General features: G+C 61.0%; 54 protein-coding genes and 4 tRNA genes (2 of these 58 cut by a window edge). 37 read left to right on the top strand and 21 right to left on the bottom strand.

All coding sequences use genetic code 11. From position 1 onward, the window contains the following. A protein-coding gene (locus AC3WTO_RS05210; RefSeq protein ID WP_492459607.1) for a MetQ/NlpA family lipoprotein crosses the window boundary here: on the bottom strand, positions 1-418 show its 5' portion. Its footprint begins 416 nt before the window's first position; 418 of the gene's 834 nt are visible here — the first part of the coding sequence; the start codon lies at positions 416-418; its stop codon lies beyond the left edge, outside the window. A 318-nt stretch (positions 419-736) separates the two neighbouring features. Here AC3WTO_RS05210 and gatB point away from each other — a divergent pair, with 318 nt between their 5' ends. After that, a complete protein-coding gene (gene gatB, locus AC3WTO_RS05215) occupies positions 737-2,239 on the top strand; it encodes an Asp-tRNA(Asn)/Glu-tRNA(Gln) amidotransferase subunit GatB (protein WP_492459608.1) in 1,503 nt (500 codons plus the stop codon). Between the two features lie 5 nt (positions 2,240-2,244). After that, positions 2,245-2,736, top strand: coding sequence for a GNAT family N-acetyltransferase (locus tag AC3WTO_RS05220; RefSeq protein WP_492459609.1), 492 nt, complete (start codon positions 2,245-2,247; stop codon positions 2,734-2,736). 23 nt (positions 2,737-2,759) lie between these two features. Here AC3WTO_RS05220 and AC3WTO_RS05225 read toward each other — a convergent pair whose 3' ends face one another. Beyond that, the gene (locus AC3WTO_RS05225; protein WP_492459610.1) at positions 2,760-3,395 is read right to left on the bottom strand and encodes a TetR/AcrR family transcriptional regulator C-terminal domain-containing protein; all 636 of its coding nucleotides are present in this window, start codon (positions 3,393-3,395) and stop codon (positions 2,760-2,762) included. A 101-nt stretch (positions 3,396-3,496) separates the two neighbouring features. Here AC3WTO_RS05225 and AC3WTO_RS05230 point away from each other — a divergent pair, with 101 nt between their 5' ends. Next, positions 3,497-4,018 (top strand): DUF8737 domain-containing protein, encoded by a 522-nt coding sequence (locus AC3WTO_RS05230; RefSeq protein WP_492459611.1) that lies wholly within the window; start codon positions 3,497-3,499, stop codon positions 4,016-4,018. A 1-nt stretch (position 4,019) separates the two neighbouring features. On the opposite strand, the gene panC is transcribed toward AC3WTO_RS05230, so the two are convergent. Both panC and panB read right to left on the bottom strand, forming a co-directional pair. Beyond that, positions 4,020-4,871, bottom strand: a complete 852-nt coding sequence (gene panC / locus AC3WTO_RS05235; RefSeq protein ID WP_492459612.1) for a pantoate--beta-alanine ligase — start codon at positions 4,869-4,871, stop codon at positions 4,020-4,022. Further along, entirely contained in the window at positions 4,868-5,707 is an 840-nt protein-coding gene (panB, locus tag AC3WTO_RS05240; protein ID WP_492459613.1) for a 3-methyl-2-oxobutanoate hydroxymethyltransferase, read from the bottom strand. Before panB ends, panC begins: the two co-directional genes overlap by 4 nt. Positions 5,708-5,957: 250 nt before the next feature. Here panB and AC3WTO_RS05245 point away from each other — a divergent pair, with 250 nt between their 5' ends. Together AC3WTO_RS05245 and AC3WTO_RS05250 are read left to right on the top strand one after the other, a co-directional pair. Beyond that, positions 5,958-6,356 (top strand): NADH:ubiquinone oxidoreductase subunit NDUFA12, encoded by a 399-nt coding sequence (locus AC3WTO_RS05245; RefSeq protein ID WP_492459614.1) that lies wholly within the window; start codon positions 5,958-5,960, stop codon positions 6,354-6,356. Between the two features lie 109 nt (positions 6,357-6,465). Beyond that, the gene (locus AC3WTO_RS05250) at positions 6,466-7,128 is read left to right on the top strand and encodes a DUF2155 domain-containing protein (protein WP_492459615.1); all 663 of its coding nucleotides are present in this window, start codon (positions 6,466-6,468) and stop codon (positions 7,126-7,128) included. A gap of 98 nt (positions 7,129-7,226) precedes the next feature. Here the strand turns inward: AC3WTO_RS05250 and aat are convergent, their stop codons facing one another. The 6 genes from aat to AC3WTO_RS05280 form a co-directional block, all read right to left on the bottom strand. Further along, positions 7,227-7,868: a leucyl/phenylalanyl-tRNA--protein transferase gene (gene aat / locus AC3WTO_RS05255; protein ID WP_492459616.1), complete on the bottom strand. Its 642-nt coding sequence runs from the start codon at positions 7,866-7,868 to the stop codon at positions 7,227-7,229. 246 nt (positions 7,869-8,114) lie between these two features. Then, complete coding sequence (gene accC, locus AC3WTO_RS05260; protein ID WP_492459617.1) at positions 8,115-9,458, bottom strand: acetyl-CoA carboxylase biotin carboxylase subunit; 1,344 nt, start codon at positions 9,456-9,458, stop codon at positions 8,115-8,117. An 18-nt stretch (positions 9,459-9,476) separates the two neighbouring features. Beyond that, complete coding sequence (gene accB / locus AC3WTO_RS05265) at positions 9,477-9,941, bottom strand: acetyl-CoA carboxylase biotin carboxyl carrier protein (protein WP_492459618.1); 465 nt, start codon at positions 9,939-9,941, stop codon at positions 9,477-9,479. Between the two features lie 28 nt (positions 9,942-9,969). Beyond that, positions 9,970-10,404 (bottom strand): type II 3-dehydroquinate dehydratase, encoded by a 435-nt coding sequence (aroQ, locus tag AC3WTO_RS05270; protein ID WP_492459619.1) that lies wholly within the window; start codon positions 10,402-10,404, stop codon positions 9,970-9,972. 163 nt (positions 10,405-10,567) lie between these two features. Continuing rightward, the gene (locus AC3WTO_RS05275) at positions 10,568-11,338 is read right to left on the bottom strand and encodes a DsbA family protein (protein ID WP_492459620.1); all 771 of its coding nucleotides are present in this window, start codon (positions 11,336-11,338) and stop codon (positions 10,568-10,570) included. 60 nt (positions 11,339-11,398) lie between these two features. Then, positions 11,399-12,802, bottom strand: coding sequence for a M48 family metalloprotease (locus AC3WTO_RS05280; protein ID WP_492459621.1), 1,404 nt, complete (start codon positions 12,800-12,802; stop codon positions 11,399-11,401). Between the two features lie 155 nt (positions 12,803-12,957). Here AC3WTO_RS05280 and AC3WTO_RS05285 point away from each other — a divergent pair, with 155 nt between their 5' ends. Continuing rightward, on the top strand, positions 12,958-14,106 hold the full coding sequence (locus AC3WTO_RS05285) for a pyridoxal phosphate-dependent aminotransferase (RefSeq protein WP_492459622.1): 1,149 nt from the start codon (positions 12,958-12,960) through the stop codon (positions 14,104-14,106). 99 nt (positions 14,107-14,205) lie between these two features. Then, positions 14,206-14,442: a DUF378 domain-containing protein gene (locus AC3WTO_RS05290; RefSeq protein WP_492459623.1), complete on the top strand. Its 237-nt coding sequence runs from the start codon at positions 14,206-14,208 to the stop codon at positions 14,440-14,442. A 165-nt stretch (positions 14,443-14,607) separates the two neighbouring features. On the opposite strand, the gene AC3WTO_RS05295 is transcribed toward AC3WTO_RS05290, so the two are convergent. Further along, the gene (locus tag AC3WTO_RS05295; RefSeq protein WP_492459624.1) at positions 14,608-17,430 is read right to left on the bottom strand and encodes an Rne/Rng family ribonuclease; all 2,823 of its coding nucleotides are present in this window, start codon (positions 17,428-17,430) and stop codon (positions 14,608-14,610) included. Between the two features lie 101 nt (positions 17,431-17,531). Between AC3WTO_RS05295 and AC3WTO_RS05300 the strand changes: the two genes are divergently transcribed. From AC3WTO_RS05300 to AC3WTO_RS05325, 6 genes are all read left to right on the top strand, one after another. Further along, entirely contained in the window at positions 17,532-18,008 is a 477-nt protein-coding gene (locus AC3WTO_RS05300) for a hypothetical protein (RefSeq protein WP_492459625.1), read from the top strand. A gap of 59 nt (positions 18,009-18,067) precedes the next feature. Next, on the top strand, positions 18,068-19,318 hold the full coding sequence (locus AC3WTO_RS05305; RefSeq protein WP_492459626.1) for an N-acetylmuramoyl-L-alanine amidase: 1,251 nt from the start codon (positions 18,068-18,070) through the stop codon (positions 19,316-19,318). 320 nt (positions 19,319-19,638) lie between these two features. After that, the gene (locus AC3WTO_RS05310) at positions 19,639-22,092 is read left to right on the top strand and encodes a penicillin-binding protein 1A (protein ID WP_492459627.1); all 2,454 of its coding nucleotides are present in this window, start codon (positions 19,639-19,641) and stop codon (positions 22,090-22,092) included. A gap of 141 nt (positions 22,093-22,233) precedes the next feature. Then, positions 22,234-23,365 (top strand): peptide chain release factor 2 gene (prfB, locus tag AC3WTO_RS05315; RefSeq protein ID WP_492459628.1). Its coding sequence is split into 2 segments (ribosomal slippage): positions 22,234-22,299 and positions 22,301-23,365, totalling 1,131 coding nucleotides; the frame shifts between segments, so codons are not numbered across the junction. Between the two features lie 98 nt (positions 23,366-23,463). Then, entirely contained in the window at positions 23,464-23,832 is a 369-nt protein-coding gene (locus AC3WTO_RS05320; protein ID WP_492459629.1) for a GFA family protein, read from the top strand. A 169-nt stretch (positions 23,833-24,001) separates the two neighbouring features. Then, complete coding sequence (locus AC3WTO_RS05325) at positions 24,002-24,649, top strand: YiaD family glycine zipper/OmpA-like lipoprotein (RefSeq protein WP_492459630.1); 648 nt, start codon at positions 24,002-24,004, stop codon at positions 24,647-24,649. A 99-nt stretch (positions 24,650-24,748) separates the two neighbouring features. Here AC3WTO_RS05325 and AC3WTO_RS05330 read toward each other — a convergent pair whose 3' ends face one another. Both AC3WTO_RS05330 and AC3WTO_RS05335 read right to left on the bottom strand, forming a co-directional pair. Next, positions 24,749-26,263 carry a DEAD/DEAH box helicase gene (locus tag AC3WTO_RS05330; protein ID WP_492459631.1) on the bottom strand — a complete coding sequence of 505 codons (1,515 nt, stop codon included), beginning with the start codon at positions 26,261-26,263 and terminating at the stop codon, positions 24,749-24,751. 192 nt (positions 26,264-26,455) lie between these two features. Next, the gene (locus AC3WTO_RS05335) at positions 26,456-27,229 is read right to left on the bottom strand and encodes an NAD kinase (protein ID WP_492459632.1); all 774 of its coding nucleotides are present in this window, start codon (positions 27,227-27,229) and stop codon (positions 26,456-26,458) included. Positions 27,230-27,378: 149 nt separating this feature from the next. Between AC3WTO_RS05335 and AC3WTO_RS05340 the strand changes: the two genes are divergently transcribed. Then, positions 27,379-27,624, top strand: a complete 246-nt coding sequence (locus AC3WTO_RS05340) for a hypothetical protein (protein WP_492459633.1) — start codon at positions 27,379-27,381, stop codon at positions 27,622-27,624. Positions 27,625-27,690: 66 nt separating this feature from the next. On the opposite strand, the gene AC3WTO_RS05345 is transcribed toward AC3WTO_RS05340, so the two are convergent. After that, positions 27,691-27,765 (bottom strand) — tRNA-Thr (locus AC3WTO_RS05345). A gap of 233 nt (positions 27,766-27,998) precedes the next feature. Here AC3WTO_RS05345 and AC3WTO_RS05350 point away from each other — a divergent pair. Continuing rightward, positions 27,999-28,166, top strand: a complete 168-nt coding sequence (locus AC3WTO_RS05350) for a hypothetical protein (protein ID WP_492459634.1) — start codon at positions 27,999-28,001, stop codon at positions 28,164-28,166. Positions 28,167-28,175: 9 nt separating this feature from the next. Here the strand turns inward: AC3WTO_RS05350 and bhcR are convergent, their stop codons facing one another. Beyond that, positions 28,176-28,997, bottom strand: a complete 822-nt coding sequence (gene bhcR / locus AC3WTO_RS05355; RefSeq protein WP_492459635.1) for an HTH-type transcriptional regulator BhcR — start codon at positions 28,995-28,997, stop codon at positions 28,176-28,178. 210 nt (positions 28,998-29,207) lie between these two features. Here bhcR and gcl point away from each other — a divergent pair, with 210 nt between their 5' ends. The 3 genes from gcl (at position 29,208) to AC3WTO_RS05370 (ending at position 32,802) form a co-directional block, all read left to right on the top strand. Beyond that, on the top strand, positions 29,208-30,989 hold the full coding sequence (gene gcl, locus AC3WTO_RS05360; protein ID WP_492459636.1) for a glyoxylate carboligase: 1,782 nt from the start codon (positions 29,208-29,210) through the stop codon (positions 30,987-30,989). A gap of 45 nt (positions 30,990-31,034) precedes the next feature. Then, positions 31,035-31,832, top strand: coding sequence for a hydroxypyruvate isomerase (hyi, locus tag AC3WTO_RS05365; protein WP_492459637.1), 798 nt, complete (start codon positions 31,035-31,037; stop codon positions 31,830-31,832). Positions 31,833-31,917: 85 nt separating this feature from the next. Beyond that, on the top strand, positions 31,918-32,802 hold the full coding sequence (locus AC3WTO_RS05370; RefSeq protein ID WP_492459638.1) for a 2-hydroxy-3-oxopropionate reductase: 885 nt from the start codon (positions 31,918-31,920) through the stop codon (positions 32,800-32,802). A 362-nt stretch (positions 32,803-33,164) separates the two neighbouring features. Here the strand turns inward: AC3WTO_RS05370 and AC3WTO_RS05375 are convergent, their stop codons facing one another. Next, the gene (locus tag AC3WTO_RS05375) at positions 33,165-34,013 is read right to left on the bottom strand and encodes a TrmH family RNA methyltransferase (protein WP_492459639.1); all 849 of its coding nucleotides are present in this window, start codon (positions 34,011-34,013) and stop codon (positions 33,165-33,167) included. On the opposite strand from AC3WTO_RS05375, the gene AC3WTO_RS05380 reads away from it, so the two are divergent. The 3 genes from AC3WTO_RS05380 (at position 34,000) to AC3WTO_RS05390 (ending at position 34,651) form a co-directional block, all read left to right on the top strand. Further along, positions 34,000-34,296 carry a hypothetical protein gene (locus AC3WTO_RS05380; protein WP_492459640.1) on the top strand — a complete coding sequence of 99 codons (297 nt, stop codon included), beginning with the start codon at positions 34,000-34,002 and terminating at the stop codon, positions 34,294-34,296. The genes AC3WTO_RS05375 and AC3WTO_RS05380 overlap by 14 nt on opposite strands. Positions 34,297-34,371: 75 nt before the next feature. Next, a tRNA-Tyr gene (locus AC3WTO_RS05385) sits at positions 34,372-34,456 on the top strand. A gap of 121 nt (positions 34,457-34,577) precedes the next feature. Further along, positions 34,578-34,651 (top strand) — tRNA-Gly (locus tag AC3WTO_RS05390). A 100-nt stretch (positions 34,652-34,751) separates the two neighbouring features. Here the strand turns inward: AC3WTO_RS05390 and AC3WTO_RS05395 are convergent. The 4 genes from AC3WTO_RS05395 to AC3WTO_RS05410 form a co-directional block, all read right to left on the bottom strand. Then, positions 34,752-34,919, bottom strand: a complete 168-nt coding sequence (locus tag AC3WTO_RS05395; RefSeq protein WP_492459641.1) for a Thivi_2564 family membrane protein — start codon at positions 34,917-34,919, stop codon at positions 34,752-34,754. Between the two features lie 48 nt (positions 34,920-34,967). Further along, complete coding sequence (locus AC3WTO_RS05400) at positions 34,968-35,321, bottom strand: hypothetical protein (protein ID WP_492459642.1); 354 nt, start codon at positions 35,319-35,321, stop codon at positions 34,968-34,970. Between the two features lie 204 nt (positions 35,322-35,525). Further along, on the bottom strand, positions 35,526-35,822 hold the full coding sequence (locus tag AC3WTO_RS05405; RefSeq protein ID WP_492459644.1) for a DUF982 domain-containing protein: 297 nt from the start codon (positions 35,820-35,822) through the stop codon (positions 35,526-35,528). A gap of 238 nt (positions 35,823-36,060) precedes the next feature. Further along, the gene (locus AC3WTO_RS05410; protein ID WP_492459645.1) at positions 36,061-36,507 is read right to left on the bottom strand and encodes a YidB family protein; all 447 of its coding nucleotides are present in this window, start codon (positions 36,505-36,507) and stop codon (positions 36,061-36,063) included. 147 nt (positions 36,508-36,654) lie between these two features. On the opposite strand from AC3WTO_RS05410, the gene AC3WTO_RS05415 reads away from it, so the two are divergent. Then, positions 36,655-36,909 (top strand): GlsB/YeaQ/YmgE family stress response membrane protein, encoded by a 255-nt coding sequence (locus AC3WTO_RS05415; protein WP_129415677.1) that lies wholly within the window; start codon positions 36,655-36,657, stop codon positions 36,907-36,909. An 86-nt stretch (positions 36,910-36,995) separates the two neighbouring features. On the opposite strand, the gene AC3WTO_RS05420 is transcribed toward AC3WTO_RS05415, so the two are convergent. Beyond that, on the bottom strand, positions 36,996-37,229 hold the full coding sequence (locus AC3WTO_RS05420; protein WP_492459646.1) for a DUF680 domain-containing protein: 234 nt from the start codon (positions 37,227-37,229) through the stop codon (positions 36,996-36,998). 337 nt (positions 37,230-37,566) lie between these two features. Between AC3WTO_RS05420 and tuf the strand changes: the two genes are divergently transcribed. The 15 genes from tuf to AC3WTO_RS05495 form a co-directional block, all read left to right on the top strand. Continuing rightward, positions 37,567-38,742: an elongation factor Tu gene (tuf, locus tag AC3WTO_RS05425; RefSeq protein WP_379072248.1), complete on the top strand. Its 1,176-nt coding sequence runs from the start codon at positions 37,567-37,569 to the stop codon at positions 38,740-38,742. Positions 38,743-38,862: 120 nt separating this feature from the next. After that, complete coding sequence (locus AC3WTO_RS05430; protein WP_492459647.1) at positions 38,863-40,386, top strand: COG3904 family protein; 1,524 nt, start codon at positions 38,863-38,865, stop codon at positions 40,384-40,386. A gap of 220 nt (positions 40,387-40,606) precedes the next feature. Further along, positions 40,607-41,086: a group II truncated hemoglobin gene (locus AC3WTO_RS05435; protein WP_492460043.1), complete on the top strand. Its 480-nt coding sequence runs from the start codon at positions 40,607-40,609 to the stop codon at positions 41,084-41,086. Between the two features lie 41 nt (positions 41,087-41,127). Then, positions 41,128-41,679, top strand: a complete 552-nt coding sequence (locus tag AC3WTO_RS05440) for a putative glycolipid-binding domain-containing protein (protein ID WP_492459648.1) — start codon at positions 41,128-41,130, stop codon at positions 41,677-41,679. Positions 41,680-41,787: 108 nt separating this feature from the next. Then, positions 41,788-41,863: transfer RNA gene (locus AC3WTO_RS05445), tRNA-Trp, on the top strand. Between the two features lie 343 nt (positions 41,864-42,206). Beyond that, positions 42,207-42,410 carry a preprotein translocase subunit SecE gene (gene secE, locus AC3WTO_RS05450; RefSeq protein ID WP_492459649.1) on the top strand — a complete coding sequence of 68 codons (204 nt, stop codon included), beginning with the start codon at positions 42,207-42,209 and terminating at the stop codon, positions 42,408-42,410. Between the two features lie 27 nt (positions 42,411-42,437). Then, entirely contained in the window at positions 42,438-42,977 is a 540-nt protein-coding gene (gene nusG / locus AC3WTO_RS05455) for a transcription termination/antitermination protein NusG (RefSeq protein ID WP_492459650.1), read from the top strand. 175 nt (positions 42,978-43,152) lie between these two features. Then, positions 43,153-43,581 carry a 50S ribosomal protein L11 gene (gene rplK, locus AC3WTO_RS05460; protein WP_101934581.1) on the top strand — a complete coding sequence of 143 codons (429 nt, stop codon included), beginning with the start codon at positions 43,153-43,155 and terminating at the stop codon, positions 43,579-43,581. Between the two features lie 4 nt (positions 43,582-43,585). After that, the gene (gene rplA / locus AC3WTO_RS05465; RefSeq protein WP_492459651.1) at positions 43,586-44,284 is read left to right on the top strand and encodes a 50S ribosomal protein L1; all 699 of its coding nucleotides are present in this window, start codon (positions 43,586-43,588) and stop codon (positions 44,282-44,284) included. Between the two features lie 391 nt (positions 44,285-44,675). Beyond that, positions 44,676-45,194, top strand: a complete 519-nt coding sequence (gene rplJ / locus AC3WTO_RS05470) for a 50S ribosomal protein L10 (protein ID WP_492459652.1) — start codon at positions 44,676-44,678, stop codon at positions 45,192-45,194. 51 nt (positions 45,195-45,245) lie between these two features. After that, a complete protein-coding gene (gene rplL, locus AC3WTO_RS05475) occupies positions 45,246-45,623 on the top strand; it encodes a 50S ribosomal protein L7/L12 (protein ID WP_101934578.1) in 378 nt (125 codons plus the stop codon). 228 nt (positions 45,624-45,851) lie between these two features. Then, on the top strand, positions 45,852-49,988 hold the full coding sequence (rpoB, locus tag AC3WTO_RS05480) for a DNA-directed RNA polymerase subunit beta (RefSeq protein WP_492459653.1): 4,137 nt from the start codon (positions 45,852-45,854) through the stop codon (positions 49,986-49,988). A 145-nt stretch (positions 49,989-50,133) separates the two neighbouring features. Then, complete coding sequence (rpoC, locus tag AC3WTO_RS05485) at positions 50,134-54,330, top strand: DNA-directed RNA polymerase subunit beta' (protein ID WP_492459654.1); 4,197 nt, start codon at positions 50,134-50,136, stop codon at positions 54,328-54,330. A gap of 127 nt (positions 54,331-54,457) precedes the next feature. After that, the gene (locus tag AC3WTO_RS05490) at positions 54,458-54,934 is read left to right on the top strand and encodes a hypothetical protein (protein WP_492558402.1); all 477 of its coding nucleotides are present in this window, start codon (positions 54,458-54,460) and stop codon (positions 54,932-54,934) included. 110 nt (positions 54,935-55,044) lie between these two features. Then, positions 55,045-55,577 carry the 5' portion of a 2OG-Fe(II) oxygenase gene (locus AC3WTO_RS05495; RefSeq protein ID WP_492459656.1) on the top strand. 199 nt of this gene lie beyond the right edge of the window, so 533 of the gene's 732 nt are visible here — the first part of the coding sequence; it begins with the start codon at positions 55,045-55,047; the stop codon falls past the right edge of the window.

The raw sequence follows: 55,577 nt of genomic DNA on the forward strand, positions 1-55,577 counted from the left end.
CCGCGCCCTTCTGAAGGTCGGCCACCTTGGTGTGCTTCTTCGAATAGAGGCCGATCGGCCAGACGCCGGTGTAGCCGACCGGAACGATGTGGTAGCCCTGAGTCTTGACCTGGTTGTCGAGATAAGGCTGGTGCTGGAAGGCATTGGCGTCGATCTCGCCGCGCTCCAGCGCCTCGTTGGGCTGCGTGTAGTCATTGAAGACCACGGTCTCGATGGTCAGGCCCGACTTGGCCGCCTCGGCGGTAACGACGCGCCAGACATCCTCGTCCTCGCCGGAAATGATGCCGACCTTCAATGTCTTCTTGTCTTCTGCATAGGTGGAAGACGGCGCGGCAAGGCTGACGAGCGCGACGGCGGAAGCCAGCAATGCAGCCAATCCGGCACGGCGGGTAATCGGGCTCTTAAGGGCGGTGGTCATAATAGTCCTCGGTCAAAAATAGCCTTGGGAGGCGAAAGGGTTGGCAGCGCGGAATGCGAAACCTGCCCTTATCGTCCACAAAGCCGGCTTTATGTTCAAAGGACCGCTTTCCCTGAGCCGTCGCGACAACAGGAATTTTGTCTTAAAGATTCCGCATTGCCGAGCAGAACAAACCTCGCCTTCGCAGTTGCGAGATGGCGACGCGCAAAGTTTTTCCTGCATGTGGTGGTGCGCGGTGGTGTTTTCCGTGGCTTGCCTCGCGCTGCCGGTTGCGCTAGCCCAAATCAACGATTTCACGCTTCCTGAATGCAGGCCTCCATGACCCTCGTCGACACCCGCACACCCGATCCCAAGCGATTGATTCCCGGCGCTACCGGCGACTGGGAAGTCATCATCGGCATGGAAGTCCATGCGCAGGTAACCTCGGAGGCCAAGCTGTTCTCCGGTGCGTCGACTGCCTTCGGCGCAGCGCCCAATGCCAATGTCTCGTTTGTCGATGCGGCGATGCCCGGCATGCTGCCGGTGATCAACGAGGAATGTGTGCGCCAGGCCATCCGCACCGGGCTCGGCCTGAAGGCGCAGATCAACCACAAGTCGGTTTTCGACCGGAAGAACTATTTTTATCCGGATCTGCCGCAAGGCTACCAGATTTCGCAGTTCAAGCAGCCGATCGTCGGCGAGGGCACGGTCATCGTCTCCGTCGGTCCCGACAAGAAGGGCGAATTCGAGGACATCGAGGTCGGCATCGAGCGCCTGCACCTGGAGCAGGACGCCGGCAAGTCGATGCACGACCAGCATCCGACGATGTCTTATGTCGATCTCAACCGCTCTGGCGTGGCGCTGATGGAGATCGTGTCGAAGCCTGACATTCGCTCATCCGACGAAGCCAAGGCCTACATCACCAAGCTGCGCACCATCGTCCGCTATCTCGGCACCTGCGACGGCAACATGGACGAAGGCTCGCTGCGTGCCGACGTCAACGTTTCGGTGCGGCGGCCGGGTGAAGGCTTCGGCACGCGCTGCGAGATCAAGAACATGAACTCGATCCGCTTCATCGGCCAAGCCATCGAATATGAAGCGCGCCGGCAGATCGCCATCCTCGAAGATGGCGGCTCGATCGATCAGGAGACCCGCCTGTACGATCCTGTGAAGGGCGAAACGCGCTCCATGCGTTCCAAGGAAGAAGCGCATGATTATCGCTACTTCCCCGATCCGGATCTTTTGCCGCTGGAGTTCGACCAGGCCTATGTCGACGAACTGGCCAGGCATCTGCCGGAACTGCCGGACGACAAGAAGACGCGACTGGTCGAAAAGCTCGGCCTGTCCGCCTACGACGCCTCGATCCTGGTTTCGGAAAAGGCCATCGCCGATTATTTCGAGCAGGTGACGACGGGCCGCGACGGCAAGACCGTGGCGAACTGGGTCATCAACGACCTGCTCGGCGCCTTGAACAAGTCCGGCAAAGCCATTGAGGAGACTCCGGTTTCGCCGGCCCAGCTTGGCGCCATCGTCGACCTGATCAAGGAAGGCACTATCTCCGGCAAGATCGCGAAGGACCTCTTCGAGATCGTCTGGAACGAGGGCGGCGATCCCAAGCAACTCGTCGAGTCACGCGGGATGAAGCAGGTCACCGACACCGGCGCCATCGAAAAGGCGGTGGACGAGGTGATCGCAGCCAACCCGGACAAGGTCGAGCAGGCCAAGGCCAAGCCGTCGATGGCCGGCTGGTTTGTCGGACAGGTCATGAAGTCGACCGGAGGCAAGGCCAATCCGCAGGCGGTGAACGACCTCGTCAAGGCCAAGCTGGGCATCACGGAATAACGGCCATGTTCGTACGCACGGCGAGCGAGCGCGACCTCGATGCGATCAAGGCGCTGCTCGCCGAGACATGGCATGCCACCTATGACGCGATCTACGGTGTGGAGCGGGTGAACGAGATCACCGGGACGTGGCACGCGCCAGCCGCGCTCAAAGCGCGGCTGACCCAGCCGAGCTCCGAGTTTCTGGTTGCCGACGACGGCGAGACCATTGCCGGCGTGGCCTTCGCTGCGGCGACCGATGATCCGAAGGTGGTCATGCTGCGCCAGCTTTATGTGCTGCCGGCGTTCCAGCACAAAGGCATCGGCAGCATGCTGCTGGAAGAGATCGAAGACAGCTTTCCGGATGCCAGCACGTTGCGGCTGGAAGTGGAGGGGGCGAACGTGCCGGCAATCCGCTTCTACAAGGCCAATGGTTTCACCGAGATCGGCCAGAACAGCGATTGCGGCGTTTCAGGTTCCGGTATTCCGGCGCTGGTGTTTGAGAAACGGTTGGGCTGACGGCACCGTCCTGAGCGCGCCGGCTATCGAACCGCCTGCTGCAACCGCAGGAAGTCCAAGATTGCAGCATTGGCGCGGTGCCTGGCTTCTTCGCGGCTAGGTGGTTCCGTGAGGCGAAGCAGCAGTTTCATCATCAGGTCACCCCACAACAACGCCAGGAAACGCTCCGTCATTTGAGCGGTATCTCCACCTAATAGGCCGCGCGACTGCGCGCGTTCCAGGATCGTTGCCAACTCCTTCCGTGCCGCCGCCCGGCCGATCGAATCCAGCGCCCGCGCAATCTCCGGTGCCCGTTCGGCTTCCGCGATGGCAAGGCGAAAAACGCCGAGAACAACCGGATCGCTGACTTCGCACAGCAGCCTTTCACCGAATGCTGACAGCACATCGGCAAGACCGTCGCGGTCAGATGGCTCCGGCACTTCGGCCGTTGGCCGCATGCGACCCGTGCGCTCGCTGATGCAGGCAACCAGCATTTCATGCTTGTTGCCGATCAGGGCATAGAGCTCCCGCTTGGAGACTTTGGCGCGGGTTGCTATCTCGAGCATGCTGGTCTGGGCGTAGCCATATGCGCCGAAGGCAGCGAAAGCCGCATCGAGGATGCGAGCCCGGGCTGGCTTCTGGTCCGGGTCTTCCGGAGAAACATCGGGCGCTGTCGTCATATGTCTTCCTTGACATTGGTACCGATGGGTACCATCATAGCTGGAAATGGTTGTCGCATTCCATCAATCACGCTGATCGGGCAGCCCGACGGGAGATGTTTATGTCGCCGGCGATTATTTTCACAGTCCAGCTCGTTCTCGGCTATGTGCCGTGGCTCTTGGTGTTCGGCACCTATGTACTGCCCAGAGTGAAGTCCACGGATCATTTCGAGGTGCAGCGCGCCATCGCCATGCTGCACAGCTTTCGCTTCTTCGGGCTGGTCTTCATTGTACCCGGTGTTGTCGGTCCGGGATTGCCTGCCGGTTTCGCCCCATTCGCGGCCTATGTTGATTTCATCACGGGCCTGCTCGCCATGATGGCCCTGCTGACGGTTCGGGTGCGACCGCTGTTCTGGTTGTTCGTCATCGCCTTCAACATCGTCGGAGCGGCCGACCTGTTCGTCGACTACTACCATGGCGTCCGCTATGGGCTTCCCGAACGCGCGGGCGAGTTGGCCGCGGCCTACTGGATCCCGATCCTCTACGTGCCAATTCTGATGATTACGCACATCCTGGCATTCTACCTGCTGGCGCGACCTCGATCTCGAGCGCTGTCGGCCGTTGCCGGTGGAGTAACCTCCTGAATCAGTTGCGTGCGACCTCGACATTGTCGATCAGCCTCGTCGCGCCGAGGCGAGCAGCAACCAGGATGCGGCCATCGCGGTCGCGTCGCCATGCGGCGAGCGTATCGCTCTCACGCGCTTCGACATAATCGACGCTGCCAAAACCGACGGCGAGGATTTGCCGGCGGGCGTCATCCAGCGTTGCCTGCACATCGCTGCCGGACTGCAGCTCCTGCGCGGCGCGGCGCAGGATCTTGTTGAGTTGTCGTGCCTGCGCGAGTTCGGCCGGCGACAGATATGCATTGCGCGAGGACATGGCGAGGCCCTCGGCGTCGCGTATCGTGGGGGCGCCGATGATCTCGACGGGGATGTCCAGATCGCGGCACAGCTTTTTCACCACGCAGAGCTGCTGATAATCCTTCTCGCCGAAAACCGCACAGTCGGGCAAAGCCTGCAGGAGGAGCTTGGCAACCACTGTCGCGACGCCCTGGAAGAATGTTGGCCGGAAATCGGTCTCCAGCCCGGCCGAGGGACCACCGATGACCACCTTGGCGTCGAAGCCATGCGGGTACATGTCAGCCGCCGTCGGCGTAAACGCAAGCTGCACACCTGACTCGGCCAGCCGGTCGAGGTCGGCGGCGAGTTGGCGCGGATATTTGTCGAGGTCTTCGGTCGGTGCGAATTGCGTCGGATTGACGAAGATCGACACCACGCAACGATCGGCGCGTTCGAGCGCGATGCGGGTCAGCGAGACGTGGCCGTCATGCAGGGCGCCCATGGTTGGCACCATGGCAACGCTCAGGCCCTGCCGGCGCCACTCGCGCACGGCCGCGCGCAGATCGGAAACAGTTTCAATGACTTGCGGGCGTTTCATGATTCTCTCGTGCCCTTCGGCTGGAAGACATGTTCGCGACCTGGGAACGTGCGCGCCCGCACGTCGCCGGCATAGCGGGTGGCTGCTTCCGCCACCGTGTCGCGCAGGCTGGCATATTCCTTGACGAATTTCGGCACGCGGTCGACGGTCAGGCCGATTGCGTCGTCGATCACCAGGATCTGGCCGTCGCAGGCCACGCTCGCGCCGATACCGATTGTGGGGATCGTCGCCCGGCGGGTTATCTCGGCCGCGACCGGTTCCATAGTTCCCTCGATGACCATCGAAAAGGCGCCGGCGCGCTCGACGGCTTCGGCGTCGGCGAGAAGGGCAGTGACCGCGGCATCGGTACCGCCCTTGATCTTGTAGCCGCCGTCCTTTTCGACCGATTGCGGCTGCAATCCGATGTGGCCCATGACGGGAATGCCGGCATCGACGATAGCCGCGATCTGTGCTGCTACATCGACACCGCCCTCCAGCTTCACGGCGTCGCAGCCGGTTTCGTCGATCAGGCGACGTGCGGAGGCGAGGGCGATGGCAGGGGAGCCCTCGTAGCTGCCGGCAGGCATGTCGAGCACCACGCAGGCGCGGTGTGCACCGCGCATCACTGCCTGCCCGTGCAGGATCATCATATCCATCGTCGCACCGAGCGTGGTCTTGTGGCCATGCAGGACCATGGCAACGCTGTCGCCGACCAGCAGGAGATCGACATGCGGGTCAAGCAGGCGGGCAATGGGATAGGTATAAGCCGTCAGGCAGACGATCGGCTTGCCGCCCTTGCGGGCCGACAGCTCAGCGGGCGTGATGCGGCGGGCAGCCGCAGGCGCATCAGAAGCCATCTTTTCCTCCCTCGACGGACAGGCCGAACCTGTCCGGGCGCCCGGTTGACCGAACGCCTAAGGGATACGGAGCGGCTAATTATTTTGCAAGTGCGAGATGATTTTGAGCACTTGCGAAAGGTGCGCTCTCTTTTCCCCATTTCCGGACGAAGAGAGCGGGAACTGAACGTCATCGCGACGATCTAAACCCTTGCCTTCCGACGGACAGAGCGCCATAAGCAGGCAACGGCAAACGCCCGCGAGGACCAGCATGGCAGGCTTTCTGACGCAGTTTTTCACCTGGTGGAACGGCCAGACGCTGGGCACGCGTTTCCATACCTGGCGCCATGGCAAGAAGGTCGGCCAGGACGAATTCGGCAACGTCTATTACGAAGGCGGCATCAATTCCGATGGGCAAACCCGTCGTTGGGTGATCTATGCCGGCAAGTCTGAGGCTTCAGCCATTCCTCCGGGCTGGCATGGCTGGATCCATCACCGCGTCGATGTCGCGCCGGTCAACGAGACCTACAAGCCGCGCGAGTGGCAGAAGCCGCATGAGCCTAACCTGACCGGCAGCGCCGCGGCGTACCGCCCCAAGGGGTCGATCCTGGGCAGCCAGCACCGTCCGCAGGTCACCGGCGATTATGACGCCTGGACGCCGGGCTCCTGAGACGACACGGTTCGGGTTCTCGCCACATTTGCCGTTTAGCTGGTTCGCTTCGCCGGAACGCTCTACCTTTGGGCGTTGAGAATCACCTGCCCAAAGACGGGTCGTCCGTATGAGATCTTTCAGCCGCCTTTCGACCGGCGCCTTGGCTACGATGCTGGCGGTTGCTTACCCGCTGCATGCGAATTCGCAGCAGATGCCCTGGGATCCGCCGGCCGGCGAAACGCCGGCCCAGATACCGTTCGAGGTTCAGCCGGACGCCAATCAGGGCCAGCCCATCCAGGAGCAACCGACCCAGGAACCCGCCCCGCAGCAGCCCGCCCAAAATGACCAATCCGGCCAGAAGCAGCCTGCTCAGAACAAGCCCGCTCCCGAGGTGAAGGTCGAGCGTGTCGCCAATCCGGTCGCCGAGTTTTCCGGAATCGACAAGATCACCGGCCGTATCATCAATTTCGATGTCTATATCGACGAGACGGTGCAGTTCGGTGCCCTGCAGGTGACACCGCGCGTGTGCTACTCGCGCCCCGGCGCCGAAGCGCCGAAGACGGACTCCTTCGTCGAGGTCGACGAGATCACGCTCGATCGCAAGATTCGCCGCATCTTCACCGGCTGGATGTTTGCCGAAAGCCCCGGCATCAACGCCGTCGAACACGCCGTCTACGACGTGTGGCTGAAGGGATGCAAACAGAAGTCCGATGTGCCGGCGCCTGTCGCGGCCAAGCCGTCGTCGGGCGGCGCGCCCGCCAAGATCAACAGCAAACAGCCTACCAACTAGAGCATTTCCGGCGAAACAGGATCGCCTTCAATGCTCCATCCCTTTGTTTTTGCGTAATTCCGAACGCAAAACCGCTGCGCGCTTTTGCTGGAATTGCTCTAGCCGTCTGAAATCCCAATCGCTTCTGGGCTGAACAGAGCTTCCCCTTTCAGGGCGGCCGCCAGCATTTTCTCATAACGGCCGCGCGGGACGTCGACCGCGCCGAACCGTTTCAGATGTTCGGTCGTGAACTGGGTATCGAGCAAAGCAAAGCCGCGCTCCCTCAGTCGATCGACGAGATGCGCAAGGCACACCTTGGAGGCATCGGTCTCTCGCGAAAACATGCTTTCGCCAAAGAAGACACGACCGAGCGATACACCGTAGAGGCCGCCCACCAGACGACCTTCCCGCCACGCCTCGACCGAGTGGCAGTGGCTCAGCCTGGCCAATTGCAGATAGGCTTCGCGGATCGGCGCGTTGATCCAGGTCGACTGGCGCTCCTGTCGCTGTTCGGCGCAGCCGTCTATCGTTGCCGCGATGTCATGGTCGAAGCGGATGTCGAAGGAAGCCCTGCGGATCGTCTTGGCGAGACTCTTCGGGATATGGAAGCCGTCGAGAGGGATGATACCGCGCTTCTCCGGCCGCACCCAGAACACTTCCGGATCATCGGCACTCTCGGCCATCGGGAAGACCCCCGAGGCATAAGCCTTGAGCAGAAGGTCGGTCGGAATGCGATAGCCGGGCGCGAAAGGGCGAGTCATCTCAACGCTATGCTAGAGCGTTTCCGTTTTTCACGGAAATGCGGAAAAGCTCTAAGGTTTTGTTTTCGTCGCATTTTTGTAACGCCAAGTGATTCCACTTGGCTACAAAATGCTCTGAGCATGATCCGAAAAAACTGCAGACTTTCACATAGAGATCATACGACAAAACAAGGAGATAGGGCCGGCTCGATTGCATTCGCCCTATGGGTGCGCCCCCTTGGCAAAGCTTCGGGGACGCTCAATCCTTTACTCCGTCTTGGCCAGATATTTTTCCAGCCAGTGGATATCGTAGTCGCCATTGGCGATGTCGGGGTTGCCGACGAGATCGCGGAACAGCGGCAGCGTCGTCTTGATGCCGTCGACGACGAATTCGTCGAGCGCACGGCGCAGGCGCATCATGCATTCCACGCGGTTGCGGCCGTGCACGATGAGCTTGCCGATCAGGCTGTCGTAGTAGGGCGGAATCCGGTAGCCGGAATAGACGCCGGAATCGACGCGGATGCCGAGCCCACCAGGGGTGTGGAAATGCGTGATGGTTCCCGGCGATGGCGTGAAGGTACGCGGGTCCTCGGCATTGATGCGGCATTCAATGGCATGGCCGTTGAATTTGATATCTTCCTGTCGCACCGAAAGTCCGCCGCCCGAGGCGACGCGAATCTGTTCATGCACGAGGTCGATGCCGGTGATGGCTTCGGTCACCGGATGTTCCACCTGCAGACGCGTGTTCATCTCGATGAAGTAGAATTCACCGTTCTCGTAGAGGAACTCGATCGTGCCGGCACCCGAATAGCCGAGGTCAGCGACCGCGTTGGCGCAGATACCGCCGATGCGGGCACGCTCTTCCTCGTTGAGGGCAGGGGAATTCGCTTCTTCCCACACCTTCTGGTGGCGGCGCTGCAGCGAACAGTCACGCTCGCCGAAATGCACGCCTCTGCCGGCACCGTCGCCGAACACCTGCAGTTCGATGTGGCGCGGCTTTTCCAGATATTTCTCGATATAGACGGCGTCGTCGCCAAAGGCTGCGCCAGCTTCCGAACGTGCCGTTGCAAGCGCCACTTCGAGGTCAGCCTCGGTCCGCGCCACTTTCATGCCGCGGCCGCCGCCGCCTGCGGATGCCTTGATGATGACCGGATAGCCGATCTCTGCGGCGACGCGCTTGGCTTCCTTTTCCTCGGTGACCGCACCGTCCGACCCCGGAACGACCGGAATGCCGAGGCGCTTTGCTGTGCGCTTGGCCTCGATCTTGTCGCCCATGATGCGGATATGGTCGCCCGAGGGACCGATGAAGGTGATGTTGTGGGCGGCAAGGATGTCGGCAAACTTGGCGTTCTCCGACAGGAAGCCGTAGCCTGGATGCACGGCATCGGCGCCGGTGATCTCGCAGGCGGCCACGATCTGATGGATGTTGAGATAGCTGTCGCGCGAAGGCGGCGGGCCAATGCAGACGCTTTCGTCCGCGAGGCGAACATGCATGGCGTCGGCGTCGGCGGTGGAGTGCACCACGACAGTCTTGATGCCGAGTTCCTTGCAAGCGCGCAGCACCCGAAGGGCGATTTCGCCACGATTGGCGATGAGGATCTTCTGGAACATTCCGTCCGTCCCCGTGCCTTACTCGATCACGACGAGCGGCATTCCGTATTCGACCGGCTGCGCGTCCTCGACCAGGATCGCCGTCACCGTACCGGCGCGCGGTGAAGGAATCTGGTTCATCGTCTTCATGGCCTCGATAATCAGCAGCGTCTGGCCTTCCTTCACCTTCTGGCCGATTTCAACGAACTGCTTGGCGTCGGGCGAGGGAGAAAGATAGGCGGTGCCGACCATCGGCGAGGGCACGGCATTCTTTGCGGCTTCGGCCGCGCTCGGTGCGGCGGGAGCAGTCGCTGCCAGCGGAGCGGCGGCCTGGGCGAAGACCGGAGCAGGTGCCGCGACTGCGTGCACGGTCGGCGCATGACGCGACACGCGCAGTTTCAGATCGCCAAGCTCAACTTCGATTTCGGTGAGGTTGGTGTCGTTCAGGATGCCCGCTAGATCGCGGATCAGCTGCTGGTCAACACCGGTTTTTTTCGTCGTCATGTCCGACCCTTCTTGTTGTCCGCCCATTTCAGATGCGGGCGGCGAGCGCTTGCAGCGCCAGCGTGTAGCCAAGCGGCCCGAAGCCGCAGATCATGCCCACGGCGTGCGGTGCGATCCGGGATACATGCCGGAATGGCTCGCGTGCGTGGATGTTGGAAAGATGCACTTCCACCACCGGCAGCGGGAAAACCCCCCGGATGGCGTCGTGGATGGCGATCGAGGTATGGGTGTAGGCGCCGGCGTTGATGACAACCCCTGCCGCGGCCTCGCCCGCTTCCTGGATCCAGTCGACCAGATGGCCCTCATGATTGGACTGGCGGAAATCGATGGTCAGCCCCAATTGCTCGCCCGCCTTCACACAATCACCGGCGATGTCGTCCAGCGTCTGGTCGCCATAGATCGACGGCTCGCGTTTGCCGAGCATATTGAGGTTGGGACCGTTAAGGACGAAAACCGTTTTCAAAAATGGCTACCTTTATCCTCGCGCTGAACATTGCCGGCGCGCCGGACCTCTATAATGGGCATAACCGGCCGCGAAAAGAGCGCAAGTGTGATCTTGGCCTGTCCACAACGCCGGTTTGACCGGACTTGACGCGGTCAAGTCCGGTCCTTTGGTTCCGCGAAGCTCAAAGCGTCGGCTTGGCGGCCTTGATCTTTTCAGTCAGAACATCTGCACCGAGCGCACCAAACACCACCTCATTGCCGATGACATAGGAGGGCGTGCCGGTGATGGCGAGCTTGTTGGCAAGGTCGTAGGTCTTGGCGAAACGTTCCATGATCGCCGGATCTTTCATCGCCTCGCGCAACTTTGCCTCGTCGGCGCCGAGCTCCAGCGCGATCTTGATGGCGGTCTCTTCTGTGGCGCGGGTCTGGCCGCCGAGCAGTTCGAGATGGAATTCGCCTGCCTTCTCCGGCATCAGCTTCTGGAACGCCTGCGAGACGACATGCGCCTTCTGCGAGTCCGGTCCGAGGATCGGGAACTCCTTCAGCACGAAGCGCAGGTCGGGGTTGGCCTTGGTGAGATCTGCCATGTCGGCCATGGCGCGTTTGCAGAAGCCGCAATTGTAGTCGTAGAACTCGACGATCGTGATCTTGCCCTTGGGGTTGCCGACGACGGTGTCATAGGAGGCGTTGAAGATCTCGTCCTTGTTTTCCTTGATGACACCGCCCGCCGCGAGCTTCTGCTCCTCCTTCTGCTTGGTCTCCAGCGCATCCTGGACTTCAAGCAGGATCTCCGGGTTCTTCAGAAGGTAGTTGCGCACGATCTCCTCGACCTGGGCGCGATCGAGCTTGGTGTCGGCAGATGCTGGACGGGTGTCGCTGGCCGTGAAACCGAAGGTGAAGGCGGCAAGGGCAATGGCCGCTCCGGCGGTGCTGAGCAGATAGGCCTTGTTCATGGTCGTCTTCCTTTTGCCTTTCGAGGGCTGCGCAGAAGGTGTCCTGCCACGCGTGCCGTCTTAGTTCGATTTTTTGGTAGGCGCCTTGGCGCCGATGATGTCCTGAGCACGCACCCAGGCCGGCTCGCCGGGCTTCAAAAGCTTCTGCGCCCGCATCGCGAAGATTTTGGCGTCCTTGGTAGCGCCTTGATAGAAATACCCCTCGGCGGTCGCGAGCTCAGCCTTGCCGACATCACCGAGTTCGCCATAGGCCTGTGCCAGAAAGCGGTAGCCGCCGGCGTTCTCGCGGTCTCGCTCGAGGCCGCTGGAGAGCTGCGCAACAGCCTGCTTCCGCGATTCCGGCGTGCCCTGGGCAAGCAAAGCCTGGCCATAGGAGACGGACAAGAGACCGGATTTCGCAGGATCGAGGCTGACGGCCTTGGCGTAAGCAGATGCCGCTTCCTTCGGTTTGTTGACCTTCATCAGGATGTCGCCGCGCAATTCCTGCAGGTATGGGTTCTTGGGCTGGGACTTGATCATCGCGTCGGTCCTGGCCAGCGCCGAACTCGGATTGCCGTTGAGGTAGTTCGAGATTGCTTCGCCATATTGCACCGCAACCGGATCGGGATTCTTGCGCAGCAGCCGTGATGTGGCCGCCTGGCCTTGCGTGAAGGCGGCGATCTTGACGCGCATCATATTGTGGCGCTGCTGCAGGGCGGGCGGGTCCTTGGCGTCGAGATAAGGGCTCTTGCTGACCAGGTCCTGCAGGTTGGAAATACGCTCTTGCGGCATCGGGTGGCTGACGCGGTAGGGGTCGACGCGCGCGCCGGAAAGGGACAGCGCGCTCTGGAAGCGCTGGAAGGTCTTCAGCATGCCGGCGCCGGACTGGCCGGTGGCGTTGAGGTAGGTGATGGCTGAGCGGTCGGCCGTCATTTCCTCGCCGCGCTGGTAGGCGAGCAATGAGCGCTGTGCCAGTTCCGTGCCGCCGGTGGCAAGCCCCATGCCTGCACCAGCCAGACCTTTGCTGTCGGTGGCGGCACCCGCCACCAGAGCGCCGGCACCCAGCAGGCCGGCGACGATTGCCATAGTCTTGGCGCGCTCGAGCTGTTCGCGCAGTCTTTGCTGGTGCCCACCGGCAATGTGCCCGGTTTCGTGCGCCAGCACGCCGATCACCTCATTCGGTGTCTCGGCCTGCATCAATGTACCCGTGTTGATGAAGACACGACGACCTGCGACGAAAGCGTTGAAGCTTGGATCATTGACCAGCACGATCTGGATGCCGGCGTTGGAGAGACCTGCCGCCTTGAAGATCGGCCTGGCGTACTCGCGCACCAGTGCTTCGATCTCGGCATCGCGCACGACCGGCACGTTCTGGGCGAAGGCGTTGACGGTGCCGGAGACGGCGATCACCGTGCCTAGAGCGAGTGTCGCCAGGGCGCGCGCGGTCCTTGCGATCGTCTGTCCGGGGCGTGAAAGGCTCAACATGATGCGTACACTGGTAGACGAGGCGGTTGACGATGAAAAGCCGGCGCGCGAAAACTTGCTGAACTTGTGATCCCTATCAATCGGGCATTTGTGCGGCGCGATCCGGCGGCCGGACGCGGATGGCGGGGTATTGCCAACAGGAGTGTTGCCCAAGAATGGTTGTTTCATTGTCACGGCGCGGAGACGTCGAGCCGTTCCATGCCATGGATGTGCTGGCTGGCGCCAACAAACTGAAGGCGCAAGGCGTTCCGGTTATCTCCATGGCTGTCGGCCAGCCCTCCGATCCGGCTCCCGGCATTGTGCGCGAAGCTGCCGCCGCCGCGTTGAAGACCGGGCGCATCGGCTACACCGACGCGCTTGGCCTTGTCGATCTGCGTCGTGCCATAGCCGCTCACTATCGCGATCACTACCGGATCGAGGTCGCGCCGGAGCGCATTGCTGTCACGACAGGGTCTTCTGCGGCCTTCAATCTGGCGTTTCTGGCCATGTTCGACGCGGGCGATCGCGTTGCCATCGCCGCACCTGGTTATCCGGCCTACCGCAACATCATGGCGGCTCTCGGCATCGAGGTGGTCGAGATCGAGCTGGAAGGCAGCGCCTATCTGCACGCCGAGCATCTGGCGAGTGCTCACGCCGAAAAACCGCTGAAAGGGGTCTTGTTTGCCAGCCCAGCCAACCCGACCGGCGCGGTCATCCCTGAGGAGGCATTGAAGGCATTGGTCGAAACGGCCAACCGGCTGGGTATCGCGGTGATCTCCGACGAAATCTACCATCGACTGGCCTATTTGGCGCCCGACACAACGGCGCTGGCCTTTGGCCCGGATGTCACGGTGATCAATTCCTTCTCCAAATATTATTGCATGACTGGCTGGCGCATCGGCTGGATGGTGCTCCCGGAAAAACTGGTGCGGCCGGTCGAGCGTATCGCGCAGAGTCTCTACATCTCTGCGCCTGAACTCTCGCAAGTCGCAGCCATGGAAGCCTTCAAGGCGACCGAGGAACTGGAAGCGGTGAAGGCGCGTTACGCCTGGAACCGTGAATTGCTGATGAAGCGTCTGCCGGAATTGGGCTTTTCGCTCGCAGCTCCCATGGACGGTGCCTTTTATGCCTTTTGCGATGTCTCGCGCCTTACCAACGACAGCATGGCGTTCGCAGGCAAGATGCTGGCCGAAGCGCATGTCGCCGCCACACCCGGTCGCGATTTCGATCCTCGGCAAGGGCACCGCTTCATGCGGTTCTCCTATGCCGGCAGCCATGACGAGATGGTGGAGGCGGTTGCTCGACTGGAGCACTGGCTGAAGTAGGCAAGGGGTGGCCAGGCACGGATCACGATTTCGCGACTGCTGGGAACCGGCAGGCTCAGATTGCGTTTTATCGTCAGGCAACATCTCATGGAGGCACCGATGCGCGCCATGAACCTTGTCACCCTCGTCCTGATCATCATTGGCGGCCTGAACTGGCTGGTGATGGGCGTTGCGGGTTACGATGTCCTCGGAATACTTTTCGGAGGCGCCGGCACCCCGCTTGCCCGGCTGGTTTCTGTCATCATCGGCCTTTCGGCCGTGTGGCAGTTCATGCCGTTCGTGCAGGCGTTCAGCGAAGGTGAGGTTTCGGCGGAACGTCATATCCGCCACCACTAGAACCGGAACTGCATAAAAACAAAGAGTTAGGGCGCTTCCGCGACGGCACGCAAAGCGAAGTGCTCCAGGCTCTCAAGATGAAAGAAGCGGCGGCATCTGATGCCGCCGCTTCTTTCATTCGAAACTGTCGTCAGGCGCTTTGTGCGCTATGACGGCATTGTCGGCTCAGAAGAAGCCCTTGCGCTGCCACCAGCCGGCGCGCTTCGGCTTTTCTTCGGCAACTTCCTCAGCTCCCGCTGTGGCCGTGGAAGAAACGACCGGTGCTGCCGGTGTCTCTGCGCTTGCGACCTTGCGGCGCGACGCGCGTGGCTTCTTCTCGGCAGGTGTTTCCTTCGCCTCGGCCGGAGCGACTTCGATGACGATGTCGGCTGGCGCCTCCGTTGCCACCTCTGCCGCAGCAGCCTCGGCTGCGGCAGCTTCCGCCTTCTTCGACTTTGCGGTGCGGCGGGGCTTCTTCGGCTTCTCTGCGGGAGATTCCTCCACGGTCGCGGGGGCTTCGGGCTCGACCGCAGGCACTTCGGCGACTGCCTCGGCAACGACTGTTTCGCTGTCCGCCGCAGCCAATTCGACTGCTTCGTCGGCAGCATCGCCGTCTTCCTTGCGGCTGCGCTTGCCGCCGCGCTTGCCGCGCCGGCGCTTCTTGGCCGGTTCGTCATCGCTCTCGTCGGCTGCAACGGTTTCGACCTCAGCAGACGCCTCGACTACAACCGCATCGGCATCGCTGTCTTCGCCGCCGTCTTCTTCGTCGGATGCGGAATCTTCGCCGTTGCCTGCTTCAGAGGCCGCCTCGTCACGATCGCGGCCGCCACGACGGCGCCTGCGCCGACGCCGCTTGCGGTCGCGCTGGCTATCGCCCTCGCGTGCCTGCTGCTGCTCCTGGCGAGGCTTTTCTTCTTCGGCCTCGTCCTCATCCTCGACGATGATTTCGTCTTCCGGCTCTTCAGGTTCGACCGGGATCGGCTGCTGCTTCGCCTCGACGAAACCTTCCGGCTTTTCGGCGATTGCACCGCGCACGATCGCGTAGTGCTGCGAGCCGACTGTCTCATCGGCTTCGATGGTGATCGTCAGACCGAACCGGGTTTCCAGTTCGACCAGCGTCGAGCGCTTGTGGTTGAGCACGTAGAGCGCGGTCGCTGCCGGGGTGCGCACGGTGATGTGGCTGCGCGAATCCTTGAGCAGGAACTCTTCGATGGCGCGCACGACAAGCAGCGCGACGGAGGAATCGGAGCGAACGTGGCCGGTGCCGCCGCAATGCGGGCAAGGCTTCATGGTCGATTCCAGCACGCTGGCGCGGATGCGCTGGCGGCTCATCTCCATCAGGCCGAAATGCGAGATGCGGCCGACCTGGATGCGGGCGCGATCGTTCTTAAGGCAATCCTTCAGCTTCTTCTCGACCGCCCGGTTGTTCCGGTTCTCCTCCATGTCGATGAAATCGATGACGATCAGGCCGGCGAGGTCGCGCAGCCGCAGCTGGCGGGCCACTTCTTCAGCCGCTTCCAGATTGGTCTGCAGTGCGGTGTCTTCAATCGAGTGCTCACGCGTCGAGCGGCCCGAGTTGACGTCGATCGAAACCAGCGCCTCGGTCTGGTTGATAATCAGATAGCCGCCGCTCTTCAGCGTCACCTGTGGCTGCAGCATCTTGTCGAGCTGTGCCTCGATGCCGTTGCGCGCGAAGATCGGCGAGGTGTCGCGGTAAGGCTGGACCATCTTGGCATGGCTGGGCATCAGCATGCGCATGAAGTCCTTGGCTTCGCGATAGCCATCCTCGCCGGCGACCAGGATCTCGTCGATCTCCTTGTTGTAGAGATCGCGCACCGAACGCTTGATCAGCGACCCTTCTTCATAAACCAGTGCGGGAGCCGTGGAGTTGAGTGTCAGGTTGCGGACGTTCTCCCACAAACGCATCAGATATTCGTAGTCGCGCTTGATCTCGGCCTTGGTGCGGCTTTCGCCAGCAGTGCGCAGGATCACACCCATGCCCTGCGGCACCTCGAGGTCAGCGACCACTTCCTTGAGACGCTTGCGATCCTGGGCGTTGGTGATCTTGCGCGAGATGCCGCCGCCTCGGGCCGTGTTCGGCATCAGGACGGAGTAACGGCCAGCCAGAGACAGATACGTGGTCAGAGCGGCACCCTTGTTGCCGCGCTCTTCCTTGACGACCTGAACCAGCAGGATCTGCCGACGCTTGATGACTTCCTGGATCTTGTATTGCTTGCGCACCGGCCGGCGACGATCGCGGATTTCCTCCAGCGCATCCTCGGCGCCTACCGACTCGACCTCATGCTCGTCGGAAAGGGAGGAGGGGACTTCTTCCAGCGTGCCACGATCGGCATCCGCTGGAGGTGCAGCCTCGTCGTGATGGCTGGTTTCGGAAGCCTGAGGTTCTTCTTCACGGCTCTCCAGTGTGACTTCGACCTCTTCCGAGATCACATCGACTTCGACATCGGCCGCGATCGAACCGCCCTTGGCGTTTTCGTCGGCCTCGCCATCGTCGTGCGCGTCAGCGGCTTCAACAGCCTCGCCGTTTTCGTCGGCCGCTGCGGCCTCGTCGCTTGCTTCGCCGTTTTCGTCGGCTGCTGCGTCGCGCTTGCGCTCACCGCGGTCGCGGTTGCGTCCACGACGGCGTCCACGCCGCCCGCGGTTGCGTTCCTGGCGTTCTTCGCCGTTCTCGCCGTTTTCGTCCTCGTCCTCGTCCTCATGCTCCTGGGCCTCGGCACGCAGCAGCGCCTGACGGTCGGCGACCGGGATCTGATAGTAGTCGGGATGGATTTCGCTGAAAGCAAGGAAGCCATGGCGGTTACCGCCATATTCTACAAACGCAGCCTGTAGCGACGGCTCAACCCGGGTGACGCGGGCGAGGTAGATGTTTCCCTTGAGCTGTTTCTTGTCTTGCGATTCGAAGTCGAATTCTTCGATGCGGTTACCGCGTACGACGACTACGCGTGTTTCCTCCGGGTGGGAGGCGTCGATTAGCATCTTGTTGGGCATAATTGTGTTTCCTCCCGGCAGCCGCCAGCCTCGGCCGACGGGGCAATGCCCGCAGCCATGATGCTGTTTGTGCGTGAGTGCCGGATATTTGTGCGTCCGCAGTGGGCCGCTTCAGGGTGATGGCGGTGCCGCCCGCAGCCATGTTGGCGCGGTTGAATGCGGACCTTTCCAATATAGTGCCTGAAACCGTCAAAACCGAACGGACCTTTTTGAACCAAAGCCCGGAAACCCGGACCAGCTTGTTTTGCTCCTGTCGAGCCGGCGCGGTGCAACCCTTGCCGTTTTCCTGCCGCAGACACTTCCCCCGCCTCGGGCAAGCGACTGCGAAAATCGTCGCGATCACCTGCATTCCCGCCACTTTGGCGAAGACCTACCTCTCACCTGGACCCAGCAGAAAAGCTGAGGGGAAAGGCGGTCCCTGGATTGCAGTGACCCACCATCGCTTTTATGATTTGACGCGTAGGAAGGCAACCCCGATTTCCATGCCGGCAAAGGGCCGCTCCGTCAGCGAAATCGCCCTTGAAAAGGCTTGGTTAACCTTCTCTGGATACCAATCGTTAATCGAGTTTATCGCTTAAGCGCGTCTTCGATCGAACAACCGGGCCGTTTCGGTGAAACGGCAACGACTGGAACTGAGATGGGGCTGAAAGCAATCACGAACAAGAGGCTCGGCGGCTGGATCGGCGTGTTGTGTTGCGCCCTGTTCGTCGTGGTGGCGAGCCTGATCCTGCCGGCGATCGCACGCGCCGAAGAGGTTCCGCTGGCGGCAACCGGCTACAAGATGGCGGGCGATGCCACCAAGATGCGCATCGTTGTCGATTTCGATCGCGAACCCAATCCTCGCTGGTTCCTGCTGCGTGGTCCGCACCGGCTGGTTATCGACGTGCCGAATTCCAAGCTGGCTTTCAGCGCCAAGGATCTCAAGGCACGAGGGTTGATCAAGAGTGTGCGTTACGGCCAGATCGAGGCAGGTGCATCCCGGCTGATCCTGATCAGCAAGGGGCCGTTCCACGTCGACAAGCTGGATGTGCTCAAGAATGAGGATGGTTCAGGTTATCGCATGGCCGTCGATATCTCGGCGGTGTCGGATCGCGAGTTCGACGCGGCCCTCGCGGACCAGGCCGTTACGACGGCTTCCACCGTTTCTCCGGACAAGCGCGAGCGCCTGGCCAAACCCGTTCCCGCCCTCGCCTCCACCAAATTCATCATTGTCATCGACCCTGGTCATGGTGGCGTCGACGGTGGCGCAGAGGGCTTGAACGGCACGATCGAAAAGAATGTCACCCTGGCCTTTGCCAAGGAACTGCGTGACAAGCTCTCCGCGGAAGGCAAATACGACATCTCGCTCACCCGTGACGACGATACCTTCCTGCGCCTGGATGACCGTGTTCGCATCGCCCGTCAGCGCGGCGCCAATCTGTTCATTTCGATCCACGCGGACACCATCCGACTGAAGGGGATTCGCGGAGCCACGGTCTACACGGTCTCCGACAAGGCCTCCGATCCGGAAGCGCAGGCTCTGGCGGATCGCGAAAACCTGTCCGACCAGTTCGCTGGCATGGAGATCAAGGAAGACAGCCAGGAAGTGACCGACATCCTGATCGATCTGATCCGTCGGGAGACCCATTCCTTTTCGATGAGCTTTGCCCAGACACTGGTAGGGGAGCTCGGCAACAGCGTCGGGCTGATCAACAATCCGCACCGCTTCGCCGGCTTCCGCGTGCTGAAGGCGCCCGACGTGCCCTCGGTTCTGGTTGAACTGGGTTATCTGTCGAATGCCAAGGACGAGGAACAGCTCACCAATCCTGAATGGCGTGGCAAGGCTGCAGACAGCATCAGCAAGGCAGTTTCGGCTTTCGCGGCCTCGCGGGTGAACGCCGGCGGATGAGCCGGCCTGCGTCGTTGGTGGGTTTTTGTTCGCCTTTGGCAGCGTTGCGCCCCGACAACACCGGGTGTTAATATTCAAGCCGATTGGCCAGGAAATTTGCGATTGCCGCAATTTACCCACATCGCCGCGACAATGGGTGGCGAACGGCCGGGTGGTTCCCGAGCCTTGCGTGGCAGGCAGTATCGTTTATGGCGTCTCATGCAGAGGCAGGACGCAAGGATTGCCGTAGCGTATGAAGCGGCGCAGAAGCGCCCGGGAAATCGATTCCGATTCCCGGGACCATGCGCTAGGGAAATCCTGGGCCACGGACTGGAGTGGGCATGATTCGTCTTATCGGCTATTTTTTCGGCATCGGCACGATGCTGGCTCTGTTGGCCGCCGCGGTCGTTGCGATCTACGTCGGCAGTCTGGCCAAAGAGTTGCCGGACTACGAGGTCCTGGCCAAGTACGAGCCGCCGGTCACCACCCGAATTCACGCTTCCGACGGTGCGCTGATGGCCGAATATGCCCGTGAGCGTCGTCTCTATCTGCCGATTCAGGCTGTGCCCGACCGCGTCAAGGCCGCTTTCCTGTCGGCCGAAGACAAGAATTTCTATTCGCATCCCGGCATCGACATCACCGGCCTTGGCCGTGCCATCATCGTCAACGTGCAGAACTGGGGTTCGCGCCGTCCCGTCGGCGCCTCGACCATCACCCAGCAGGTAGCAAAGAACTTCCTGCTCTCCGCCGACCAGACGATGGACCGCAAGATCAAGGAAGCGATCCTGGCCTTCCGTATCGAGCAGGCTTATTCCAAGGACCGCATCCTTGAGCTCTATCTCAACGAGATCTTCTTCGGCTTGAATGCCTATGGCGTCGCCGGCGCGGCGCTTACCTATTTCGACAAGTCGGTCAACGAACTGACGGTGGCCGAGGCTGCCTATCTCGCGGCTCTGCCGCGTGGTCCGTCCAACTACCATCCCTTCCGGCACACCGAGCGCGCCATCGAGCGCCGCAACTGGGTGATCGACCAGATGGTCGAGAACGGCTACGTGAGCAAGGAAGAGGGCGCCAAGGCCAAGGCAGAGCCGCTGGGCGTCAAGCCGCGCCGCAACGGCACCTACCTGTTCGCCGGTGAATATTTCACCGAGGAAGTCCGTCGCCAGATCATCTCCCGCTACGGCGAGAATGCGCTCTATGAAGGTGGTCTTTCCGTCCGCACCACGCTCGACCCCAAGCTGCAGCTGTTCGCCCGCAAGGCGATGCAGAGCGGCTTGATGAAGTTCGACACGCTGCGCGGCTATCGTGGCCCGATCACCCACATCGACGTGTCCGGTGATTGGGGACCGGGACTGGGCGCTGTGAAGGCGCTGAGCGACGTGCCGGAATGGACGCTTGCTGTCGTGCTCGACAGCTCGAGCGAGGGCCTTTCGATCGGCCTGCAGCCAGACCGTGAAGCTTCCGGGGATCTCGTCAAGGAGCGTGTCGAGGGTACGGTGTCGCGCGAGGACATGGCCTGGGCCATGCGCTACAAGCAGGGCGACAAGACGCTGAAAGCGAAATCTCCCGCGGAAGTCCTGAAGGCCGGCGATGTCGTCTTCGTCCAGAAGAAAGGTGACGGCGGTTCCGACTATCTGCTGCGTCAGGTTCCGCAGGTCGAGGGTGGCCTGGTTGCGATGGATCCGCATACCGGCCGTGTGCTCGCCATGGTCGGCGGCTTCTCCTACGCCGCTTCGGAATTCAACCGCGCGACGCAGGCAATGCGTCAGCCTGGTTCGTCATTCAAGCCGATCGTCTATGCGGCGGCGTTGGACAATGGCTATACGCCCGCCTCCGTCATCATGGACGGCCCGATCACCATCCAGTCCGGCAACACCACCTGGACGCCGAAGAACTACGACGGCAACTCGGCAGGCCCGTCGACGCTGCGCAACGGCATCGAGCGTTCGCGCAACTTGATGACCGTTCGCCTCGCCAATGACATGGGCATGAAGCTGGTTGCTGAATATGCCGAACGCTTCGGTGTCTATGACAAGCTGGCGCCGTATCTGCCGATGGCGCTGGGTTCGGGTGAAACCACTGTTATGCGTATGGTTTCGGCCTATGCGATCATGGCCAATGGCGGCAAGTCGATCAAACCGTCGGTTATCGACCGTATCCAGGATCGTTACGGCAAGACGGTGTTCCGTCAGGATGAGCGGACCTGCGAGAACTGCAACGCCACCGAGTGGAAGAACCAGCCCGAGCCGGAACTGACAGACAATTCCGAACAGGTTCTGGATCCGATGACCGCTTACCAGATCACGTCCATGATGGAAGGCGTGATCAAACGCGGTACAGGCGCCACCGTTGCTGAACTCGGCTACCCGATGGCCGGCAAGACTGGCACCACCAATGACGAGAAGGACGCCTGGTTCATCGGCTTCACGCCGAACCTGCTGGTCGGTCTTTATCTCGGTTATGACCAGCCCAAGCCACTCGGCAAGGGCATCACTGGTGGTGGTCTCGCGGCGCCGATCTTCAAGGATATGATGCGCGAGGCGCTCGTCGGTCAGCCGAAGATCGAATTCAAGGTGCCGGAAGGCATGACGCTGATCGCCATCAACCGCAAGACCGGCATGCGTGCCAATGAGGGCGATCCCAACACCATCATGGAAGCGTTCAAGCCAGGTACCGGACCAGCCGACAGCTATTGGGTCATCGGCATGGGTTCGGACGGCTCGAACGGTCCCGGCACCGGTATCTCACCCCAGGCTTCGCAAGCGATCCAGTCGGGTGGCGGCGGCCTCTACTGACAAGACGACAGTCGCTGATGGGCCGGCTCTGCACCGGCCCATTTCACTTTACAGGCGGTGGGGTGATGCCTATGTATCGCGCCGGCTTGTTATGAGCGGTTACGGTCGTCACCTCTAAGAACCGGAAAAGAAAAAGAGATCATGCGCGCGGAAACGCAGAACATTGTCGACGAAATCAGGCAGGCGATAACCCTGCTGAGGAGGCATCTTTGACTGGGATCAAGCGCTAAAAAGGCTTGAATACCTCAACGTCCGTGCCGAGGACGCCAGTCTCTGGAACGATCCGCAGGAAGCGCAGAAGCTGATGCGCGAGCGCCAGGGCCTGGAGGAAGGCATCGGCACCGTCAAGGGCGTCACCCAGGCTCTCGAAGACAATATAGGCCTGATCGAACTTGGTGAAGAAGAGGGCGACGAAAGCGTCGTCCAGGAAGCCGAGACCGCGATCCGCTCGCTGGCGGGCGAAGTCAGGGCGCGCCAGATCGAGACCATGCTTTCAGGCGAAGCCGACTCCAACGACACCTATCTCGAAGTCCATGCCGGAGCCGGCGGCACCGAAAGCCAGGACTGGGCGAACATGCTGCTGCGCATGTACACGCGCTGGGCCGAGCGTCGCAAATTCAAGGTCGAAGTGCTGGAAGTCCACGATGGAGAAGAAGCCGGCATCAAGTCGGCCACGGTACTCATCAAGGGCCACAATGCCTATGGCTGGCTGAAGACGGAATCGGGCGTGCATCGTCTCGTGCGCATCTCGCCATACGATTCCAACGCGCGCCGTCATACCTCGTTCTCGTCCATCTGGGTCTATCCGGTCATCGACGATAACATCCAGATCGACGTCAGCGAATCCGATGTGCGTATCGACACCTATCGTTCGTCGGGTGCCGGCGGCCAGCACGTCAACACCACCGATTCGGCCGTGCGCATCACGCATATCGCGACTGGCATCGCTGTTGCCTGCCAGGCAGGCCGCTCGCAGCACCAGAACCGCGCCAAGGCGTGGGAGATGCTGCGTTCGCGCCTCTACGAGGAAGAGCTGAAGAAGCGCGAGGCGGCCGCCAGCGCAACCGAAGCGGCCAAGACCGACATCGGCTGGGGACATCAGATCCGCTCCTATGTCTTGCAGCCGTATCAGCTCGTGAAGGACCTGCGCACCGGCGTGGAGTCGACAAGCCCGTCGGACGTGCTCGATGGCGACCTCGACGACTTCATGGAAGCCTCGCTGTCGCAACGCATCGAAGGCGGCGTCGGGCAGCCGGTCGCAGATATCGACTAGGGCGAATCCTGTCCAACCAGATGCCTCCTGACGCCAAGTTGTCAGGGGGCGCTCTCTATGGTGTGTTGCGTTTCAGGCGCGCGGCATGGAGAGGAAAAATGATCATCAAGGGAAGCTGTCACTGCAAGGCCACGACATTCGAGGTGTCGGAAGCGCCGCAGACGGTGACGCAATGCACCTGCTCCTTCTGTTCGAAGCGCGGTTCGCTCTGGGCCTACTACACGCCGGACAAATTCAAGCTGACTAGCCCTGCGGAAAATGTGAGTTTCTACCGCTGGGGCTCCAAGACCATCAAGCACGGTTTCTGCGCGACCTGCGGCTGCGGCACCTTCACCGAGACACCGGACTGGTCGACGGGTGAGCCTGACTTCGACAATCCGAAGATCAGCATCAACTCGCGCCTGTTTGACGATTTCGACCTCGACAAGGTCGAGGTGGTGGTCATTGACGGAAAGAACCTGTGGTAGCAGCCGTCTGACGTTTCTTTCACCTTGATGCATTGACCTTGAAAGGGCGCTGGAAAATCCCGCACCCTGCCATTTCATACTCCGGTTTCTGCCGCAATTCGTGCTAGAAAGGTGACTAAGCACTTGCCCGCGCGCCGAGTCGCGGCCGTAGTCTGGAGAGGGATATCCCATGAAGAAAATTGTGCTCAGCGTGGTGGCTACGGCGGTGTTGGCCAGTGCCTGCACGACCGATCCCTACACGGGTGAGCAGAAGGTTTCCAACACCGCGGGCGGTGCCGTTCTCGGTGGCCTGGCAGGTGCAGCACTTGGCACGCTCGCCGGCGGCAACGACCGCCGCAACGCGCTGATCGGCGCCGGTATCGGCGCACTGGCCGGTGGTGCCGTCGGCTCGGTGATGGACCAGAATGAAAATGCGCTGCGCCAGCAGCTGCAGGGCACCGGCGTCAGCGTCACGCGCGTCGGCAACCAGATCGTTCTCAACATGCCGTCCGACATCACCTTCGCTACCGACCAGGATTCGGTGAAGGCGGGTTTCTATCCGGTGTTGAATTCGGTTGCGCTGGTCCTGAAGAAATACAACCAGACCACCGTCGATGTGTTCGGTCACACCGACTCGACCGGTTCGGAACAGCACAATTTCGACCTGTCGCAGCGCCGCGCGCTCTCCGTGGCGAACTATCTGTCGTCACAGGGGGTCGATTCACGTCGCTTCGCGGTTACCGGCTTCGGCAAGACCCGGCCGGTTGCACCCAACAACACAGCCGAAGGCCGCGCGCAGAACCGCCGGGTCGAGATCCAGCTTTCGCCGCTTACCTGAGCACGACTTCAACACAAATGAAAACGGCCCCGTTCGGGGCCGTTTTCATTTCTGCGCTTCTTTTCGGAGTAGAGCGGGCCGAATGCCACGCAACAAGGCTCAGACCTTGGCGATGATCTTCATGAAGGCCGGCACGTCGTCACCGAAGCCGATCGTCTTGTCGTCTTCTTCTTCGCGATGACGGGAAGGGCGCTGGTCGCGATGCGGGCGCTGTTCTTTGCGATCGGCATTCTCGGTGCGGATCGCGTCCTTACGCTGCCTGCGATCGTCGCTTGCGGGCGGTGCCACTTCAGCGGGAGCCGGAACTGCCTCGCCGTTTTCGTTGGCGGCATGCCTGTCGCCGCGCTTGCCCTTGTTGCGGCGATCGTCGCCGTCCTTACGACCGCCACGGCGCTTGTCATTGCGGCCACGGCGCGGTGCCTCGTCGGCGTCCTCACTGACAACCAGCGTGGAAAGATCGCCATCGAACCATTCGATCTGTTTGCCGATCAGTTTTTCGATCGCGTCGACATATTTGGTGTCGCCCTTGGTCGCAATGGTGAAGGACTTGCCGGAACGTCCCGCACGGCCGGTACGGCCGATGCGATGGACATAGTCTTCGGCATGGATCGGCACGTCGTAGTTGAAGACGTGGCTGACATCGGGGATGTCCAGCCCACGCGCAGCGACGTCCGAGGCAACCAGCAGCTTGAGCTTGCCGTCGCGGAAGTTGGACAGCATCGTCATGCGCGCGCGCTGGTCCATGTCGCCATGCAGCGCGCCGGCATTGAAGTCATGCTTCAACAGCGAGCGGAACAGCTCGGAGACCTCGACCTTGCGGTTGCAGAAGATGATGGCGTTCTTCAGCCCTTCTTCTTCCGCCTTGATCAGGTCGCGCAGCACGGCGCGCTTGTCCCAAGGCTTCGAGCCGGCCTTGACCAGGCGCTGCGTCACTGTGGCAGCGGTGGTCGCAGCCTTGGCGACTTCGATGCGCACCGGAGCATGCAGGAATTGCTCGGTCAGCTTGGTGATCTCGGGTGGCATGGTCGCCGAGAAGAACAGCGTCTGCCGGGTGAAGGGGATCAGCTTGCAGATGCGCTCAATGTCGGGAATGAAGCCCATGTCGAGCATGCGGTCGGCCTCGTCGATTACGAGGATTTCAACACCGGTCAGAAGCAGTTTGCCACGCTCGAAATGATCGAGCAGGCGACCAGGGGTCGCGATCAGCACGTCGGCGCCGCGTTCCAGTTTCTTTTCCTGGTCGTCGAAGGAAACACCGCCGATGAGAAGCGCCACGGTGAGGCGATGGTTCTTGCCGTATTTTACGAAATTCTCTTCAACCTGCGCCGCCAGTTCGCGCGTTGGCTCCAGGATCAGCGTGCGCGGCATTCGTGCGCGGGCTCGTCCCTTTTCCAGCCGCGTCAGCATCGGCAGCACGAAAGACGCCGTCTTGCCCGTTCCGGTCTGGGCGATGCCAAGGACATCCTTGCCCTGCAGGGCGTGGGGGATCGCGCCGGCCTGGATCGGCGTCGGCTGCGTGTACCCGGCGTCGGTCACAGCTGAAAGAACCTTGGGCGAGAGGCCGAGGTCGGAGAAAAGCAACGCTTCTTGAGCGGTCTGGGTGTCTGAGGACAAGTTTTACTGTCTTTGGCTTGTATGGGAGCGCGGCGGCTTCCGTCGCGGCAGACGCCTCGCGCCTGCAATATCGTGAACGCCGATAGGCGCAAGTCCACGTTTTGTCAACACAAACGGGCTTGAAAGCCAGCAATCACGCGGTGATTGGGCTAAGGTAGTGTCCGATATGGTTCCGTCAACCCGGATTGGAGCTCAATATCGGAACTGTTCCGCGAGAATGCGTTCGTCCCAGGAATGGTTGGGATCGAACAGCACCGTGGCGGTTGCCGTCAACGATTCCCGCACCGTCACCGACGTCACGGCCTTCACCTCGGTATGGTCAGCCGCGGCGTTCACCGGGCGCTTTTCGGCTTCCAGTATGTCAAAGCGCACGGTCGCCCGGTTGGACAGCAATGCGCCACGCCAGCGGCGTGGCCTGAATGGGCTGACCGGCGTCAGCGCCAGCAGTGGCGCGTCGAGCGGCAGGATCGGGCCATGGGCAGACAGGTTGTAGGCGGTGGAGCCCGCCGGTGTGGCAATCATGACACCGTCGCAGCTCAATTCCTCGAGGCGCACATGATCGTCGACCGCGATGCGGATCTTGGCCGTCTGATAGGACTGGCGCCACAACGCCACCTCGTTGATGGCAAGCGCGTCGATGGTTTCGCCTTCGGCGTTGGTTGCCGACATTTCCAATGGCCGGATGGTTTCCGGCACCGCCTTGGCAATGCGTTCGGTCAGCCCCTTTTCGCGAAATTCATTCATCAGGAAGCCGATCGTGCCGCGGTTCATGCCGTAGACACGTTTGCCGCTGCTCATCGTGTCGCGCAGCGTCTGCAGCAGGAAACCGTCGCCGCCAAGGGCAACGATGGTATCGGCTTCGTCCACCGGCACCTGGCCATAGCGGGCGCTCAGCCGCTCCAGGGCTGCCCGGGCGTCGGCGGTTTCGGAAGAAACGAAGGCGAGGCGGCTGGCGGTATTCGTCATGGCTCCCGGCAGGCGATGGCTGATCTTCGGCATAGACCCGCGCGGCGTAGCATGGTCAACCGGTGCCTGCAAAGGGCGTGATGCAGGCGGCTCAAGACCAGTGTCATCCGAGGTGGCCGAATCGTGGCGCCTATGGCCGGTCAAGCAACATGGTTAAAATCCGTCTTAATTTTTCTGAAATTTGCTTTGGTCATGCTTGGGCCTGCAATCGGTGGGCGGGGGCCAAGTCGAGAGCTTTCCCATTGTCGATGTCACGCCTGATGATCCTTTTCCTGATGCTCGGTTCCTTCGCCGTGATGTTCTCCATCGTCGTGCGGGCCTCCGATCAGATGAATCAGCCGGTCGTGTCGTCGAAATGCACCGGCGTGCTGTTTCCTTGCCTGAGCAAACGCTGACGCGAATTGTGATTGCGAGCGGGCGAGTGTCCCGACATAGGATGTCAGAGCCGTAGGGGATCGAAATGGTGCCGGCGGAGAGGATCGAACTCCCGACCTTCGGTTTACAAAACCGCTGCACTACCGCTGTGCTACGCCGGCCCAGGACACCGCAATCCGGTGGCCAATCGGTAATTGTTGCCTTCCAACCCGACTTTGCTTGCCAAGTCGAAAGAGCACGGCGCACCGGTTAGCACATTTGCCGCGCCAGTAAAGATAATTGTCGGCGATCGCTGTGCTGAACTGGCGACCATCGCGCCAAAGCGTGAAATCAGCCCGTTTCGTACTTATATCCGGTTGGATGCCTGTCGCAGGCATGATTGCTGGGGTTTGCGATGATCCGAATCGTTGCTGTCGGTTTGATCGTGCTCGTCGTCTGGGTACTGGCGGTGAGGCTGTTGCGTGCTCTCAAGGGCGCCAATGTCGACTGGACCGGGGTCAGCTTTGCCGTTGGCTTTGTGGTGCTGGCCTTCTGGCTGCGCCACGCCACCGGCATGGGCTGATCGCGATGTTCAGCGTTTGTTGCTGCCGCCGATCATCTTGGTGATCTCCACCGCGGCATCCCGAACCAACGGTCCGATTTCGGCGAGTCGCTCAGGCGTCACCCGCGCGGTCGGCCCCGACACCGAAACACCGCCGATCGGTTCGCCGAACTCGTTGAAGATAGCGGCAGCGACACAGCGCATTCCGAGATTGCGCTCCTCGTCGTCGACGGACCAGCCGCGTTCGCGGATATCCTTCAGGTCGAGCGCCAAAGCGGGCAGGGTGGCCAGCGTTTTACCGGTAAAGGCTTCGAGGCCGGCCTTGCGGCTGATGGCGGCGACACGATCGCCGTCGAGATAGGCCAGCACCGCCTTGCCAATGCCGGAGGCGTGAAACGGGCTGCGCGTACCCGGCCGGAAGAAGGCGCGGATAGCCTGATGTGTCTCGACCTGACTGACGAAGACGACACAGTCGTCTTCGGCCAGGCCGAGGTTGGCGGTCTCGCCAGTTTTTTCCATCAGTTCCTGCATCACAATGCGGGCGCGGTCGACCAGCTTGCGGCGGCGCAGAAATGCAGCGCCCATGCGGTAGGTTTCGACGCCGATCGACCAGAGCTGATCGCTCTTGTCGAATTCGACCATGCCGTGCGTTTCGAGGGTCGTCAGCATCCGGTAAGCGGTCGAGGCGGCAATCCCCGAGGCGTTGGCTACCTCCGACAGCGACAGGCCGCTGCCCTCCGCGACAATGGCAAGGATGCGCAGCGCACGATCCAGCGATTGCACCTGCGCAGCGTCTGCCGGAGCATTGAAAGCGCGTGGACGCCCGCGCTGGCGCTTTTCCGTCTGTTCCATATCCGCATTGTCGCCAAAATCGGTCAGCCGGCAATAAAAAACTTTTCTGAAATGTCTCGCCTACTTTATTTGGAAAACAGAATTCCTTTTAGATTCAGTGTGAAGTTGATAAAATTTAAAAATGAAAAATTATTCTGGAAAAATTGAAAAATACGCACGGCGCTGGCAGAGTCCGACCATTCGAACATCACCGTTTTGGAGGGCTCAGATATGGCAAGGATGCGCGCAGTCGATGCAGCGGTTCTCGTTCTCGAGAAAGAAGGGATCAAGTGCGGCTTTGGTGTGCCCGGTGCTGCCATCAACCCATTCTATTCGGCGCTGAAGGCGCGCGGTACCATTGGCCACGTCCTTGCCCGCCACGTCGAGGGCGCCTCGCACATGGCTGAGGGTTATACCCGTGCCAAGGCCGGCAATATCGGCCTGTGTATCGGTACTTCCGGTCCGGCCGGCACCGACATGATCACCGGCCTCTATTCGGCCGCGGCTGACTCGATTCCGATCCTGTGCATCACCGGCCAGGCGCCGCGCGCTCGTCTCACCAAGGAAGACTTCCAGGCCGTCGACATCGCTGCCATTGCTGGTCCGGTCGCCAAGTGGGCGGTGACGGTCATGGAACCCTACCTGGTTCCGATGACGTTGCAGAAAGCCTTCTATCTGATGCGTTCGGGCCGTCCGGGTCCGGTCTTAGTCGACCTGCCGATCGACGTGCAACTCGCCGAAATCGAATTCGATATCGACGCCTATGAGCCGCTGCCGCTGGCCAAGCCCGCGTTGACCCGCGCTCAGGCCGAAAAAGCTCTCACCATGCTGAACCAGGCGGAGAAACCCCTGATCGTTGCCGGTGGCGGCATCATCAACGCCGACGCTTCCGATCTGCTCATCGAATTTGCCGAGATCACCGGCGTTCCGGTTGTTCCAACCCTGATGGGCTGGGGCTCCATCCCCGATGACCATCGCCTGATGGCGGGCATGTGCGGCCTGCAGACATCGCATCGCTACGGCAATGCGACCATGCTCGAAGCCGACTTCGTGTTCGGCATCGGCAACCGCTGGGCCAACCGCCACACCGGTTCGGTCGATGTCTACACCAAGGGCAAGAAGTTCATCCACATCGACATCGAACCGACCCAGATCGGCCGTGTCTTCGCACCGGATCTCGGCCTGGTCTCGGATGCCGGTGCCGCGTTGAAGGCGCTGCTCGACGTCGCTACCGAATGGAAGACGGCCGGCAAGCTGCGTGACTGGTCGGGCTGGGCCAAGCAATGCCAGGAACGCAAGAAGAGCCTCAAGCGCAAGACCCATTTCGATCAGGTGCCGCTGAAGCCGCAGCGCGTCTATGAAGAGATGAACAAGGCTTTTCCGCGCGACACCACCTATGTCACCACGATCGGCCTCAGCCAGATCGCCGGCGCGCAGTTCCTGCATGTCTACAAGCCGCGTAACTGGATCAATTGTGGTCAGGCTGGCCCGCTCGGCTGGACGTTGCCGGCGGCACTCGGTGTTCGCGCCGCCAATCCGGATGCCTATATCGTCGCCCTGTCGGGGGACTATGATTTCCAGTTCATGATCGAAGAGCTGGCGGTCGGCGCCCAGCACAAGCTGCCATACATCCACGTCGTCGTGAACAACGCCTATCTCGGCCTCATCCGCCAGGCGCAGCGCGGTTTCCAGATGGATTACGAGGTCAGCCTTGCCTTCGAAAACCAGAACCGGAAGGATGACCCAGAGGCAGGTTATGGTGTCGACCACGTCGCGGTCGCCGAAGGCATGGGCTGCAAGGCGGTTCGCGTCCGCAAGCCGGAAGAATTTGCCGGAGCCTTCAAGGAAGCAGAACGGCTGATGAAGGAGCATCAGGTTCCGGTCGTCCTGGAGTTCATCCTGGAGCGTGTCACCAACATCTCCATGGGCACCGAGATCAACAACATCACCGAGTTCGAGGAACTGGCCGAGAAGAACGAAGACGCTCCCACGGCGATCGTGCTGCTCGATTGAATCTGTTCCTGAAGTCGTTGACTCAATTTCCAAGGAAGTTCCGCTATGCCACGGTTTTCAGCCAATCTTTCGATGCTCTTCAACGAGCATGAATTCCTCGACCGCTTCGACGCAGCCGCCCGCGCAGGTTTCAAGGGCGTCGAATACATCGGTCCCTACGACCATGCCCCTGAGGTGGTCGCGGCTCGTCTGAAGAAGAACGGCCTGACGCAAGTCCTGTTCAACCTTCCGGTCGGCGACTGGGGCAAGGGCGAACGCGGTATCGCTGTGCTGCCGGATCGCATCCATGAGTTCCGCCAGGGCGTTGCCAAGGCAATCACCTACGCCCATGCCCTCGGTTGCGACCAGCTCAACTGCCTGGCCGGTATCACACCGGCCGGCGTGTCGACCCAGGCATTGGAAAATGTCCTCGTCGAGAATCTCGGCTTCGCCGCCGAAAAACTGGAGCAGGCCGGCATCAAGCTCTTGATCGAACCGATCAACACCCGCGACATTCCGGGCTTCTTCCTGACCAACACCAGGCAGGCACTCGATATCATCGAGCGCGTTGGCTCGAAGAACCTCTACCTTCAGTATGACATCTACCACATGCAGGTCATGGAGGGGGATCTCGCCCGCACCATCGAGGCTAACCTCGGCCGCATCGCGCATATCCAGCTTGCGGACAACCCCGGACGCAACGAGCCGGGAACGGGCGAGATCAACTATCCGTTCCTGTACGAGCACATCGATCGTATCGGCTATGCAGGCTGGATCGGCGCCGAATACAAGCCGAAGGCCGGTACTGAAGCAGGCCTTGGCTGGTTCCAGGCGCAGGTAGGCAAGGGTAGCGCCGCAGCCTGACCGTCATCCGACCGACACATCTACCCCGTTCCAGCGGCGCGAGCCGACTGGCGCGATGACGACTGACATCGAAAGGACAATCACAATGGAAAAGATCGGTTTCATCGGCCTGGGCATCATGGGCACGCCGATGGCGGGACATCTGCTGGACGCCGGCTATGAGGTGGTGACCACGGACCATTTCGCGAAGCCGGCGCCGGAGCTTGCCGCCAAGGGCATCAAGGTCGTGACCGGCAACGATGCCGTGGCGCGCGCGGCCAACATCATCATCCTGATGGTTCCGGACACCCCGCAGGTCGAGGAGGTTCTGTTCGGTGCCAAGGGCGTCGCCGAAGGTTTGTCCAAGGGCAAGCTGGTCGTCGACATGAGCTCGATCTCGCCGATCTTCACCAAGGAGTTCGCCGCCAAGGTCAAGGCAACGGGCGCGGATTATCTCGACGCTCCGGTTTCCGGCGGTGAAGTTGGTGCGAAAGCCGCATCGCTCGCCATCATGGTCGGCGGCGAGGAAGCTTCGTTCGATCGCGCCAGGCCGATCTTCGACAAGCTCGGCAAGAACATCACCCTGGTCGGCCCGAATGGTTCCGGCCAGACCGCCAAGGTGGCTAACCAGATCATCGTCGCGCTCACCATCGAAGCCGTCGCCGAGGCGCTGGTGTTTGCCTCCAAGGCAGGGGCCGATCCGGCCAAGGTGCGCCAGGCGCTGATGGGTGGCCTCGCCAATTCGCGCATCCTGGAGGTCCATGGCGAGCGCATGATCAAGCGCACCTTCGCACCGGGGTTCCGCATCGAGCTGCACCAGAAAGACCTGAACCTGGCACTGGAAGGCGCGAAGTCGCTGGGCGTCGCTTTGCCCAACACCTCGACCACACAGCAGCTCTTCAATGCTTGCGCAGCCAATGGCGGCGCCAAGGACGATCATTCCGGCGTGGTCAAGGCGCTGGAACTGATGGCTGGGCATCCAGTCGCCTAGTGCGACTACAAAGACCTGAGGCGAATGATCGGAAACGCCCCAGGTCCCATCTTCAGGCAACCTCTCCCTGGGCACGTTCCTTGAAATGCGCCCTTTTTTGAAGCCTGCCTCGACGCGTCTTCTGGCATGCCATGGAGGAGATGACGCTCGGTCGGTTTTCGACGGGCGAGGGGTTCCCGATCGCGGTTCACCTTGGGAGCGGCGGACCGCCTCCAGATCCACCTCGTCGAGGTGTCACATCACGACGGGGTGGATCGATCCATCACGACCTCGGCCGACGGGACCCGTCTGGATGAGGGTCTCACATTCAGGCGCAAGCCCTTGCCCTCGATCCCAACGCGAGGGCATTCTTTTTGGGTGGGTCAGCCGAGGAAGCGTCGCACCGCGTAGAGTGCCACTGCTGCCGCGTTGGAAACATTGAGCGAGCGAATGGCACCCGGCATGTCGAGTCGTGCCAACGACGTCACCGTTTCACGCGTCTTCTGACGCAGCCCTTTTCCTTCGGCTCCCAGCACCAGGGCGATTCTGTCGCTGGAGAACGTTTTCTCAAGTTCTGCTGGTCCGTCCGAATCGAGCCCGATCGTCTGGAAACCCGCTTCGTGCAGTTGACCGAGCGCCTCGGCGAGATTCTTCACTTCGATATGGTCGATATGCTCCAGCGCGCCCGACGCCGATTTCGCCAGCACGCCACTTTCCTGCGGGCTGTGGCGCGCAGTGGTGATCAGCGCTCCTGCGCCGAAAGCGACAGCCGAACGCAGGATGGCGCCGACATTGTGCGGGTCGGTGACCTGGTCGAGGACCAGCACCAGATTGCTGGCGCCAAGCGCGTCGAGCCGTTTTGGCTTCAAGGGTTCGGCTTCGATCAGCACGCCTTGATGCACGGCGTCGGATCCGGTCAGCTTGTCGATATCGCGCGGTTCGACCAGTTCGGCCTGGAAGGGTAGGGCGCCGATGTCGGAAATGTCGAGGCGCTCAAGCGCATTGCGTGTCACCAGCATGGAGCGGATGCGGCGGGCAGGATTGTCGAGCGCTGCGCTTACCGTATGCAGCCCGTAGAGCCGAACCAGACCGTTTGCCGGCCCTTCGCCGGGCGCAACCTTCGGGCGCGGGCGGAAAGTCGGCGCTCCGCCGGTCTTTTCTTCGCGATGTGCACGCCGCAGCCGCGCGTAGTGGCTGTCCTTCGGCGTTCCCTTTTTGGTGTCGTTGCTCATCGAGGCGGCTCCGGCATTGCGCAAGCGCAGTTTTATCGGAGATGTCGCGGCTGCGTCCAAAAGTAAACCGGTGTGTCGGCTTTTCTTTCAACCGACGGCAAAATCCCTTCGTGCGAACGGCCTTTCAGCGGTGAATTCCGGGCTGGTCTTGCAGGAAGAAGCGCTGTCATGCGCCATATTTTACCGCAGTCATCTTAGCCACGACAGCTTTGCGACCATCGCTGCGGAGCAGTTGTCACCGCATGTGAAGAAAATCATCCTGGTGGCCATCAGCCGTGGTTGACAGGCCGAACCTCAACCGCCATAAGGCACCCGGTTTCCGGCCGGCCGATCCCGTAACAGGGCAGGTCACGGTTAAGGGAGAATGTCCCGAGCGGCAAAGGGGGCGGACTGTAAATCCGCTGGCTACGCCTTCGTAGGTTCGAGTCCTACTTCTCCCACCACTTCCTCCACGTGAGAATATGGTTGAGCATCTGCAAGGCAGCTGCCTTGTTCAGTCAGCCAAATTTCTTGTGGAACGGGCTTCCGGATTGCCGCCTTCTCATCTATGGATGCGGACGCAAAGCGGGTGTAGCTCAATGGTAGAGCAGCAGCCTTCCAAGCTGAATACGAGGGTTCGATTCCCTTCACCCGCTCCAGCGCTTCCCTTGTTCCCAAAAGAAAAGACCGCGCATAGCGCGGCCTAAACAGTGTTTTGGTGGCGTGCCTTCGTCCGAAGGCGACACCAGCGCCGGCTGGTTAGAACACCGCCAGATACTTGAGCAGCGACACGATCCCGATCAGAATCACGATGATCTGCACGATCTGTCGGATTTTGCCGTCGAGCGGCAGCCGTTGCACGAGATAAAGAACAAGCACGATCACCAGGAAGGTGATCAGGATGCTGATCAGCATGGAAGCAGCCATATCAATCTCCTCACACGATTGGTTCGGGGGACAAACCGCTGCAGTGGCCTACCAGTAGCTGTCCCTGCCGTTGTGAGACCTGGCCAGAGCCATGCCGGCGAGCAGCGCCAATGCACCGACCACCGCAACCACGGCCGTTGTGGCGCGAGGGTTTTCCCTTGCCGTTTCCGAAACCGAATGTGCCTGACTGCGCAGGTGACGCATGGCTTTTGCCGCGGTAGCCGACGCGCTGCGGTAGGTATCGTCGGCGTGATCCAGGGCTTCGTCGAAGATTTCGCCGCCGCGAGCGGCCAAGGATTTGTTCAGCCTCGCGACTTCGCGTCGCAATTCCGAAAGTTGTCCTTCAAGTGCCGCCTGGATGTCCGTTCCGTTTGCGTGCGTTTCTTTGGACGTAGCAACCATTCCACACTCCTTTGATCGTTGTACACGACCGCAACGGTGGAAGCGGGCAGTTCGTTCCGAAATTGTTCGATCCGGAAATAACTTTACCTGACAAGACGTTACAGAGCCCGGCCGAGATTTCACTCTCCGCGGGCCGCAAAGAAAAACGCCGCCCTGGCGAGGGGCGGCGTTCTGCATGCTGGTTCGGATGCGGCGAACGGCAGTCTACGCGCTGAGCCGTCCCCATTCCTGCGCCATGGTAAGCGCGGCGCGGTCGAGCGCCTCTTCGCTCAGGATACCTTTGTTCTGGGCAAAGCGCTGGAACGCGTCGCGAGCCTCGGCTGATGAGCGCACGCGGGCGATCGCATCACGGCAGGCGCCGATCGCCGCTGCGTGGTCGCCGTCGCGGGTGCCGTTCCATTCGAGCAGCACATCATAGGCTTCGAGCACGTTCTCGACGTCGCGCGGAAAGCCGAGGCCCATGAAGATCGAAACGGGGTTGTTGAAACGAAGGTCGGTCATGGAAGTCCGTCTCCTTGATAAGGGCGCCTTTTTGACTGGCCAAAGCGGGCAAGGAAATGGTCGCTCTCGTCACAAATGGAGACGGGATGGTGCGGATCTGTGATGGAATCGATTAAGTTGCTGCCTGCCGGGCAGCGGACGCGATCATACGATCGGCATCGAGCCGGGACGGATCGGTTGCCCATACGAAAAACGGGCGCCGAGGGCGCCCGTTTCGATCCGGCAAGATGTTCGAAAATCAGTTGCCGAACAATGATTCGAGCTGGTTGCGCGACGGCACCTGTCCGTTCGGGGTCAGCTTGTCGACGACGCCAGGCAGCGCATTGGACAGTTGCTTCAGCAACTCTTGCTCATCCAGTCCGGTGCGTGCGGCGATCTCGCGGATCACCTGCGGGCCGAGCGCCTTGCCGAGCGTGCCGGCATCGATCGACTGGTTCTGGCCGGTGCCGACCCAGGAGTCAGCAACCTGGCCGTGTCCGGCATCCTTCAGCTTACCGAGCAGGCCGCCAAGGCCGCCGAGCAGGCCGCCATCGGCGCCGGCGTTATCAGGAGCCGCGGGTTCGGGCGCCTGTTGCTGTGCCGAACCGCCGCCACCGAGCATCTTGCCCACCAGCAGGGCGCCCAGTGCGATCATCAGAGGTTTTGTGATGTTGCCGCCTGGAACGGCATTGTCGAACAGTCCCATCGTGGATCTCCGTTGTAAACAGTCCTGGCCCACTCAGTCCGGCCCACCCTGACAATTGACCCTCTCCACGACAATTTCAAGACGAGCTTGAGCTTTGGCCCGCCCTATGGAAATCTGCGCTTGCCTGGGGGCAAACGGAGCAGCGCAATGGGCATTATCAGCTGGATTATCCTCGGCGTCATCGCCGGCTTCATCGGCAGCAAAATCGTCAACAAGAGTGGTCAGGGCTTCCTGATGGATATCGTGCTCGGCATCGTCGGGGCGATCGTCGGCGGTGTGATCTTCAGCGCCTTCGGCGCCACCGGCGTTACCGGGCTCAATATCTACAGCCTGATCGTGGCCGTGATCGGGGCCGTCGTGGTCCTCTGGGGCTATCATGCCATCAGCGGGCGGCGCGCCTAGCGTCATCATCCGGTGAAGCAAAACAAAGGGCCGCGGACGATAAGTCGCGCGGCCCTTTTTGATCGTGTCGCTCGATCGCGGGAGGCTTATTGGCCCCAGATGCCCTGGCCATAGCCGGGGTCTGGCATGGTGAAGGGATCCTGGTCGGTTGGCGAGACACGCGGTGCCGCAACCGGCGATCCGATCGAGGATGTACGGGTTTGATCGACCTGTTCGGCGGCCTGGCGGGTGGCCTGCTTCATATGCGTTGTGTTGGCGGCGAAGGCACTGCCGGAAGCAGCGACCAGCAGGGCGGCTGCGGTAAGAACGATCTTGTTCATGGACGAAAACTCCTTGATTTCAAACCGGCGGCTGGCTTCTGAAGGCGCCGTCCGCAGGCATGACGGATATGTGCCGGAGCTTGGTCGGCTTCCAATCACGACATGATCGCGCGCCGTCACGAGATCGTTGATCGGTTGTGAACGAAGCGCCGTGCGCCGCACCTCTTGCGAACTAGGTTTGAATTCCTACATTTAGGCAAATCCACAGCACTGATCCAGCTCTGTCGATGCCTGCGTTTCCGACGCCAGCTACAAGAGGCTTGTGTTTTGCGGCCTTTGTCGCTAATCGCCGCGCATCCGACTGAACGTAGGTCCAGGCCGTCCAAGGAAAGAGACTATGGCAAAAGGTAAATTCGAGCGTACGAAGCCTCATGTGAACATTGGCACGATTGGTCACGTTGACCATGGCAAGACGTCGCTGACGGCAGCGATCACGAAGTACTTTGGCGAATACAAGCCTTACGATCAGATCGACGCAGCGCCGGAAGAGAAGGCCCGCGGCATCACGATCTCGACGGCGCACGTCGAGTACGAGACGCCGAACCGTCACTATGCGCACGTCGACTGCCCCGGCCACGCCGACTATGTGAAGAACATGATCACGGGTGCTGCCCAGATGGACGGCGCGATCCTGGTTTGCTCGGCCGCTGACGGCCCGATGCCGCAGACCCGCGAGCACATCCTGCTCGCTCGTCAGGTTGGCGTTCCTGCGATCGTTGTGTTCCTGAACAAGGTCGACCAGGTTGACGACGCCGAGCTTCTCGAGCTGGTCGAGTTGGAAGTTCGCGAGCTTCTGTCGAAGTACGAGTTCCCGGGCGACGACATTCCGATCATCAAGGGCTCGGCTCTTGCTGCGCTGGAAGATTCGGACAAGAAGATCGGTGAAGACGCGATCCGCGAGCTGATGGCTGCGGTCGACAGCTACATCCCGACGCCAGAGCGTCCGATCGACAAGCCGTTCCTGATGCCGATCGAAGACGTGTTCTCGATCTCGGGCCGCGGCACGGTCGTGACCGGTCGCGTCGAGCGCGGCATTGTCAAGGTTGGCGAAGAACTCGAGATCGTCGGCATCCGTCCGACCTCGAAGACGACCTGCACGGGCGTCGAAATGTTCCGCAAGCTGCTCGATCAGGGCCAGGCAGGCGACAACATCGGCGCGCTGCTGCGCGGCGTTGACCGTGAAGGCGTCGAGCGCGGCCAGGTTCTGGCCAAGCCGGGCACCGTGAAGCCGCACAAGAAGTTCAAGGCGGAAGCCTACATCCTGACGAAGGAAGAGGGTGGCCGTCATACGCCGTTCTTCACGAACTACCGTCCGCAGTTCTACTTCCGCACGACGGACGTGACGGGCATCGTTTCGCTGCCGGCCGGCACCGAGATGGTCATGCCTGGCGACAACATCACCGTTGACGTCGAGCTGATCGTGCCGATCGCCATGGAAGAGAAGCTGCGCTTCGCTATCCGCGAAGGCGGCCGCACCGTCGGCGCCGGCATTGTAGCTTCCATCGTCGAGTAATCGGCGGTTCGACTGAATAGCGAAAGGGCGGTCTTCGGGCCGCCCTTTCTTTTTGCCTTGATCGTACCCGCCCCTTGCCTGCCGAGTAAGCCGGTGGCAGAAATGGGGTGGGCGGAGGCAATGTCGTTGAAAAAGGACAGGTTTGGAGGCTCCTTCAGCTTCTGGTCGCCTCTTTTTCTTCTCCTTCTTATCACGGCAATTCTGACCGTTTTCGAGCCCGCGCATGCAGTGCAGGCACAAGCGGCCGGGCCTTCTCAACCCATTCGTTTTGCTGTCGTCCGAAGTGCTGCCTACTCGTGCGAACCCAATTGTCCTGAATGGATATGGGCTGAGGGCGATATCGATTCGAGCGCGGCGACGCGTTTCAGGCAATTTCTCAAGAAGGTTGGTGGCCGCAAGCTTCCAATTGTCCTCCAGTCACGCGGAGGCGATCTCAATGCCGCCATCGCCATGGGGAGAATGATCCGGCAAAGGGGCCTTGACGTTGCCGTAGGCTACACGACTTTCGTTACCTGTGCCCCAAGGCAGGTTGGGTGCGATGTCGATAAAAAGGGTGGCTATAAAGGCGTTGCTGCAGCCGGTTTTGCCTACTGTTATTCCGCATGCCCGCTGATCCTGGCGGGCGGGACACGGCGCCTGGTCGGTGCCTGGGCCCAACTGGGGGTTCATCAGGTTACCACCACCTACAGACAGCAATTGATCACCTACAGAACTACGACGCGTATAGTGAAGGGTAGGAAAGTCGTCTCGAAGAAAGTTGTCGGGCGCAAAAATACCGGCACCTTCTCAACAACGGACATGAGCAAAAAACTGCGCCGTGATCTGGTGGCCTATCTGGCGGAAATGGGGATAAGTGCCCAGATAATCGAACCCATCAACAACACGCCGGCGTCGGGAATACTCGTTCTCGCGCAGGACGAGATGTTGAAAATGCGGCTGATCACCAGCCTTGACCAGGTCGATGCGCTGACTTCGCCCACAATATGCAAGTCCGTCTCGTCGCCAGCGAATTGCAGGCAGGTTCCGTCTCCTCTGGTGGTCGCTTCTGCCCCGCTATCCGCCAAGCAGTTGCCTTCAAATGCCGCGTCATCCAGTACGCCAGGCGGCAGGGGGCCCGCGATGAGAATTGTGGTCGTTCGCTCCAGCGAAAGCGGCTGCGAGCCGGTCTGCCCTCAATGGATATCCGCCGAAGGTTCGATCACAGCAGAAACGCCGAAACTGCTGGAAAAGACCTTGAGTGATCTCAACGGCAAGCGGCTGCTGGTTGTGCTCACATCTTCCGGCGGCAATGCAGAAGCCGCAATGGCGATCGGCCGCATCATCAGGAGCCACGGGTTGTCCGTCGCCTTGGGCAAGACAAAATTCACGGGTTGCGAGCCGGGTCGGGCCGATTGTTCCGGTGAAAATGATCGCTTTTCCGGACGTGCAGGATCGTACGAAGGTTATTGCGCGGCTGAAATGCGTATTGATGGTCGTCGGAGGCACGCAACGGTTTGCGGCCAGCGGAGCTATGGTCACGCTTCGTCGCAAGAAAACCGACGCGGACAAGGACCTCGAACAGAGGCTTGCGCAGTATCTGGCCGAGATGGGTATCGAAATCAAGCTTCTTGCCGCAATGCAGGCATCTCCGGGCGCAGGTTTTGATGCTCCCTCATTGGCGGATATGCAGGCGTTGAAGTTCATTACCAACGCGGTAGATGTCGATTCCCTGACCGCGGCCGTCCTTTGCAAAGACCCTCCTGCCTCGGAGGGTTGTATTTTGCGCACCACACAGACCGACAACAACTAATCGCATTGCCAGCTTGCAGCGGTCGTGAATGGCATTGACTATGCGCCAGTTTTGATCTGAACCCAGGAGGGGATCATTTCTGGTGACATACCCACGCTTTACGATTGGGCAGGCGGAGCCGAACGGCTCAATCGGCTGACCTCGGCTTTCTACGACAAGGTGGCGAAAGATCCTGTCGTCGGGCCGGTCTTCCGCAACATGTCGCCCGATCATCCCGCTCATGTCGCTGCCTTCATTGGCGAGGTCTTCGGCGGTCCGCAGACCTATTCCGAGAAGCATGGCGGACATCGCGAGATGGTGATGCATCATCTCGATAGGCAGCTGACCGAAGAACAGCGACGGCGCTGGATCAGCCTTCTGATGGATGCAGCCGATGACGTCGGTTTGCCGGATGATCCCGAATTCCGCTCTGCGTTTGCCGCCTATGTCGAATGGGGTTCGCGGCTGGCGAAGATGAATTCCACGCTGGGCGCGACCTGCGACCCGCAGCAAGAGCCGATGCCGCAATGGGGCTGGGGGGTGCCGGGCGGCCCCTATAAACCTCCGGAGGGCTGAGGCATAGTTGGACTGCATGCAGTCAGGGAGCCGGTCGCCCGATGAACACCGAAGTTGTCGCACGCTGGCAGGAATGGGAGGGGGCTGGCACCCAGCACTTGGTGTTGAGTGCCCTGCGCGACGGACTGTCCGTGGATGCGGTTGCTGTTTCCACCGATCCGCATGCCTTCGCCGCACGCTACAGGATCGCGATCGGTGCCGACTGGTTGACCCGTCGCGTGGAGGTCTCATTGATCGGTCGCAAGGATGAGCTTGTCCTGGAGACCGATGGCAAGGGCCACTGGACGATCAGCGGTCGGCCTGCACCTGCGTTGGATGGCGCGCTGGAGCCCGATCTGTCGATAAGCCCTTTCACCAATACGCTGCCGGTGAAGCGGCTTCGTCTTGCCAAGGGCGAGAGCGCGGAGGTTCGCACGGCCTATGTCTATGTGCCGACGCTTGAGGTCTTTCCCGACCCCCAGCGCTACACATGCCTGGAGGAGGGCAGGCTCTATCTCTACGAATCCCTGGACAGCGATTTCCGCCGCGAGGTCGCATTCGACAAGCATGGACTGGTCACGGATTACCCAGGGCTGTTTCGCAGGCTTTTGTGATTGAGCCGGCTTTCCGGTTGCGGTGTGATTTGCGTCAAACCTGCTCTTTACAGACGACGCGGAAGCTTCTAGGAAGCGCCTGCCGCGCAGATGATGCGTCGCAACTCTAGGGGTATAGCTCAGTTGGTAGAGCGGCGGTCTCCAAAACCGCAGGTCGCGGGTTCGAGCCCTGCTGCCCCTGCCAGTTTCCAAATTCGTTGAGAACACAGGTCTTGAACTGGGCGCAAGCCTTGCCATATGTGCGTTTTTCGGGCATAAGGCGCCCATAGCCGGGACGGAACGACTGGATGGTTCCGATGCGGCGTTTGGCCATAAAGCGGAAGCTTGCCACTTGCGTGGAACAAGAATCGTCTTTATGTAGACACGACAGACACGCGGCGCGTGGAGCTGGGAAGCCAGCTTTGCGCGTCTGATTTGCATGGATCGAAGGTCGGCTGATTCGGCTGGAGCTTCGGTTTTTGCGGCGCATCCCGGCCGGCGGGATCATCCAGGAGGTCCGGTCAACGGGCCTTGAAAGCAGAGCGGACATGGCGTCGAAGACATCCAATCCTTTCGTCTTCCTTCAGCAGGTGAGGGCGGAGACTGCCAAGGTCACATGGCCTTCCAGGCGGGAAACGATGATTTCGACAGTCATGGTCCTGGCCTTCGCGGCGATTGCCATGATTTTCTTCTTCGCTGCCGACCAGATCATGGGTTTGGCGGTCGAGATGATCCTCGGCATCGGCAAGTAAGACCACCACGACGGGGATAATTGATAGATGACTGCGCGGTGGTACATCGTTCACGCTTATTCGAACTTCGAGAAGAAGGTCGCTGAAGATATCGAGAACAAGGCCAGGCAGAAGGGCCTGTCGGAGCGTATCGAACAGATCGTGGTTCCGACCGAGAAGGTTGTCGAGGTTCGTCGCGGCAAGAAGGTCGACGCAGAGCGCAAGTTCTTCCCCGGCTACGTGCTGATGAAGGCGGACCTGAACGATGCGGTGATTTCGCTGGTGAAGAATACGCCGCGCGTTACCGGTTTCCTCGGTGAGGACAAGCATACGGCGAAGCCGATGTTCATCACCGAAAAGGAGGCCGAGCGCATCCTGCATCAGGTGCAGGAGGGCGTCGAGCGGCCGAAGCCGTCGGTCACTTTCGAGATCGGCGAGCAGGTGCGGGTTTCGGACGGGCCTTTCGCCTCGTTCAATGGTTTCGTCCAGGAAGTGGACGAGGAGCGTGCCCGTCTCAAGGTGGAAGTTTCGATCTTCGGGCGCGCCGTGCCTGTCGATCTCGAATTCGGTCAGGTCGAAAAGGGCTGATCGGTTTTCGTCCTCCTCCTACGGGAGGGCGGATTGGGTGGCGCTGTCGGCGTTGCCTTGAACGGGTGGGAGGTGAGGGCGGCTTAGCCGGCCGAACGAACCGGACCACCATACTGCAACCGCCGGTATCTTCCTCAAGTTAGGGGATCTGGCATGACTGAAGGCAGGAAAGAGTATGGCTAAGAAAATAGCGGGCCAGCTCAAGCTCCAGGTTGCCGCGGGTTCTGCGACTCCGTCGCCCCCGATCGGCCCGGCGCTTGGTCAGCGCGGCATCAACATCATGGAATTCTGCAAGGCGTTCAACGCGCAGACGCAGGAACTGGAGAAGGGTTCGCCCATCCCGGTCGTCATTACCTACTATCAGGACAAGTCGTTCACCTTCGTCATGAAGACGCCGCCGGTGAGCTATTTCCTGAAGAAGGCCGCCAACCTGAAGTCGGGCTCGAAGGAGCCGGGCAAGGTCAAGGCCGGCACGATCGCCCGCGACAAGGTGCGCGAGATCGCCGAGAAGAAGATGAAGGACCTGAACGCCAACGACGTGGAAGCAGCAATGCGCATGGTCGAAGGCTCTGCCCGTTCGATGGGCCTGGAAGTGGTGGGCTAAGACGATGGCAAAGATTGCAAAGCGTGTAGCCAAGACCCGCGAAGGCATCGACCCGAACAAGGCTTATGGCCTGGGCGAGGCACTGCAGATCCTCAAGGATCGCTCGAAGGTGAAGTTCGATGAGACCATCGAGATCGCCATGAACCTCGGCGTTGATCCACGTCATGCCGACCAGATGGTTCGCGGTGTGGTCAACCTGCCGAACGGAACTGGCAAGAACGTCCGCGTCGCCGTGTTCGCACGTGGCGACAAGGCTGAAGAGGCCAAGGCCGCTGGCGCCGATATCGTTGGTGCCGAGGATCTGGTCGACATCGTCCAGAAGGGCACGATCGATTTCGATCGCTGCATCGCCACTCCGGATATGATGCCGCTGGTCGGTCGTCTGGGTAAGGTGCTCGGCCCGCGTGGCATGATGCCGAACCCGAAGGTTGGTACCGTGACTGCCGACGTCGCCGCCGCTGTCAAGGCGTCGAAGGGTGGCGCGGTCGAGTTCCGCGTCGAGAAGGCTGGTATCATCCATGCCGGCATTGGCAAGGTTTCGTTCGACGTCAAGGCGCTGGAAGAAAACATCCGCGCGTTCGCCGATGCTGTCACCAAGGCCAAGCCGACGGGCGCCAAGGGCAACTACGTCAAGAAGGTGTCGGTCACCTCGACGATGGGGCCGGGCCTGAAGCTGGATGTCGCGACCCTCGTTGTCGCCTGACAAGTTTAATGTGGGCCAGCGCCTGAGGCGTTGGCCTGTCTGAAGAATTCCGATCCCCGCGCAAGTGGGGATCGGATGCCGGAAATCGAAAGAGATCCGGCATCCTGTCCGAGATTGCAGGCGGCCTAGTCCCGAAAGGGCGGACCTTAATTGAATGGCCTGCATGAGACGGGGTAGGACCCGACACCGGAGCTTCGGCTCCATGGAAGGTTCGAACCGTGTTTGCCTTTTGTCTGCGCACTGCGCCGGGGAAACCTGTCGGGTGTGGCGAAAGGGGGCAGGATCCTCGAGCGCCGTTCGGGAGATCTGGATTTCTGGATAGCCCGCCCGGCAAAAGGCAACCCGACTGCTGTTCCCGCAAATGGGAAAAGTGGTCAACTGGAGATAGGCAGTGGACAGAGCGGAAAAACGCGAACTCGTCACGGACCTGAACGACGCCTTCAAGGGCGCCGGCTCAGTGGTCGTGGCCCACTATGCCGGTATCACCGTCGCGCAGATGAACGATCTTCGTACGAAGATGCGTAATGCCGGCGGCACCGTCAAAGTCGCGAAGAACCGCCTCGCCAAGATCGCTCTTCAGGGCACGGAATCCGAAAGCATCATCGATCTGTTCAAGGGACAGACGCTGGTCGCCTATTCGGATGATCCGATTGCGGCGCCGAAGGTCGCCTCCGATTTCGCCAAGGGAAATGACAAGCTGGTCATTCTCGGCGGATCGATGGGGTCGACCTCGCTCAACGCCGATGGTGTGAAGGCTCTTGCCTCGCTGCCGTCGCTCGACGAGCTGCGTGCAAGGCTGGTTGGCATGATCGCCACTCCGGCAACCCGGATCGCCCAGATCGTCAATGCACCGGCGGCTTCGGTCGCTCGCGTCATTGGCGCCTATGCCCGGAAGGACGAGGCGGCGTGAGGCCGTTCCTCATCACAACAACACGTTCGAACCTTATGAAGGAATATCAAAATGGCTGATCTCGCAAAGATCGTTGACGACCTCTCGAGCCTGACCGTCCTCGAGGCGGCTGAACTCTCGAAGCTGCTGGAAGAGAAGTGGGGCGTTTCGGCTGCCGCTCCGGTGGCTGTTGCTGCTGCTGGCGGCGGTGCCGCTGCTGCTGCTCCGGTTGAAGAGAAGACCGAATTCGACGTCATTCTTGCTGCCGCTGGCGACAAGAAGATCGAAGTCATCAAGGAAGTGCGCGCCATCACCGGCCTGGGCCTCAAGGAAGCCAAGGACCTGGTCGAGGCCGCTCCGAAGCCGGTCAAGGAAGGCGTGGCCAAGGCCGACGCCGAGAAGATCAAGGCCCAGCTGGAAGCAGCCGGCGCCAAGGTCGAGCTGAAGTAATTCAGGGTTTCGGTGGACGGCACGTGCCGTCCACCGGTCCTGAAGGGACGTTCTGGAAACCTCTTTCCTGAAGGCCGAAATCCGGCTTTCAGGAAACGGGTTTTCAACCGTTCTGGCCCGGTGCCGGAAGGCGAAGGGTGCCCGTAAGGACTGCCACGCGGAGGCGGTCGAGAATTGCAAGGCAGGTCGAGGCGAATGCCTGCCCCAAGAGCTAGCCAAGGAGCGACGATGGCCCAGACGCAGACTTTCAATGGCCGCAGACGCGTACGCAAGTTCTTCGGAAAGATCCCGGAAGTTGCGGAGATGCCGAACCTGATCGAGGTTCAGAAGGCATCTTATGATCAGTTCCTGATGGTGGACGAGCCCAAGGGCGGACGTCCGGATGAGGGCCTGCAGGCTGTTTTCAAGTCGGTGTTCCCGATTTCCGACTTTTCCGGCTCTTCGATGCTGGAATTCGTCAAGTATGAGTTTGAGGCGCCGAAGTTCGACGTTGACGAATGCCGTCAGCGCGATCTGACCTATGCCGCGCCGCTCAAGGTGACGCTGCGCCTGATCGTGTTCGATATCGATGAGGATACCGGCTCGAAGTCCATCAAGGACATCAAGGAGCAGGACGTCTACATGGGCGACATGCCGCTCATGACCATGAACGGTACCTTCATCGTCAACGGCACCGAGCGTGTCATCGTCTCGCAGATGCACCGTTCGCCGGGCGTCTTCTTCGATCACGACAAGGGCAAGACGCACTCGTCGGGCAAACTTCTGTTTGCTGCGCGCGTCATCCCGTATCGTGGTTCGTGGCTCGACATCGAGTTCGACTCGAAGGACGTCGTGCACGCCCGCATCGATCGCCGTCGCAAGATCCCTGCGACATCGCTTTTGATGGCGCTCGGCATGGACAGCGAAGAGATCCTGTCGACCTTCTACAACAAGATCACCTATAAGCGGACTGGCGATCATTGGCGCATTCCGTTCAGTGTCGACCGTTTCCGTGGCCTGAAGGCCGTCAACGACCTGGTTGACGCTGACACGGGCGAGATCGTCGTTGAGCAGGGCAAGAAGATCACTGCCCGCCAGTCGCGTCAGCTGGCCGACAAGGGCCTGAAAGCGATCAAGGCGACGGATGAGGATTTGCTCGGCAATTACCTCGCCGAGGATATCGTCAACTACGCCACCGGCGAGATCTTCCTCGAGGCCGGCGACGAGATCGACGAAAAGACCCTCAAGGTCCTGCTCGGCACTGGCGAGAACGAGATTCAGATCCTTGACATCGATCACGTCAACGTCGGTGCCTACATCCGCAACACGCTGGCTGCCGACAAGAATGAAAGCCGCCAGGACGCGCTGTTCGACGTTTATCGTGTGATGCGCCCGGGTGAGCCGCCGACGCTTGAGACCGCTGAAGCCATGTTCAACTCGCTGTTCTTCGACAGCGAGCGCTACGACCTGTCCGCGGTCGGCCGCGTCAAGATGAACATGCGCCTTGAACTCGACGCCGAGGACACCGTGCGCGTGCTGCGCAAGGCCGATATCCTTGCCGTCGTCAAGACGCTGGTCGAGCTGCGTGACGGCAAGGGCGAGATCGACGACATCGACAATCTCGGCAACCGTCGTGTGCGCTCGGTCGGCGAGCTGATGGAAAACCAGTACCGCGTCGGTCTGCTGCGCATGGAGCGCGCGATCAAGGAACGTATGTCCTCGATCGAGATCGACACGGTCATGCCGCAGGACCTGATCAACGCCAAGCCTGCCGCTGCCGCGGTGCGCGAGTTCTTCGGTTCCTCGCAGCTGTCGCAGTTCATGGACCAGACCAACCCGCTCTCTGAGATCACGCACAAGCGTCGTCTCTCGGCGCTCGGACCTGGCGGTCTGACCCGCGAGCGCGCCGGCTTCGAAGTCCGCGACGTGCACCCGACGCATTACGGCCGTATCTGCCCGATTGAAACGCCGGAAGGCCCGAACATTGGTCTGATCAACTCGCTGGCCACCTTTGCCCGGGTCAACAAGTACGGCTTCATCGAGAGCCCGTACCGCAAGATCGTTGACGGCAAGCTGACTGACGAGGTCGTCTATCTGTCGGCCATGGAAGAGGCCAAGCACTATGTGGCCCAGGCTAACGCCGAGCTCGACAAGGAAGGCCGTTTCGTCGACGAATTCGTCATTTGCCGTAACGCCGGCGAAGTGATGATGGCGCCGCGCGAAAACGTCGACCTGATGGACGTGTCGCCGAAGCAGATGGTGTCGGTCGCTGCCGCGCTCATCCCGTTCCTCGAGAACGACGACGCCAACCGCGCGCTGATGGGTTCGAACATGCAGCGTCAGGCCGTGCCACTGGTACGTGCCGAAGCTCCGTTCGTTGGTACCGGTATGGAGCCGATCGTTGCCCGTGACTCCGGCGCTGCCATTGCGGCCCGCCGCACCGGCATCGTCGACCAGGTGGACGCGACCCGTATCGTTATCCGCGCTACCGAGGATCTCGATCCTGGCAAGTCCGGCGTCGACATCTACCGGCTGATGAAGTTCCAGCGCTCGAACCAGTCAACCTGCATCAACCAGCGTCCGCTGGTGAAGGTAGGCGACCGGATCGAGAGGGGCGACATCATCGCTGACGGTCCTTCGACCGATCTCGGCGATCTGGCGCTCGGCCGCAACGTGCTCGTCGCGTTCATGCCGTGGAACGGCTACAACTACGAGGACTCCATCCTCCTGTCCGAACGCATCGTCGCCGATGACGTCTTCACCTCGATCCACATCGAGGAGTTCGAGGTCATGGCGCGCGATACGAAGCTTGGGCCTGAGGAAATCACCCGCGACATTCCGAACGTTTCGGAAGAAGCGCTGAAGAACCTCGACGAAGCCGGCATCGTATACATCGGTGCGGAAGTGCAGCCGGGCGATATCCTGGTCGGCAAGATCACGCCGAAGGGTGAAAGCCCGATGACGCCGGAAGAGAAGCTTCTGCGCGCCATCTTCGGTGAAAAGGCGTCCGACGTCCGCGACACCTCCATGCGCATGCCGCCCGGAACCTTCGGCACCGTCGTCGAAGTGCGCGTCTTCAACCGCCACGGCGTGGAGAAGGACGAGCGCGCTATGGCGATCGAGCGCGAGGAAATCGAGCGCCTGGCCAAGGACCGCGACGACGAACAGGCGATCCTGGATCGCAACGTCTACGCCCGTCTGTCCGATGTGCTCATCGGCAAGGAGGCTATCGCCGGGCCGAAGGGCTTCAAGAAGGGCTCGACGCTGGCCAAGGATACGCTGGACGACTATCCGCGTTCGCAGTGGTGGCAGTTCGCCGTGGAGAACGAGAAGCTCCAGAGCGAGCTGGAAGCCCTGCGCGGCCAGTACGACGATTCCAAGAAGGCTCTCGAGCAGCGCTTCATGGACAAGGTCGAGAAGGTGCAGCGCGGCGACGAGATGCCTCCGGGCGTCATGAAGATGGTCAAGGTCTTCGTGGCCGTGAAGCGCAAGATGCAGCCGGGCGATAAGATGGCCGGCCGTCACGGCAACAAGGGCGTGGTCTCGCGCATCGTTCCGGTCGAGGACATGCCGTTCCTCGAGGACGGCACGCATGCCGATATCGTGCTCAATCCGCTGGGCGTGCCTTCGCGCATGAATGTCGGCCAGATCCTGGAAACGCATCTGGGCTGGGCTTGTGCTGGCATGGGCAGGAAGATCGGCGAGCTGATCGAAGCCTATAAGGGCGGTGGCGATATCAAGCCGCTGCGCCAGACGATCGAGCAGATCATCCCGGCCAACGACCGCAACGAGCCGGTCCGCGAGTATGACGACGAGTCCATCGTTCGCCTCGGCGAGCAGATGAAGCGCGGCGTCTCCATCGCGACCCCGGTGTTCGACGGTGCGCATGAGGTCAACATCAACGAGATGCTGGAGCAGGCTGGCCTGCACACTTCCGGTCAGTCTCAGTTGTATGATGGCCGCACGGGTGAGCCGTTCGACCGCAAGGTGACCATGGGCTACATCTACATGCTCAAGCTTCACCATCTGGTCGACGACAAGATCCACGCCCGTTCGATCGGCCCGTACTCGCTCGTTACCCAGCAGCCGCTGGGCGGCAAGGCGCAGTTCGGCGGTCAGCGCTTCGGCGAAATGGAGGTCTGGGCTCTGGAAGCCTACGGCGCCGCCTACACGTTGCAGGAAATGCTGACCGTGAAGTCGGACGACGTGGCCGGCCGTACCAAGGTCTACGAAGCGATCGTCCGTGGCGACGACACCTTCGAAGCGGGCATTCCCGAGAGCTTCAACGTTCTCGTCAAGGAAATGCGTTCGCTGGGCCTCAACGTCGAGCTCGAGAACACCAAGGTCGAGAACGCTCAGCAGAACCTGCCGGACGCGGCCGAATAAGACGCCAATGGCGGGCGCGGATTTGTCCGCGCCCGCCAAGATGTCTAACCAAGAATGAGATTTTCCGGCTCAGGCCGGGTTTCGCGAGCGGTGGCTCGCAGTCACATGCAAAGGGGTTTTCGAGGACCCCGAAAAGGAGAATGGCATGAACCAAGAGGTCATGAATCTCTTCAATCCGCAGGCGCCTGCGCAGGTGTTCGATTCCATTCGCATCTCGCTGGCGTCGCCTGACAAGATTCTGTCCTGGTCGTTCGGTGAGATCAAGAAGCCGGAAACGATCAACTACCGCACGTTCAAGCCCGAGCGTGACGGCCTGTTCTGCGCGCGCATCTTTGGTCCGATCAAGGACTATGAGTGCCTGTGCGGCAAGTACAAGCGCATGAAGTACAAGGGCGTCATCTGCGAAAAGTGCGGCGTCGAAGTCACGCTGTCGCGTGTTCGCCGCGAGCGCATGGGCCACATCGAGCTCGCCGCTCCGGTCGCTCACATCTGGTTCCTGAAGTCGCTTCCGTCGCGCATCGGCACGCTGCTCGACATGACGCTGAAGGATATCGAGCGCGTCCTCTACTTCGAAAACTACATCGTCACCGAGCCGGGCCTCACCGCGCTGAAGGAGCACCAGCTGCTCAGCGAAGAAGAGTACATGCTGGCCGTTGACGAGTACGGCGAAGATTCCTTCACCGCCATGATCGGAGCCGAGGCGATCCATGACCTGCTCGCGGGCATGGAGCTGGAGAAGATCGCAGGCGACCTGCGTTCGGAACTCGCTTCCACCACGTCGGAACTGAAGCAGAAGAAGCTCTTGAAGCGCCTCAAGGTGGTCGAGAACTTCATGGAATCCGGCAACCGTCCGGAATGGATGATCATGAAGGTCGTCCCGGTCATCCCGCCGGACCTGCGCCCGCTGGTTCCGCTGGACGGCGGCCGTTTCGCGACGTCCGATCTGAACGATCTCTATCGCCGCGTCATCAACCGTAACAACCGCCTGAAGCGCCTCATCGAGCTGCGTGCGCCTGGCATCATCGTGCGTAATGAAAAGCGCATGCTGCAGGAAGCCGTTGACGCGCTGTTCGATAACGGCCGCCGCGGCCGCGTCATCACGGGTGCCAACAAGCGTCCGCTGAAGTCGCTGTCCGACATGCTGAAGGGCAAGCAGGGCCGCTTCCGCCAGAACCTGCTCGGCAAGCGCGTCGACTATTCCGGCCGTTCCGTCATCGTGACCGGTCCGGAGCTGAAGCTTCATCAGTGCGGCCTGCCGAAGAAGATGGCGCTGGAGCTGTTCAAGCCGTTCATCTACGCCCGCCTCGACGCCAAGGGTTATTCCTCGACCGTCAAGCAGGCGAAGAAGCTGGTCGAGAAGGAGCGTCCGGAAGTCTGGGATATCCTGGATGAGGTCATCCGCGAGCATCCGGTGCTGCTCAACCGCGCACCGACGCTTCACCGCCTCGGCATCCAGGCATTCGAGCCCACCCTGATCGAAGGCAAGGCGATCCAGCTGCATCCGCTGGTCTGCACGGCTTTCAACGCCGACTTCGACGGTGACCAGATGGCGGTCCACGTGCCGCTGTCGCTGGAAGCGCAGCTCGAAGCCCGCGTGCTGATGATGTCGACCAACAACATCCTGCACCCGGCCTCCGGCGCGCCGATCATCGTGCCGTCGCAGGACATGGTTCTGGGCCTCTACTATCTCTCGATCGTCAACCAGAACGAGCCGGGAGAAGGCATGGCATTCGCCGACATGGGCGAGCTGCAGCATGCGCTGGAGACCAAGGCCGTCACCCTGCACGCAAAGATCAAGGGCCGCTTCCGGACCGTTGATGCGGAAGGTAACGTCGTGTCGAAGATCTACGACACCACGCCCGGCCGCATGATCCTCGGCGAACTGCTGCCCAAGAACGTCAACGTGCCGTTCGAGACCGCCAACCAGGAGATGACCAAGAAGAACATCTCCAAGATGATCGACACCGTCTACCGCCATTGCGGTCAGAAAGAGACGGTCATCTTCTGCGATCGCATCATGGCTCTCGGCTTCGCTCATGCGTGCCGCGCCGGCATTTCGTTCGGCAAGGACGACATGCTGATCCCGGACACCAAGGAGAAGCTGGTTGCCGAGACCGAGGCTTTGGCCAAGGAATACGAGCAGCAGTACAATGACGGCCTGATCACCCAGGGCGAGAAGTACAACAAGGTCGTCGACGCCTGGGCCAAGTGCTCGGAAAAGGTCGCCGACGAAATGATGGGCCGCATCAAGGCAGTCGAGTTCGACCCGAGCGGCCGCCAGAAGCCGATGAACTCGATCTACATGATGTCGCATTCGGGTGCGCGTGGTTCGCCCACCCAGATGCGTCAGCTCGCCGGTATGCGCGGCCTGATGGCCAAGCCGTCGGGTGAGATCATCGAGACGCCGATCATCTCGAACTTCAAGGAAGGCCTGACCGTTCTGGAGTACTTCAACTCCACGCACGGCGCTCGCAAGGGTCTGGCCGACACCGCTCTGAAGACCGCGAACTCGGGTTACCTGACCCGTCGTCTGGTCGACGTGGCGCAGGACTGTATCGTCAACTCCGTGGATTGCGGCACCGACAAGGGCCTCACCATGCAGCCGATCGTCGATGCCGGTCAGGTCGTTGCTTCCATCGGCCAGCGCGTGCTGGGCCGTACGGCACTCGACGACATCAACCATCCGGTTACCGGCGATCTGCTGGTCAAGGCTGGTACGATGATGGACGAGCGCGATGTCGAGCAGATCGAGAAGGCTGGCGTACAGTCGGTTCGCATCCGTTCGGCGCTGACCTGCGAGGTCCGTATCGGCGTCTGCGCGGTCTGCTACGGTCGCGATCTTGCGCGCGGTACTCCGGTCAACCAGGGCGAAGCAGTCGGCGTCATCGCGGCGCAGTCGATCGGCGAGCCGGGCACGCAGCTTACCATGCGTACCTTCCACATGGGCGGTACCGCCCAGGTGGTCGACTCCTCCTATCTCGAGGCGTCGTACGAGGGCACCGTGTCGGTTCGCAACCGCGCCGTGGTCCGCAACTCCGATGGCAACCTCGTGGTGATGGGCCGCAACATGGCGATCCTGATCCTCGACGAAGCCGGGAAGGAGCGCGCCACGCACCGCGTCACCTACGGTTCGCGTATCTACGTGGACGACGGCGACAAGGTGAAGCGCGGCCAGCGTATCGCCGAGTGGGATCCATACACCCGTCCGATCCTCACCGAAATCGAGGGTCGCGTGGCGTTCGAAGATCTGGTCGACGGCATTTCCGTTCAGGAAACCGCCGACGAGTCGACGGGCATCACCAAGCGCGAGGTCATCGATTGGCGGTCCACGCCGCGCGGTTCTGACCTCAAGCCGGCGATCGTCGTCCAGGACGCCAAGGGCAAGGTCGGCAAGCTGTCGAAGGGCGGCGATGCGCGCTTCCTGCTCTCGGTCGAGGCGATCCTCTCGGTCGAACCGGGTTCCACGGTCAAGCCGGGCGACGTGCTCGCTCGTATCCCGATGGAAAGCGCCAAGACCAAGGACATCACCGGTGGTCTGCCGCGCGTGGCCGAACTGTTCGAGGCTCGTCGTCCGAAGGATCACGCCATCATCGCCGAGATCGATGGTACCGTCCGCTTCGGTCGCGACTACAAGAACAAGCGCCGCATCATCATCGAGCCGCATGACTCGACGCTGGAGCCGGTCGAATACCTGATCCCGAAGGGCAAGCCGTTCCATCTCCAGGACGGTGACGTCATCGAGAAGGGCGACTACATCCTCGACGGCAATCCGGCGCCGCACGACATCCTGGCGATCAAGGGTGTGGAAGCTCTGGCTTCCTACCTCGTCAACGAAATCCAGGAAGTCTACCGGCTGCAGGGCGTGACGATCAACGACAAGCACATCGAGGTGATTGTCCGTCAGATGCTGCAGAAGGTGGAAATCACCGAGCAGGGCGACTCGACCTACATCCCGGGCGACCATGTCGACGTGATCGAACTGGACGAGATCAACGAGCGCCTGATCGAGGAAGGCAAGAAGCCTGCGGCCGGCCAGCCGGTGCTGCTAGGCATCACCAAGGCCTCGCTGCAGACGCCGTCCTTCATCTCGGCCGCCTCCTTCCAGGAGACGACCCGCGTGCTGACGGAAGCTGCCGTTGCCGGCAAGACCGACATGCTGCAGGGCCTGAAGGAAAACGTCATCGTCGGCCGTCTGATCCCAGCCGGCACGGGTGGCCAGATGAGCCAGATCCGTCGCATCGCGACGCATCGCGACGAGCTCATCCTCGACGAGCGTCGCAAGACGTCCGGCGTCGAAGTGGCCGAGCCGATGCTGACCGAGATGGTCACTGCCGCGCAGTAAGCGGTTGCATGAGTGAACGGAAAAGGGGCCTTTTGGCCCCTTTTTCTTTTGGCGGTTACGGTCAATGAGGAGCATGATCGGCTTCGGTCGGATACGCGGCGCTAGCCTGATCCATTGCGAGGTCGCCATGAAATACGTCGTGTTTGCAGCCGCTTTCGCACTCGCCACCACAGCCCAGGCCGTGGCCGACGATTGGAAGCCTTACGGAAACGCCCGTTACAACTACTGGATCGATGTCCCTGCGGGTTTCTCGACCATCGAGGAATCTGCCAATGGCGATGGCGGCACAGCACAGTCGATCGACGGGAGTGCCAGGCTTGCCGTCTGGGGTGCCTATCCTGGCGATGGCGGTTTCGTGCAGGACGTGAAATGGCGTATCGGCCAGGACGAAGCCGAGGGTTGGTCGGTCGGCTACCAGCGACGAAAATCCGATTGGGCGGTATGGTCGGGTTCGAAAGGAGAGCGCATCTATTACGAACGCGCGATTCCGGTTTGCAGTGATGCGGTCGCGTACTTCCGCCTCGAATACGACAAGGCGAGAGCGAAGGCGTTCGATCCGGTCGTCGCGCGTCTGACGAAGTCGTTGCGCAGCGGCCAGTGCTGAAACAACGCAAGAAACGGAATGCGGTGCGGGATTGCACTGAATAGCCTTGGTGACAGATCGGCCGTTCCTGTCTTTCGGGATACGGAACGCCCCACGCCAAGGAGGTCTCTATGAACGCCAGTGCCCAGATCAGTCTATCCGCGGAGCAGCGTGTCAGCGTCTATGATTGGGGTGCGCTTGGCTCCGATCTCGATGCCTACGGCTGCGCCGTTATCGACAAGCTGCTTTCGCCCCAGGAATGCTCGGATATCGCCGCGCTTTACCAGCATGAAGCGCATTTCCGCAGCCATATCGTGATGGCCCGTCATGGTTTCGGCAAAGGCGAGTACCGCTATTTCAAATACCCGCTGCCGGATCTGATCGGCAGCCTGCGCACCGCGCTTTACCCGCGTCTGGCCTCTGTAGCCAATGCGTGGAATGTACGTATGGGGGTCGACCAGCGTTATCCCGTCGAACATCGCGACTATCTCGACCTTTGCCATGACGCCGGGCAGCAACGGCCAACGCCGCTTCTGCTCCAGTACAAGGTGGGCGATTTCAACTGTCTGCACCAGGATCTCTATGGGGATATGGCATTCCCGATCCAGGTGGCGGTCCTGCTCTCCGAACCGGGGCGCGATTTTACCGGTGGCGAATTCGTGCT

The sequence above is a fragment of the Mesorhizobium sp. EU05-FHT14A09 genome (assembly GCF_058790995.1).

What these genes read in the sequence shown, in the direction of transcription:
- gcl (WP_492459636.1), top strand. Translation starts at nt 29,208, where the DNA reads ATGGCAAGGATGCGCGCAGTCGATGCAGCGGTTCTCGTTCTCGAGAAA.
- AC3WTO_RS05440 (WP_492459648.1), top strand. Translation starts at nt 41,128, where the DNA reads ATGAACACCGAAGTTGTCGCACGCTGGCAGGAATGGGAGGGGGCTGGC.
- secE (WP_492459649.1), top strand. Translation starts at nt 42,207, where the DNA reads ATGGCGTCGAAGACATCCAATCCTTTCGTCTTCCTTCAGCAGGTGAGG.
- panC (WP_492459612.1), bottom strand. Translation starts at nt 4,871, where the DNA reads ATGAAACGCCCGCAAGTCATTGAAACTGTTTCCGATCTGCGCGCGGCC.
- AC3WTO_RS05415 (WP_129415677.1), top strand. Translation starts at nt 36,655, where the DNA reads ATGGGCATTATCAGCTGGATTATCCTCGGCGTCATCGCCGGCTTCATC.
- AC3WTO_RS05295 (WP_492459624.1), bottom strand. Translation starts at nt 17,430, where the DNA reads ATGCCCAACAAGATGCTAATCGACGCCTCCCACCCGGAGGAAACACGC.
- nusG (WP_492459650.1), top strand. Translation starts at nt 42,438, where the DNA reads ATGACTGCGCGGTGGTACATCGTTCACGCTTATTCGAACTTCGAGAAG.
- AC3WTO_RS05220 (WP_492459609.1), top strand. Translation starts at nt 2,245, where the DNA reads ATGTTCGTACGCACGGCGAGCGAGCGCGACCTCGATGCGATCAAGGCG.
- AC3WTO_RS05290 (WP_492459623.1), top strand. Translation starts at nt 14,206, where the DNA reads ATGCGCGCCATGAACCTTGTCACCCTCGTCCTGATCATCATTGGCGGC.
- AC3WTO_RS05395 (WP_492459641.1), bottom strand. Translation starts at nt 34,919, where the DNA reads ATGGCTGCTTCCATGCTGATCAGCATCCTGATCACCTTCCTGGTGATC.
- AC3WTO_RS05405 (WP_492459644.1), bottom strand. Translation starts at nt 35,822, where the DNA reads ATGACCGACCTTCGTTTCAACAACCCCGTTTCGATCTTCATGGGCCTC.
- AC3WTO_RS05310 (WP_492459627.1), top strand. Translation starts at nt 19,639, where the DNA reads ATGATTCGTCTTATCGGCTATTTTTTCGGCATCGGCACGATGCTGGCT.
- AC3WTO_RS05490 (WP_492558402.1), top strand. Translation starts at nt 54,458, where the DNA reads ATGAAATACGTCGTGTTTGCAGCCGCTTTCGCACTCGCCACCACAGCC.
- rplL (WP_101934578.1), top strand. Translation starts at nt 45,246, where the DNA reads ATGGCTGATCTCGCAAAGATCGTTGACGACCTCTCGAGCCTGACCGTC.
- AC3WTO_RS05400 (WP_492459642.1), bottom strand. Translation starts at nt 35,321, where the DNA reads ATGGTTGCTACGTCCAAAGAAACGCACGCAAACGGAACGGACATCCAG.
- gatB (WP_492459608.1), top strand. Translation starts at nt 737, where the DNA reads ATGACCCTCGTCGACACCCGCACACCCGATCCCAAGCGATTGATTCCC.
- AC3WTO_RS05410 (WP_492459645.1), bottom strand. Translation starts at nt 36,507, where the DNA reads ATGGGACTGTTCGACAATGCCGTTCCAGGCGGCAACATCACAAAACCT.
- AC3WTO_RS05370 (WP_492459638.1), top strand. Translation starts at nt 31,918, where the DNA reads ATGGAAAAGATCGGTTTCATCGGCCTGGGCATCATGGGCACGCCGATG.
- rplK (WP_101934581.1), top strand. Translation starts at nt 43,153, where the DNA reads ATGGCTAAGAAAATAGCGGGCCAGCTCAAGCTCCAGGTTGCCGCGGGT.
- bhcR (WP_492459635.1), bottom strand. Translation starts at nt 28,997, where the DNA reads ATGGAACAGACGGAAAAGCGCCAGCGCGGGCGTCCACGCGCTTTCAAT.
- AC3WTO_RS05375 (WP_492459639.1), bottom strand. Translation starts at nt 34,013, where the DNA reads ATGAGCAACGACACCAAAAAGGGAACGCCGAAGGACAGCCACTACGCG.
- rpoB (WP_492459653.1), top strand. Translation starts at nt 45,852, where the DNA reads ATGGCCCAGACGCAGACTTTCAATGGCCGCAGACGCGTACGCAAGTTC.
- AC3WTO_RS05350 (WP_492459634.1), top strand. Translation starts at nt 27,999, where the DNA reads ATGATCCGAATCGTTGCTGTCGGTTTGATCGTGCTCGTCGTCTGGGTA.
- accC (WP_492459617.1), bottom strand. Translation starts at nt 9,458, where the DNA reads ATGTTCCAGAAGATCCTCATCGCCAATCGTGGCGAAATCGCCCTTCGG.
- AC3WTO_RS05285 (WP_492459622.1), top strand. Translation starts at nt 12,958, where the DNA reads ATGGTTGTTTCATTGTCACGGCGCGGAGACGTCGAGCCGTTCCATGCC.
- AC3WTO_RS05280 (WP_492459621.1), bottom strand. Translation starts at nt 12,802, where the DNA reads ATGTTGAGCCTTTCACGCCCCGGACAGACGATCGCAAGGACCGCGCGC.
- AC3WTO_RS05325 (WP_492459630.1), top strand. Translation starts at nt 24,002, where the DNA reads ATGAAGAAAATTGTGCTCAGCGTGGTGGCTACGGCGGTGTTGGCCAGT.
- AC3WTO_RS05305 (WP_492459626.1), top strand. Translation starts at nt 18,068, where the DNA reads ATGGGGCTGAAAGCAATCACGAACAAGAGGCTCGGCGGCTGGATCGGC.
- AC3WTO_RS05320 (WP_492459629.1), top strand. Translation starts at nt 23,464, where the DNA reads ATGATCATCAAGGGAAGCTGTCACTGCAAGGCCACGACATTCGAGGTG.
- panB (WP_492459613.1), bottom strand. Translation starts at nt 5,707, where the DNA reads ATGGCTTCTGATGCGCCTGCGGCTGCCCGCCGCATCACGCCCGCTGAG.
- AC3WTO_RS05430 (WP_492459647.1), top strand. Translation starts at nt 38,863, where the DNA reads ATGTCGTTGAAAAAGGACAGGTTTGGAGGCTCCTTCAGCTTCTGGTCG.
- accB (WP_492459618.1), bottom strand. Translation starts at nt 9,941, where the DNA reads ATGACGACGAAAAAAACCGGTGTTGACCAGCAGCTGATCCGCGATCTA.
- rpoC (WP_492459654.1), top strand. Translation starts at nt 50,134, where the DNA reads ATGAACCAAGAGGTCATGAATCTCTTCAATCCGCAGGCGCCTGCGCAG.
- AC3WTO_RS05335 (WP_492459632.1), bottom strand. Translation starts at nt 27,229, where the DNA reads ATGACGAATACCGCCAGCCGCCTCGCCTTCGTTTCTTCCGAAACCGCC.
- AC3WTO_RS05225 (WP_492459610.1), bottom strand. Translation starts at nt 3,395, where the DNA reads ATGACGACAGCGCCCGATGTTTCTCCGGAAGACCCGGACCAGAAGCCA.
- AC3WTO_RS05250 (WP_492459615.1), top strand. Translation starts at nt 6,466, where the DNA reads ATGAGATCTTTCAGCCGCCTTTCGACCGGCGCCTTGGCTACGATGCTG.
- AC3WTO_RS05245 (WP_492459614.1), top strand. Translation starts at nt 5,958, where the DNA reads ATGGCAGGCTTTCTGACGCAGTTTTTCACCTGGTGGAACGGCCAGACG.
- aat (WP_492459616.1), bottom strand. Translation starts at nt 7,868, where the DNA reads ATGACTCGCCCTTTCGCGCCCGGCTATCGCATTCCGACCGACCTTCTG.
- AC3WTO_RS05340 (WP_492459633.1), top strand. Translation starts at nt 27,379, where the DNA reads ATGGTTAAAATCCGTCTTAATTTTTCTGAAATTTGCTTTGGTCATGCT.
- AC3WTO_RS05230 (WP_492459611.1), top strand. Translation starts at nt 3,497, where the DNA reads ATGTCGCCGGCGATTATTTTCACAGTCCAGCTCGTTCTCGGCTATGTG.
- AC3WTO_RS05275 (WP_492459620.1), bottom strand. Translation starts at nt 11,338, where the DNA reads ATGAACAAGGCCTATCTGCTCAGCACCGCCGGAGCGGCCATTGCCCTT.
- rplA (WP_492459651.1), top strand. Translation starts at nt 43,586, where the DNA reads ATGGCAAAGATTGCAAAGCGTGTAGCCAAGACCCGCGAAGGCATCGAC.
- AC3WTO_RS05420 (WP_492459646.1), bottom strand. Translation starts at nt 37,229, where the DNA reads ATGAACAAGATCGTTCTTACCGCAGCCGCCCTGCTGGTCGCTGCTTCC.
- hyi (WP_492459637.1), top strand. Translation starts at nt 31,035, where the DNA reads ATGCCACGGTTTTCAGCCAATCTTTCGATGCTCTTCAACGAGCATGAA.
- tuf (WP_379072248.1), top strand. Translation starts at nt 37,567, where the DNA reads ATGGCAAAAGGTAAATTCGAGCGTACGAAGCCTCATGTGAACATTGGC.